The organism is Kineosporia sp. NBRC 101731 (assembly GCF_030269305.1).
In the GTDB taxonomy this organism is placed as follows: domain Bacteria; phylum Actinomycetota; class Actinomycetes; order Actinomycetales; family Kineosporiaceae; genus Kineosporia.
Window position 1 is genome coordinate 114,010 of record NZ_BSTC01000013.1, and the last position, 57,671, is coordinate 171,680.

The window sequence follows — 57,671 nt, forward strand, 5'->3', positions numbered from 1 at the left end:
CAGACCGGCAGCGCCTGGAACACCGGCACCGTGCTCTCCACCTCGGTGCTGCGCGCGAACATGCAGCACATGGCGCAGGTGACGCGCACCCGTACTCAGGCCCAGGCGGGACGGGCCTTCCTCGCCGACCGCCAGCACCAGAGTTACGCGTCCATCGCCGGACTGGGCCCGCTCGCATCCTTGTACCGGGAGGGCGCGCTCGCCGTCACCGGTATCGTCGAGATCCCCTCCGGCACACCGGCGACCAAACTGGAGGACGCCGTCCCGGCCGGTGCCCCGGTCGGTTCGGCTCTGGGCGCGGGGTCGGCCGACTCCGCACTCGGACAGGTCGTGACCCTGGTCAACCGGCTGCGCGGAACCTACTCCTCGGGAAACCCGGGCAAGGCCGCCTACCAGTATCCGCGGCCCTGGCGCATGACCGTGGACAACCGGGTGGTCGACACCGGCCGGATCGACGAGTTCGGTTACCCCGTCTACGATTCCCCGGTCACGGTGATTCCGCAGCTGCTGCGTCAGCGCAGCACCACCCCGGCTGAGGACGGCGGCTACCCCAGCGGCCACACCAACGCCTTCTACCTGGCCTCGCTCGCCTACGCCTATGCGGTGCCGGAGCGGTTCCAGGAACTCTTCACCTCGGCCGTCGACCTCGCCGACACCCGCGTCCTCTCCGGCATGCACTCGCCGCTCGACGTGATGGGCGGCCGGATCCTGGCCACCGCTCTGGCTGCGGCGATCCTCAACGACCCGGCCAACGCCGCGCTGAAGGCCGCTGCCCACGAGCAGGCCAACTCCTACTTCACCGGCCGGGTCGGGGCCGACCTGATCGGGTACGCCCACAGCGGTGGAACGACGGACGCGTACGCGGACCGTGCGGCGAACCGTCGCCTGGTCGAGGAGAAGCTCACGTACGGCCTGCCGGCCAAGAGGTCGTCCGCACCCATGGTCGTGCCGAAGGGCGCCGAGGTGCTGCTGGAGACCAGGCAGCCCTACCTGACCGCCGCGCAGCGGCGCGAGGTCCTGCGCACGACCGCGCTGACGTCCGGGCACCCTCTGCTCGACGGCCCGGAGAACTGGGGCCGGCTGAACCTCTTCGCCGCTGCCGACGGCTACGCCGCGTTCTCCCGCGATGTCGAGGTGACGATGGACGCGTCCACCCTTGGCTTCTCGGCTCACGACACCTGGCGCAACGACATCAGCGGACGAGGTGGTCTGACCAAATCCGGCACCGGTGCGCTGACTTTGACGGGCGACAACTCCTACCGGGGTGGCACCCGGCTGGTCGGGGGCACGCTCACGGTGGCGGGGAAGAGCGCTGTGGGACGCGGGGACGTGCGGGTGGACGGCGGAACTCTCGAGTTCACCAGCTCAGCCCGGTTGTCGGGGGAGTACCGGCAGCTCGGTGGGGTGCTCAAACTGGCCGGGGCGGTGCGGGTCACGGTGGACGACCACCTGGTGCTGCGCGGCAACCCGGTTCTGCAGGTCGAGGGCAAGGCCGGTGACGTCGCGGTGATCACGGCGGGCCGGGTGCAGGGCACCTTCAAGGACGTACGGGTTCCGCAGGGGCTTCGGGCCGAGGTGGACCACTCCCGCACGGCGATCACAGTGCGTCTGCGTCGTCGCTGACGGGATCGGCGGCGCCCGGGGAGTTTCGTCGGCCGAGGGCGGCGACCCGGTCGAATGGTTTCCCAGGTCGTCAGTCGAGCAGCCCGCGAATGTCGTCGGCGGTGAGTGCGGCCGAGCCCATCGCCTCGCCGTCGAGAACGCTGTTGGTCAGGGCGCTCTTGCGGGCCTTGAGTGCCACTACCTTCTCCTCGATCGTGTTCCGGGCCACCAGCCGGTAGACCATGACGTTACGGGTCTGGCCGATGCAGTGGGCCCGGTCGACGGCCTGGGCCTCGACGGCGGGGTTCCACCAGGGGTCGAGCAGGAAGACGTAATCGGCCTCGGTCAGGTTCAGGCCGGTGCCACCGGCCTTGAGGCTGATCAGGAAGACCGGGGCGGTGCCTTCGCGGAACTGCGAGACCACCCGGGCCCGGTCCTTGGTCTTTCCGTCGAGGTAGCAGTATTCGATGCCCGCCTGGTTCAGGCGATCGGCCGCCCGGCCGAGGAAGCGGGTGAACTGGCTGAACACCAGGATCCGGTGACCTTCGGCCGCGATCTCGGTCAGTTGTTCCATCAGGGCGTCGAGTTTGGTGCTGGGAACACTGTCGTGGGCGGGATCGACCAGCCCGACGTCGAGCGTGGCCTGCCGCAGCAGGGTGAGGGACCGGAAGATCTCGAAGCGGTTGCGGTTCAGGTCACCCAGCAGGCCCAGGACCTTCTGTCGTTCCCGCTGCAGGTACTTCTGGTAGATCTTCCGGTGGCGGGGCGTCAACTCGAGTTCGAGGACCTGCTCCTGCCGGTCCGGCAGATCGGCGGCGACCAGTTCCTTGGTACGGCGCAGCATCAGGGGTGTGATCCGCCGGCGCAGCTGGTCGAGCCGGTCGGGGTCCTGCTCACGCTCGATCGGCGTGCGGTAGTACTCGGTGAAACGCTCGGGGCGGGGGAACAACCCGGGTGAGGTGATCGACAGGAGCGCCCACAACTCCATCAGGTTGTTCTCCATCGGCGTGCCCGTGATAGCGAGCTTGAACGCCGCCGGCAGTTCCCGGGCACACCGGTAACCCGCGCCCTGGTGGTTCTTCACGGCCTGAGCCTCGTCCAGCACCAGGCCCGCCCACTCCAGCTCGCGGTACTGCTCGAACTCCAGGCGGAACAACGTGTATGAAGTGATGACGAGGTCGGCACCGTCGGCGGCGTCAGCCACCTCGTGGCCTCGCCGGGCGGAGGTCGCCGTGATGGTGGAGACCGTGAAACCGGGAGCGAAGCGAGCCGCCTCCTGGGCCTAGTTCGCTGCCACACTGGTGGGCGCCACCACCAGGAAAGGCTTATCGCTCAGACCGTTCTCGCGAGCGTGCAGGAAGAGCGCCAGGGTCTGCACGGTCTTGCCCAGGCCCATGTCGTCGGCCAGCACACCGCCGAGGCGATGATCGAACAGCGTGGCCAGCCAGCGGAAACCGTCTTCCTGATAAGGCCGTAGCGTCGCCTCCAGGCCCGGCCAGACGCACGTCGACGTCAGGCCGCTCGCGCAACAGCGGGATCGTCTGGCTCATCAGACGGGCCGTGGTGACCCCGTGAACCATGCTCTGCGCCAACGGAATCACGCCACTGATCGGGTTCTGCGTCAGGTCGGGGAACTCGGAGAGCAGCGGTCTGATCGCATCGAGGGTGCGGGTCTCGGCCGTGACGTCGCGGCCCGGCGGAATCTGTCCGGGCCGGGTCTGCAAGGGTGAATGGCGACTGGCCGCGCCGAGCCGGTAGGCCCAGGCCCAGTCGAGCTGCATGCGGTGATCGCCCAGGGGCGTCACCGTGAGTTCCAGCACCGGAGGCTGCGCCGCCGGCAGAACCAGCGAGTTGTCGGGGCTGACCACCTCGAGATGACGGCTCAACTGCGGATAGAACTCGGACAGGAAACGTTCCTCGTCGGCCGCCGGGATCGGCGGGATGTCACCTTGGGACAACTGCCAGAACAGCTGAGGAGGGGCCGCCGACAGCCGGGCCAGCCGCAGCCCTTCACCGGGCGAGGGCTGCCAAGCCACCCCGTGCGGAGGATCGGAGATGGGCAGGTATCCCCGCGTGACCTGCTGCCCCGCACCTTCCAGCACCGGTTCGAGCACCAGCCCCGCTTCCCGCCGCTGAAGAAGCACCCGCGCGACCACCGGCTCGTGCAGCACGTGCACCGGCACGGCGCCCCGCCCGGCCATCACCAACGGGAGGCCGGTCTCCTGGATCTCCCGCAGCAGGTCCCACACCCGGCGGCTGATGATCGAGTCGAGCATCAGCACCTTGTCGCGATAACTGTGGTCGTGCGCCGACGGAAGAGCGTGAAGCTCGCGCAGCAGCCGCACCTGTGAGCGAGGCACGAGCGGCATGTGGTACTCGGGATACCCCAGGGAGTACCAGGAAATGTTCGAGCGCACCCAGCCGCCGTTGCGGCCCGGAACGACCGGCCGGACACCGATGCGAAACCCCGGGTCGCTCATGAGCTCGAACTGCAGGGCGACCGGTGGCGCAGCGGCGCTCGCCGGCTCGTGCGGTCGGGGAATGGAGGACGCATGTCGGCGCCCGTGGTCGACCGCGGCGGGTGGGGGTGCGAGCGCGGTGGTCAGCGCGGTCTCCCACGGTGCGGGCTGCGGTGCGGGGGCAGGTTTCGCGCGGGTGCGGCGGGTTTCCTTCGTGCTCTCCGGCGCCGTCGGCTTGTCGAAGTGGGCGAGGATCAGGGCCGCGACGTGCTGACACGGAGCCGCTCCGCAGGCGCACAGGCCTTCGCCGGCCTCGAAGACCCCGTCGGCCCGGTAGCGCGAAGTCACCTCGACCGCGCGAGCCACCTTGCCGTCACGAACAACGCCCCGAACAGCTCCTGACGACGGATCGACCGTGACCTTCTGAACCCGCCCGGACTGTGCCAGAGCCCGGCCGGTGAGCAGAGCGGCCGTGCCGACCAGGCCGTGAACAGCCACCTGGACGTCGGTCAGGTTCAGGACAGCCACGCACGCTCCTCGATCGATCTCACCGCCTGCGAGACCAACCGCAGCCACCGGACACGCTACTCAGGCCGGACGTCAGAACGTCAATCGGAACCGGTGGCCAGGGCCCAGGGGCGACGTCACAGCCTGGCCGGCGACCAGGGTGCCGTACCGGCAGCGCCGCCTATGCGTTGTGTACATCTGGTACATCCGGTACCGGATGTACCAGATGTACACACGGCGTATCTTCCGGTGTCCGCTCCCGGATGGCCGCCTCGTCGCACCGGCTCGGCATCCTCACCGGCAAGGACGTTGCCGACCCCCAGGAGCATCATTCATCGGGGAGCTTTCCGCGGGGAGAGCCACGTCGGCGCGGCGGACCGCGGTCGACCATGACGTCGACCCGCAGCGGTACGGACTGGATCTGGTCGATCTGAAAACCACGATGGTCCAACGGATCGCCGACGGGACGGCGGGGTGGCGTACCTCGTCCACCATCCCACCGACCCCGAAAACCCTGACGCTCCGCGCACTGGTGCGGCGATCGTCCATCATTCGACCGCCCAGCACCGGGATCTGCCGTACGACGCCTCGGGTGTGGCTGCGACGGTTTCCTCGCGGCCGGTTCGGGGACCCGGGACGATCGAGGTCATTCACCGATGAGAAAAGGGCTGGCGACCGGGTCTCCCCAGCTACCAGCCCTTCATTTCTTGCGAAGGCGACCCTGACGGGACTTGAACCCGCGACCTCCGCCTTGACAGGGCGGCGCGCTAACCAACTGCGCTACAGGGCCTTACACGTAGTGCGAACAGCGTACCCCCAACGGGATTTGAACCCGTGCTACCGCCTTGAGAGGGCGGCGTCCTAGGCCACTAGACGATGGGGGCCTATAGAAACGCTCCGGAACATCATGCCTCCGTCGCGAACCTTCAGAAGCTTACGGGATGGAGGATTGGTTCTCCAAAGCGGGGCCGCTCAACGGTCGCAGGGCACCGATGCCCTGCGACCGTTTCGTCGGTTCTAGAGGGCGAGCTCGGAGCTGCTGAAGGCGGTGAACGACGGGTTGATGTCGCTCTCACCGGCCTTGCCGTCGCAGCCGCGCTCCAGGTCGAAGGCCAGATACGTGCCCGAACTGCAGGTGATGGCCATCTCCGCGTCGCCGCCGACCACGATGTCACCGTACAGGTTGGCCCCGGCCTGGATGAGCGCGTTGTCCTTCACGACGGCGTTGCCACTCACCGTGCCGCCGTTGACCCATCCGAGGCCCTCGATGCGGGCGTTGCCCGAGATGGTGCCCGAGAAGACCGCGGCCTTCGGGCCCACGTAAGCCGTCGCGGCGACCTTCGCCCCGGCCGCGACCCAGCCGCCACCGTTGGTGTGCCAGTGACCGCCGTCGGTCGCGGCCGGCTTGGTGTACCCGGCCTCGAAACCGGACGGGGTGGCCCCGGCCACCCGGAACTCGTACGGGAAGCGCTGGGCCTTGGTGTAGCCGTCCTGGAAGCCGTAGTGCGGCACGGCGTCGGGCGTGGCCGTGGTGACCAGCCACACCTCGGTCTCGCCGGGCGCCAGCTGGAGGTCGATGCGGTTGTCGGTGCCGGTCTTGAGCTCCGAATAACGGGGCGTGCCGTTCTTCACCGCCACGAGCCCGAAGGTCCAGCCGGTGGCCCCCGTCTCCGCGTGCCCCTTGAGCCGCAGCGACACCTTGCCGCCGTCCGCGTCGGGCACCAGCTTGATCTTGTTGAAGCCGTAGTCGGACGGAGCCACCCGGGAGTTGATCCGGTAGTGCCCGAGCGAGGCGTCGACCGCCTCGACGTTGCCGCCGTTGTACGCGTCGTTCAGGAAGCCCGCGCCGTACACGTCCTTGATGAACGGGGCCAGCGTCGCCTGATTGCCGAAGTCGTACGTCACCGTGCGCGTGGCGTACTCACCCACCCGCCGGTTCAGCTCGGCCTGCGTGATGCCCGTGATCCGGCGGTAGGTCTCGAGCGGGTGTTCGTCGTCCTTCGCCTCGTTCCAGATCTTGTTGAACATGGCCAGGCCGTCGCGGTCCTTGATGTACTGCATCAGCATCCAGTTGCCGTAGTGATGACGGCTGGAGCTGTAGTAAAGGTTCTCCGAGCGCAGCCAGCGGCTCAGGTCGCCGGCGGCCGTCGTGGGCAGCGCCTGCATCGCCATGAACTCGGCGCTGGTCTCCCAGAACGTGCCCGAGCTGGCGTCGGTGAAGCCCTTCCCCGACTCCCCAAGGAACGTGTAGTTCTGGAAGACGTGGGCCAGCTCGTGCGCCAGACCCCACGACCCCGGAAGCGCGGCACCGGGGGCGATGTTGATGACGCCCACCTTGCCGTCCGCCGACCCACCGGTCGCCCAGTCGCTCAGCTCGGTGCGGTTCCAGGTGTTGGTGACGATCACGTCGATCTTGTACTCGGCCAGCAACCCGTCTTCCGGCGTGAACTCCATGTCGTCCAGGTAGAACGAGTACAGGTTCTCGAGCTGGGTGAGGATGCTGTCCGGGTCGAAATTGTATGGTTCAGCTGCAGACTCAGGATCGGTGCCCGACTTCTCACCCCACAGCAGCTTGAAGTTCGTCGACTCCTTCGACCGGTCCTCACTCCACGGCACCTCGCCGGTCTGCTTCCAGCTGGCGGGGATGTACACGGCCTTGTTCGCAGCCGCGGCGGGCCGGGTCTGGACGATGAACACCCCACCGATCACGACAGACGCGATCAGCAGGGCGATCCATGTGCGCAGGAGCCGCACATCACGGTGAATCACGATGGTTCCCTTCAGGACGGGATGGCCGAGCACTTTCCGTTCGCGGGTCACGTCGGATGGGGGTGCTCGAAGGTTGCCGTCCTGGCGGAATCACTGCGTTTTGCTGGTGATAAGTCTTTCCCGGCGGTTAAAACGCCAGGTCAGCGGAAGCTGCTCACGATGAAGCTCCGGACTCACCGGCCAGTCCTCTGACCACGGCTTCCACCTTCTGGGGATCGCGGTTCAGGTAGTCACGGAGGGGACCTGCCACCTTGCTCCTGAAACCGCGTCCTCTGTCGTAGCAGACGCTACCCGCCGTGGTCGCGAAAATTTCGATCCGAACCAGATTAGTTGATGGGTTTTCCGGCGCCAGGGGCCTCGCTACGCCGGTTCACGTCGCAGAAAACCGTGACGTCTGACTTTGAGAAGTCAACGGACTCCGGAGTGCTGTTCTCCTTGGTGTCGGCTCGAAATGCCTTATCGGAGCTGTCGATGTTACAAGGGAACGAAGAACGTGCAGTGTCGGTGTCTCCACCCACGAGTGTTCCGTCGGCATCACGCCAAACCACAGATACGCCGCGATATATCAAGTTATCGCAGTTTGTATTCGCAACGGTATATTGCAGATGGGCAGATCCATCGGTGTCATGGTCGGTATTCTCGGGAACCAGTGTCGCAACGACCGGGGCGAGCCCATTGCTTGAATCTCCTGACGGCAGCCATGTCGACAGGTCTGGAGTGACGGAGATCGTGGTTGCTGTCGAACGTTCGTCAGCGATGAGAGAGACACCCACCGCGACCTTTTCTCCAGGTTGGATGACAGGAACCTCGATCATGGAGTACCTGCTCTGAGTGTCCAGGATGACGGAGCTTCCCCTGACATCCTGAGCATCGAACGTGACCCGAGTGCGGTAGGCGACCTGGTCGCTGGGGTTCTCGAGTACTGCGCCCATGCTGATGACCGGGAATGCAGCGTTGGTCTTGCCCGCCACCGTGGTAAATCCACTCTCGACGACCTTGACGTCGTGTCCCTCGGGCGCCGACGTGGGATGGGCAGTGGGCGAGGCAGGTTGACAGCTCTGCGTCTCGGTACTGCCTTGTCCGTTACAGGCGATCAACGCGAAGCTCAGGCAGAGGGCGCCGGCTGCCGCCCCTGCAGACCGGAAGGCCATGGTCAGGCTCCTTCCACGCGGAAGGTGTTCGAGTACGACGGACGATCCTGGTACGAAAGTTTGGCGAGTTTGACGGCATGTGCCCGGAGCAGCCTTTGGGCGGCCTCGCCCAAGGAAGCGGTGAAGTCTCGTTCAGACAGGTCGCGCAGGGTCCCACCACGGATGGAAACATGCCATTGCCGTAGTCCCGTACTCCTGAGCTTGATCGCTCCGTTCGCGGACACGCCGATCGCCTCCACCGAGTCTCGGGCCTGCTGTCTTTCACCAACTGAGGAGTTCTGCGAATGATCTGAGCCAGCCAAGTAGTTGCCGGTCACATCCCGGAAGATCCGCCAGTACTCGCGTGTGTGCGCCAGCCACAGCAGATTCGCCAGGGTGGCAATCTTCCGCTCCAGGCCAGCTTCGTCGGAGCGCCGGTAGAGACCCTCCTGAAAAGTCACGGACAGCTGATCGCGTCCCTGCAGCTCGGCCGTCATGCCGTTGTCCGGCGTGCTGACAAAAACTTTCAACTGATTGACCCGTTCGGCCAATTCACCCATGGCTTTTATCCAATCGGGCGGCCGAAGCCGTCATTATCATCTTTGATATTCGCTCGTGTACCGTCGGCCAGAGCAGGGCGTGGTGAAGTGAACTTATCCTGATGAGTGGCCAGAATCCCGAGCGCATAGTCTGCGGATTCCCGAACCTTGTCTTCGCTGGCGTTTATTCTCCTGGTCAGTTCGTCCAGTGAGGCTCTGATCTCATCAATGATCTCTTCGGGGGACTGTCCCGTGAATTTCCCCTCTTTTTTGTCTCCGACTGGCGTCGCACCCGCTACCGCCGCGACCTCACCCACCAAGGTCAATGCCATTTCGGCTTGAGGTACCACAAGAGTGCTCAGGGAAAAAATTGAGCTGAAGACATTCAACGTGAATTGAACATCTTCTGCTCTGCAGTCGCCGACAGCGTCCATCGCGGTCTGTGCGGCATGCGCTATGTCGCAGACATCCAACCTAGCCTGCTCCCAGAGGGCAGCCTCGGCCTCGACCATGCCCACAAGAGCCAACGCGATAGAGAACTGATTCGCGGTCACGTGGGGCCAATGGCCCAAAAAGTTCTCGTGGAACTCCATGGCAGCGAAACCGTCCCAATCGGAAATCAATGAGGCAATCGCGTCCATCTTTCCGAGTTGAGGGTTTGAGCCGACGAATCCGGAGTCTACCGAGATCTCGGCGCCGTCATGATTGAGCTTTGCGGCAGCGCTCGCCACCCAACCTCTCAGCACACGCAGTTCTGCAGGATCGGGCATCCTGTAGAACGGCTCGAAGAGTTCGGCAACTACCTCGAACTGGCCGGTCGTTTCTCGTGTTGGAGGATCAACTTGAATGTCGCTGATGTAATCATGGTAAGTCTTGGTCTTCTCGTCGTACGTAACCTCCTGCGACCGCAACGCGAAAACCAAAGCTGACTGTTGAATGTCCGCCACATGCTGACTTAGCTGTTCGTAGGTCACGGTTCCAGCGCCTCGATTTTGTCGTACCTCTCCTTGAGGCGGTCGTACTCACGGGCGGCGACGTTGTCGGTCTTTGCGTACTCTTCTGCGGCTATGAGCATCGCGTTTCCGGTGTCCTCCATATTCGTCGCCGTGGTGAGCAGCATCTCGACGAGCTGATCACGCAAGTCCTCCCAGGGGGCTTGTGCTGGACCGCGCACGCCACCCAGATGCTCATGGCGCGTCAACAGGACGGCCGTGTTGGGAGCTTTCAGCAGTTTGCTTGCCGCTTCACGGAACTCATCGGCCAACGGAATCACCTTGTGCTGGCCGGCCTGATATAGACGCGCGATATCGACGCCCAAACGCTCGCCCTGGTGCGGCATGGCATCCTCTCTTGGTTACGAGTCAGAAAGGGTATCCCGAGAAGCATTTTCATTTGACCCTTACGGGCTGTGACAGGTCTCACCTCGGAAATATGTGTACTTGGGTATCACGGAAGCGCGACAGGGCTCGGCCGGCCGGGACGCTGTAGGCCCTGGATGGTTAGAGTCGGCGCCAAAGCTCGATTTAGTGCTGGGTTTTACCGGTTGTTGTCGGAACTAGGTTCAGCGATCAACTGGGACGACCAGTTTGAAAGACGTTTCCCATAGCGATTGCTCTCGTCGCGGCACGTTGCACGAGCTGCGTGAGGTCGTCGGCGGGAACGAGGGCCGTGGCTGATTCGAGCACGGCGAGAGAGATCTCCAGGCGGTCGTCTTCCGAGATGCCGTCGAAGGCGCGGGTGTCACCGGCCAGCCCTCGGACCACGGCTTCCACCTTCTGGGGATTGCGGTTCGGGGAGCCACGCAGGCGGCCCACCACCTGCTCCTGGAACTTCGTCCAGTCGAGCGGCTCTTCGGTGTCGACGAACAGGTGGAAGACGACCGTGCCACCCGCGGCCGCGACAGCGACCCGGAGGTCGTCCTCGGCTTCGTCTTCGGACAGGCCGGCGAGGAGCACGCCGAGCTCCTGGCGGCGCATCGGGAGGAAGGCCGAAATCAGCGCCCTGACGTTGTTTCCGTTCACAGCCATGACGGTTGCCTTTCGGGTCGTGCGGTGCTGAGGATCAGCCGGTCTAGGCGTGCTGGGCGTGGTGCCAGGCGAAGTACTCGGCGCGAGTGGCGTTGTTGATCGTGAGCTTGCGGCCGATGAGCTGATCCTGCGCGAGGAGATGAGGCTCTGCGGTCCGGCCCCGGCGGACCGTTCCCTCTCCGTCAACCGTGATGTAGCCGCGCTCGTACAAGGCGTCGCAGCCGAGAAGGCAGGCCGGCATGGCGATGTTCGGGATGTCCAGGCGTTCGGATTCGGTGCACCGGGCGCGGGGTTTGATGTGCGCCGCCACGAGAAGGTCTTCGGGTAGCAGGCGCCCGCACAGAGCGCACTGCGCCTGTGCGCCGGGGCGGCCGGTTCCGATGCCCAGGGCTCCTCGGAGGAAACTCTGCTCCCGGCGGATGCTTTGCAGGCTCAGGCTGTCGGTGGGGCCCAGGAATTCGTGGGCTCGGGTCACGTAGGCCGACGGTTGCGGGCCCAGAGGGCCCTCGAGTTCCGAGGCGATGTTGACCACTGCGAAGCCGAGCTTCCGGAGCGGAGCGGCCACGTTGACGAGATCGCCGCGCCAATGGCCGTCCGCCGGGAGACCGGTGCGGTGACGGGCGCCCAGCAGGATCGCCATGGCGTCCGCCTCGGAGTCGCGGTCGATGATGGCGTACCGGGCTGCCTCGTTGGCCTCGTACTTCTGCAGGAAAGCCGCTTTACCGAGGTCACGCCACTCGTCGAGGGCATCCTGCACCGCGGCCCGGTCCAGTCCGACGGCAATCCCCGCCCGCCGACGTCGCCCCGGTTGCTCTGCCTGCCTCGGGGCCTGAACGTTGCCCAGGTCGATGCCCGCGCCGACGATGACCCGGGAGGCCTGCTCAGGCGTCAGCAGCTGAGTGCCCTGGAAGGAGTACTGCGGGCTGAAGTGCAGGAGCGCGGCCAACTGTGGGTAGCTGACGTCGGCGATCGGCTGGAGTTCGGTGATGCTGTACACGTTCGTCCAGCTGGGCTCGTCCTGCCAGAGAGCGCTGGCCAGGCGTTCGTTCCTCGTCTTGAACCCGAGTGTTCCGATGTATCGCAGTTTGCTTTGACCGGTGAAGAGGACGAGGTCGCCGGGTGTGAGCTGGTCGATGTCCCGGTCGAAGCGGGGCTTGGCTCCCCAGAATCGGGCCAGGCCGTCGTGATGGTGCTTGTCCAGGTCCTGGCGTTCGCCGGAGCTCAGATGCACTGCTACGGCTGGCTCTTTGAACGAGATGGGCGAGTCCATCGTGGTGTGCCAGCGTCCCCTGACTGCCGCTCCGTAGGAGGGAGTCATCAACAAGCGCGGTTGTTTTCTGAGCACGGAGGGGACGACCACTCCGGGAGTTTAGTCCCAATGATCACGTGTTTCCCTTGGGTCTCCTGAGTGAGGGAAGGGTGTTGCTTGCGGACGTCGGGCATCTGACCTGGTCGGACTATGCAACATGCTGGCTGGCGTCGCCCTCACCGGGGAGTGCAGGGTCTGGGCGAGCTCTTCTTGGGCTGGTTGCGCAAGGCTAGATGCATAGCCTTGCGTAAGAATTCTCCTGACCCTGGACGAAAGAGATCTAGTGCCTGTTCAGAACCCTTTCGGGGTGTGCTGTGAAGACCGTCTCCGGGAGCTGAGCGGTGTAGGCATGCCCATGTCTCGGCGTGCTCGGTTAGCCGTCCGCGGCCCTACCGTGCAGCGGTACCGGTCATGATCACTGACCTCGACTGCGGCGGTATGTGGTGATGGTGTGCCATGCGCGCAGGGCTGGGTCGATCTCTTCCCGCCACCATATGCCCGAATGATCCTTTATGGTCACTTTTGGTAACAGGATGTTCGCTCTATGGGTCTGAAGTATCCACGGCCTGGCCATTAGTTGCGCGGAGGATAGTATCCTCGATGTTACTAACATCGAGGCTAGGGGGCGACATGGTTGAGTTTGTTGGTCGTGAGCACGAGCTGGCCGTGCTGGACGGCATGCTCGACTCGGTGCTGCGGTCAGCGAGCGCTGATCCGCGGCCCGGCAAATGCCTGTTGATGCGGGGGCGTCGACGGATCGGCAAGTCCAGCCTGGTCGAGGCGTTCGCCGACCGAGCACAGGTGCCCTTCATGTTCTTCACTGCGGCGGGGGCTTCGGAGGAGCTCGAACTCGAAGCGTTCGTCGAGGCTGTCGTCACGTCGAGCCTTCCCGACCGCGCGGTCTTTGAAGAGTCCAGGCCCGGCAACTGGAGCGCGGCTCTACGGCAGTTGGCCGGCGTCCTGCCGGACGACCGTCCAAGCATCGTCGTGATTGACGAGGCGCCCTATCTCATGGAACGGGTGGACGCGTTCGAGGGCATCCTGCAACGCTCCTGGGACCGCGAACTGAGTCGTAAACCGGTGCTGCTCATTCTCGTCGGTTCGGATCTGGCCATGATGGAGGCCCTGGATTCCTACGGGCGCCCCTTCCATCAGCGGGGAACGCAGCTGGTGCTCGGGCCGCTGAATCCCTTCGAGGTGGCACAGATGCTGCACCTGGAGCCGGTGGATGCCTTCGATGCCAGCCTCGTCACGGGGGGCCTGCCGTTGATCTGTGCGAACTGGTCGACGGGAGCAGATCTCTGGCAGTTCCTGGCCGAAGAGCTAGCTAATCCGGTCTCGCCGCTGCTGGTCTCGGCCGAACGTTCCCTGGCTGCAGAATTTCCGGACACCGCGATGGCCGGTACGGTGCTGCAGGCGATCGGGAGCGGCGAGCGCACGTTCAGTAATATTGCCCGGGCGGCGGGTGGTATCGCACACAGCACTCTGAACCGTGCGCTCGAAATACTCGTCAACAAGCGGATAGTCGTTGCGGAACAACCATTATCCACACAGCCGTCTAAGGAGAAGCACTACGTCGTTGCGGACCCGTACCTACGCTTCTGGCTGACGTTCGTCGGACCGCATTTGGCCGAGGTCGAGCGTTTACGTGGCGACATCACTCTGGACCGTATCCAGCAGCGTTGGGTGAGCTGGCGCGGGCGGGTGATCGAGCCACTCCTGCGTGAGTCTCTGGCCCGGTTGTTACCCAGTGCCGGTCTTCCGTCAGCACCGGCCGTAGGCGCCTACTGGACCCGCTCGAACAGCGTGGAGATCGACGTTGTCGGAGCCGATCGTGCTCCGATCGCGAAGGAATTGCTGTTCGTCGGCTCAATGAAGTGGCTGGAGCGTTCGCCTTTCGACGCTCATGACCTGGTCGCGCTTCAGCGGCAGAGGGCGCAGCTCACGTCGGCGCCGATCCCATTGCTGGCGATCAGTCGAAACGGCGTGGATCCGACGCTGAATGGTTTGGACGCAGCCTTCGGCCCCGAAGACCTGTTCGAGGCTTGGCGGCCGCGAGGCTGACACCCAATGTGATGGGCTAGCTGTTCAGCGCGGCATCAACCCTGCACGGATAGAGGTTGCCCTCGGCCGCCCCGATGGCCAGGCCCAGGGTCTCCCAGTTTCGGGAAAATGCCTCGATCCTTGCCGAATACGGAGTTCTAAAATTCCGCTCATGCATCGAATTAGCACCCGCGAACTGAGCCGGAACACCAGCCAGATGCTGGCCCGGGTCAGCAGCGGTGAGTTGCTCGAGATCACTGATCGAGGGCGTCCGATCGCCAGGCTCGTGCCGGTCACCAACGATCAGTCCGTGCTGGCCCGACTGGTTGCTTCCGGGAAAGCCAGCATGCCGATCTGCACTGGCCCCCTGCCGTTGCCGCCGGAGTGGGGAAATGTGGAGGTCGACGCGGCCGACATGATCGCGACCCTGCGCGACGAGGAACGCTGGTGATCTATTTGGACACCGGCTTCCTGTCCGTTACGCAGCCTTCCGGCCTGATGACACGCATGGATTGAGATCGCATGTTCGTTTAGTGACATGGGCCCAGGATGCATGTCACACAATGGCGAGATCACTGACATGCACCGCCTCTACCTGCAGCTTTGTCGGATCCCGATGACCAGAAGGAGCATCGCGGTTGCCGTAGGCCGTGGTCAGAGATGTAGACGGGGTAGCTGCGCGGCCCTGGCCACAGACACCTCCCTCCGACCCACCGTGCCCCGCGCGGTGTACCGCGGTAGATGCCGGCGACCGTGAGTTGCTCTCGATCAGCCTTCCGGCTTGTCTTCATCCCGCCGTCGTCCGCGCCAGGAAATCCCGCTGGAGATCTTCCCGGCCACCGCGCCGGCCCGGTTCAGGGTCTCGTTGCCCAAGGTCCGGGCCGCATCCACGCCCTGCGCTCCCACTCCCAGGGCCTTGTCCTTCACCTCTGTGGCCGCGGCTGTCCAGGCTCTGGCCTGTGCCTCCTGGTCGCTCGACTCGATGCTGAGTCTCCTGCGGAAGTCGTGCACGCCGGCCGCGACGTGATTGCTCGACTGGACCACGGCGGGGGCCTCGAAGGGGTTCAGCAGCACGTTCGCGTTGGCTGTTTCCACCGCTGCGCCCATCCTGGCCAGCAGGCGCTCGGTGCTGCGCGAGATGTGCTCCAGCCGGTTCTGCCGGGCGGTCTTCAGGCCGAGGCGATGTCCGTCCAGTTCTTCGGGGGACTGGTCCATCACCCGGTCGAGTTCGAGCACGGCAATGGCGTCTTGTAGCTGGAAGCTGCGGGCCAGGACGGCGAGCCATTCCCGGACGACGGACTCGGCTTCCTTGGTCGTGGCGGCGATCTCGCTGATGTAGGTCTTCGACTCCATCGTGTCGGCGAGCGCGTCGAGCTGGAGCAGCGCGTAGGCCTGGGTCTCGGCGACGGTGGTCGGTGCGGTCTGCACCTTCGACCACATGATGTCGTCGACCCGGCCTCGCTGCTCGCGGAGGGTCATGGTCTCGTCGATGACGAGGCCCGATCCGATCATGCGGGCCAGGACGGCGTCTTTCTGGGCCTGGAGGACGTCGTCGACCTTCTGGTCAATCGCGGCCAGGTAGTCGGTGATTTCGTCCATGCTCTGCTTCATCGCGAGCTGGGCCATGATTCCGGCGGCGCCGGCGAGGATGGCCGGGTTGGCCACCAGCGCCTGAGGCGACACAGGCCCCTTCGCAAACTCGACGAAGCCTTTGATCTGGCCTTTCTGGCCCTTCAGCACACCTGTGCTCAGTCCTGAAGTAGAGCTCTTGCGAAGTCCGAATTCCGCAATTCGACCGGCCGAGTCGGAGCTCAATTGAACCCAGCGTCCGGTATTGGCAGCGATCTCCGAACCCGCTTGGGCAGCAATAGATCCGGTGCGCAGAACCGACTTGAGCCGAGGCAGCCCAAGCTCCTTCGACGGCAGCCCTTCCGACGCGAGAAAACGCTCGACGTCCGCGGCCTCGCCGATGACCGCTAACCCGTCACCGTCACTGATCAGCTGGATCTCGTGCTCCATCATTCGCTCCTGACAAACTTTCGGTGTTCTCGGGTTGTCCTGACCAGCGGGCACGCGAACGTCTACGCGCCCTCTTCGCCAGCCAGCACGTCTACCATTTCCGGTGGGATCAGAAACGCCTGCGCAATTCCCTCTTTGTCGAAATCCGGCCGCAGGCAGGGCTGGACCTCACGCGGCAGCACCCCGGAGTTCTTCAGGTACGAAGTGATCCGCGAGCACGGACGAGTGAATCCCCGCAGCATACGGTCACTGTCGAAGTTGCAGATCTCGAAAATCTCTTCCCGGCTGACAGATCCGCCGTTGGCCGCGGCCTGCCGGATGACGTCGGCCTGCGGGTAGCCCTCGTCATCCAGTTGCTCGATCAGGGCCGTTACCGCAGCCGCGGGCCAGACATCCTGAGCCGTCTCCTGGCTGACGCGCGCGGCATCGACGACGGACGAGTGTCGCACCGGCGCCTTCAGCACGGATCCGCGGTTGAGGAACTGGACAGGACGCAGCATGAAGAATCGGTGACCACAGAACTGGTCGAATTCCCGGACCAGTTCGGGGCGCGGTCCGAGGAACTGGTTGCGGTGCTTCCACCACCAGTCGTCCTTCTCGTCGCCGGTGACCAGAATCAGGTCCAGGTCGCGGCGCTTGGCTTCCGCCATGGACTGCGACCAGACCAGATAGTCCCCGGCCGAGCCCTCCTCGAGATCCGATTCCTCTTTGGAGATGTCACGGAAGCCCGGCGGTGTCTTGCTCTTGGCCCGCACTTTTCCCTCGGCGATCGCCTTCTGCCATGCTCCCGCGTCAGGTATCGGGCCCACTTTGCCGACCAGAAGCGTCTCCAATCGCTGGAGGACGGGGTCGGTCACCGACGGACTGACGGCTTGCGGGGGAGCGTGCATCAGGACGGTCTTCGCCACCTCGTCATGCGCTGAAGCCAGCACCTTGCGCAGCCGGACGGCCTCGTCCGGATCGACGGCGATGGATTTGACCCACTGGTTGATCGCATCGGCGCCCGCGCGCTGCTGCTTCTCGAGGGCGGCGATCACCGCGTCGGTGGCCGATCCGCGACCGGTGAGCACGCTCAGTCGTCCGCGCCAGAACTCCCGCATGACCTGCGGCGGAATCCACAGCCGGTCGCCCAGGCTCCCCAGTACCCCCAGAAGGTCGTCGCAGGTGCCTTCGGCGTAGCGGTAGAGGTTGAGCAGCAGGTTGGTGTCCACCACGACCAGCGCCTTCGTCAGGGCCTGGTCGATCTCACTCCGGTCGATGATCCGGTAGCCCGGATAGTCGCGGTACATGTCCACATTCACGGCGGTCTCACTCATCGTCGACCATTCCCGCCCGGGCCCGGTCCAGCACCTCTTCGGGGCTGAGCGGGCCGCCGTCGTGGCTCAGCATCATCGGGGCGTGGATCTTGACGAAGGGTTGACCTCCGACCCCGACGTAGAACTGCCCGATGCCCAGCGTGCCGATGTCCGTCGCGTCGCCGCCCGACTGCCGGGCGATCTCGCGGGCGGTCTGAATCTGCGCAGGGGCATTAAGCCGCCCGTAGAACTGGGTGGACGCGTTGCCCGGGATCCGATTGTGCAGTCCCCGGGGTGCCTGGGTCGCGAAAATCAAACCCAGTCCGTACTTTCGTGCCTGTGAGGCGAGGGCGAGGGTGCTGTGGGTGGACGGGGTCAGGGCGCCGGAGGGGGCGATGGTCTGGGCCTCGTCCATCACCAGAAGCCCACCCAACGGCACGTCGCGGGCCGGATGCTTCTTGAACCAGCCGAACAGCGCCATCTGCAACTGGCTGATGAAGTGCTGACGTTGTTCGTCGCCTTCCAGCCCGATCATGCTGATGACGGAGATCCGGGCGCGTTTTCCGGCGGTCGGGGTGAGGAGCTGCGCCGGGTCAACGGGCGTTCCGACGCCCCCGAACAACGGGTCATTGACCATATTCGCCCGCATCGTCTGGGCCATTTCGGCGGCGATCTTCGGAGCCTGATCCAGATCACTGGCCTGCTCGGGAAGCTCGGCCAGCAGATCGGCCAGACTCTGCAAAGGCCCGCCTCCGCTGCGGGCGAAGAACTCGATCGACTGTTTCAGTACGGCTCTTTGGATCTCGGCCCGGCGGGTGGGCCCGTCGGCGCGAACCCGACCCGATAATGCGTTCACGGCCATCTGAACGGCCTGCTGAAACTCGTCCGCATCGTTGAGCAGTTCAGAGAAGTCCGGTAGGGGCTGGAAGGTCAGCGGCCGACCACTGGTGCGCAGCGGTGTCCACACCACCACCTCGCACGTCTCGTGAAACTCCCGGGCGCGCTCCGCGTCCCCTTTTTGCCATTCCGGGGGAGGAGAGGTCGCGGGGTCACCGAGGCGGGCCAGGTCGTAGTTGGGATCCAGAACAATGGACGAGACACCCCGCAGAGCGCACTCTTCGATAATGCGGCGCAGCAGAACAGTTTTGCCCGATCCACTGCCGGCGAAGACTGCAATGTGCCGACGCAGGGACTCCAGGTCCAAGACCAACTGGCCTGATACGTCCACCAGCCGCCCGACCGGGACACCGGCAACGATCTCAGGTTCTGGTTCTTCCGGAACAGGATCGTAGGCCGTCAGAAAGGACTCCGACAGCACCTGGCTGAACAGCGTCGTCGTGCTGGCCGGCCGCCGGCTCACGATCCAGGCGCGCAGCAACGCGTCCCGCTCGGTCAGCATCAGCTGCAAAGCGTGGAGCACGCGAATGTCTTCGTCCGTGAATTCCGTGATGGTTCCACCGGCGGTCTTGAACGCCTTGGTCTCGCTCTGTGTCTTGGTTCCGGATGACCAGGGGGTGTTCCGCACAATGATCAGATTGCGGGTCTCATCACCCGGCTGGAAACCGGAAACCGAAATGGCCGACCGTAGTTTGGTCAGCGCCGAATAAGCGTGCGCGGTATTGATGACACGGAAGGAGTAGTGACTTTCCGACTCGGTCTTCTCGTGAAACGTGAAGCGCAGTCGTGCGTGCAGCGACGGCTTCTTGCCCGGCTTCGGATCCAGCGTGAAGGCTGACGCCCGATCGCCCTGCTCCAGGACCCAGGTCTGCAGACCCGCAGCCAGCCAGTCCGGGCCCACCACATCGTCCGCGTGCTGGTCGGTCGCTTGGCCCAGATCTGCCTGCGCCTTCAGCTCGTCGAAGCGCTGATCGAGGCGCTTGAGCTCGATCTCGCGTTCATCGGTGACAATGGGGGACGTTTGCGAGCCACCATCGTCCAAATGTGCAAGTTCCAGGAGTGTTTCGGTATCCAGGCAGTACTGGACGTGCGCATCGATACGCTGCAGCAGGGCGCGGGGCGTGTAGTTGACGGCCTCGTTCAAGGCCTGCTGTGTGATCGGCCAGGTGGGGTAGGGCGGGGTGAAGCCGACCTCGTGGTACTTGGCGGTGAATCGCTTGGCCACGAATTCGGTGGCGATCTCCGTGCGGTTGATGCCCTGGAGGATTTGAGGATCGCGGAATCGGTCGCGGGCCGAGCTGATGCTGCGCGTCTTGAGCAACGTCCAAGTGTTGGGCTGACAGGCCAGAACGGTCAGCGTGCGCCGCGTCAGGTCGCGCAGCATCATGACCCCCTGGGCGACGTGCTGGACGGCCTCGTCCCGACCTTCGTCCTGAGTGTCAGCAGCTACCGAGGCCGGTGATGCGGAGGCATGAGCGATCAGCGGATCGATCTGGTCCATGGCCAGCACGCTGTGCCCGGTCACGGCGACCAGACGGAAAATGTCCTGGACAATCAGCTCGACCGGCCGGGCCCCGCGAATGCCCCACTGGCGCAGCTCTTCGAGATCCTGGTCGGGGGAGGCGACGAGCCAGTTGCGGGCGACGGACTGAACCGACTCGTCCAATGCTCCATACATCATCAGAGCCCTTGCCGTATCGGCAATCTCGGGCCCGAGACCGGAACCGCGCCGACCCAGTCCGGCGACAAAATTATCCAGCGTTGCTCGGTCGACCTGCTCGTTCGAAGCGCGCTGAGCTCTTCGAGAGGTCCCGCCGATCAGGTCGAGCCGGGTCAGCAGGATGTCGATCTGGTGTGAACGGCCGGGCGTCGGTCGCCACAGACCGTCCAGCACGCCTTCCATCACGTTGGTCCAGAACGCATCGCCGCGCGTCAGCCCGACCAGGAAGAAGTAGCCGTCGTCGCGCTGCACCTCATTACGTAACCAGGCGATGAGGTGCGTCTTGCCCGACCCTTTGTTGCCCTCGATGATCAGGCCCAGCGGGCTCGGCCCGTCGCTCTTCTGCGCGTCTTCCACCCCGGCCTGCAGTCGTCGGGCGGTGGCGTGGTTCAGATCGGTGACGTGCTCACGGGGAGGGTGCCAGATGTCGTCGAGCGTCATCGTCCACTCGAACCGCAGGGACGACAGCGCGGTGAACTCCTCGCCCGTCAGCTTCCTCACGAGGTAGCCAGCCGGATGAGGTGGTGGTCTTCGCCTCCTATCCGAACCGCGGCAGCGCGGTCGGCGGCGCTGAGCCGGCGTTCGTCGGCGTCGGCCATGATGACCAGATCCGGCCCCTGGTACGCGGCGCTGAGGGCGGCATCCAGTTCGTCACGAGCGACGTCGGACAGGTGCGAACGCAGCTGCGACAAGGCAACCCATTCACCCGGAGCCTCGGCGAGCTCGGCCACGGCCTCCCGCAGGCGAATGCCGAGATCCTTGGCCGGGGGAGCGAAAATGACATCAGCGCTCTGGTTGGTCTGGTCCAGGAACTCGCTGACCCGGCTGAGGATCAGGTACATACCCCGCGTGCCAGTGTCGGCCCGGGGCGGGTAGGGCTGGGAGAACTCCTTCTTGGCCCAGTCCCAGCCCTCGTCGGTGAGTTCGTGCCGCAGCTCCCGCCCGACCTTCGGGCTGTTGACCAGGCCCGCTTCGTTCAGCCGGTGACGGGCGTCGCCGGTCAGGTCCAGCCCGCACCGCGCTTTCAGCTCCCGGTTGCTGACATCGGTGGCGACGGCCATCAGTGACAGAAGCACAACACGGTCTCTGGGGGTCAGGTGCGGATCCGGACGCGGCATCAGGGCTCTCCATGGCTGGCCAACGAAATGGGGCTTTGGGCACGTTATGTGCTCTCGCCGGCGGGCAGGGGGAGACGGCCGATGGGTGCGGTGTGCGTTCATCGTGCGGGCAGTTACGCGGACTTGACGGTCGAGGTCACGGACTGTGTTGGCGGTCCGCCTTCAGGATTGCGCCGGAGTTGCGCAGGCGGACAACACGATGACCTTGGCCCTGGGGAAACCCAGAGGGCTGAGCGATGACGTTGCCAAATGAAGTAGTTGCCTGTTGTTAAAGGTGCGACAAGCGCGAGGTAGGTCACACAGTGACCCGAACGGGCGCGATGTCCTTTAGGGTTCTGACCCATGTCTGAACCGGAAACAGGGGCAGCCATGGGCATCGCTGATGCCGATGACAGCTTCGCGCTGGAAGGGCTGCCACCGGTTCTGTACGTGCCGCGGGCACCGGGTCCGATCGACGATGAGTTTGTGGTGGACTTACGAGTGATGCCTGACGGGCGACTCGGTCTGCCTGTCTATTCGGCCCTTGATCGACTCGTGAAGCACTGCGGGCCGGACCAGCCGTGGGCCGTGATGATGACCAGAGATCTGCATCTCATCGACGAAGCCCAGTCCTTCGATTCGATCTTGCTGGATCTGCCGATCCGACCGGACATGTGGCGCCGGGTCGAGGAGCACTGATGGCCGAGCCGGTGAAGGTTGATCTCGATGAAGTTGCAGACATTGCTGCCAAGCTGAAATCGGCGGCCGGAAACCTGGACGCGACCGGCGAGACGGCTCCCGAATGGTTGGACGCCGGGGACCTGACTGAGACGATTGTCGGGGACTTTGCTCACCTGCTGTCCAACGCCGGGAACCTGGTGGTGAACATGCAGGCCTTCGGCAACACGGTGGCCTCGGCCGGCAACTGCTACGACACCACGGATACAGCCTCGGCCGACTCCTACAGCGGAGGCCTGGATGTCAATTGACACGACGATTGAGGGCGACCCCCAAAGTATCCGGACTTTGGGCCTATGGATCGAGAAGACTTTCACCGTAGCGGTGGGAACCGCTTCGGACGATTACCGGACGGCACGTGATCGGTCTGAAAGGTCCTGGGAGGGGGACGCCGCGTCGGCCTTTCACACCAAGGTCGATTCTGCGCAGAGCGAGGCCTTCACCTTCGAGCTGGGAATCGAGAGCTACGGAAAGTCACTGGTCAATTTGGCCGACGACCTGAAGACGGCGAAGACGGGTATGGAACGGGTACGCGAGATGGCTCGCGAGGATGGGTTGCTTGTTGACGGCAACACGATCATTGATCCCCGCGACAGAGTCGCCCCCGACATGGTCCCGGGTCGCGTTCTGCCGCCGGCCACCGACGAACAGCGCTCCAGCGAACTGAACGAGCAAATCGAAGCCTATGAGAAGGCCCGCCGAGAGGTCGACAAGGTCTTCGACGAGTACGACATGCGCAAGGCAAGCTTCACTAACGTCAGTAACGACCTGCGCGACAAGAAGTGGATTGTGGTCGCCACCTTTGCGAACGACACTCTGGTGGAACTGATGGCCGGGGCCTACGGCAGCAAGCTGGCGCAACGGGCTCTTCAGGCCCAGGAAATGATCGATCTGGCCCACGTGCGGCACGTCAGGGTGCCGATGAACGGTCCTTATTTCGGCGACTCCCTGAAGGATCTTCAGGAGCGATACTCGGTGCATGCCAAGAGCATGGGCAAGGTTGGTCAATGGGGACGTGTTTCAAAAGGCTTGCCTGTCATCGGGTGGGGCCTTGTCGCAACGGACATCGGATACGACATAACTCACGAGAAGCCAGTGGACAAGACACTGGTCAGTGCATCTACTGGACTCGGGGTGGGAGCCGCAGCCGGCGCAGTCGGGTCGGCATTGGGTACAGCAGCTGCCGGTGCGCTGGTGGGGGGATCGGCCGGGTCAGTGGTGCCCATAGCCGGAACAATCGTGGGAGCTGTCGTCGGTGCTGGGGCCGGCCTGGTAGCCGGCGGGATGATGGACTCGGCGTACGACAGACAACACGAGAAAGATGAAACTCTCGGACGGGGTGGCTCCACGCACGTGAACATGATCAAGGAATTTTACGCCGAAAAAGTCGTGGAAACCAAGGACGAGATCGTCGATAAGGTCGAATCGACCGTAGACGACGCGGTGGACAAGCTAACCGACCCGGCGCAGGTCAAGCAGTGGGCACGTGGCTGAAGCGGACGCTTGGCCGCCGGCACCGACGCCGGTCAAGGCCAAGGTGATCGCAGTCATCGGCTTTCCATTCCTGGCCCTGGGCTCGGGGAACTGGGCCGTGGACGCCGCCCGAGAAGGTGCGTCGTGGGAGGCCTTCTTCTGGGGCCTCGCAGCGTTCATGTTCGTGGTGTTCGCCGCGACTGGCCTGACCGGCTGGCAGCGCCCGCGCCCTTCCCGGAAGCCGCCGGGCACAGGGGTCGACGATCTCGGCAACCCCGGTCTGAGGTTCCGGCACTCGCTCATCGCGACCTGCTGGTTCTACGTCCTGTTCGGGATCCCGGGGGTGTTCGCGCTGGCTCTGGCCGTGGACCTGTTCCGACGCGATAGGCCCATCGTTCAGGCCGTGATCGCGGCGGCTGCTGCGGCTTTCCTGGGCTGGTTCTGCATTGCCATGGCTCGGCGCGGTCGGGGTCGGCTCGTCCTGACCGCTGACGGCGTGTACCACCACTCGGCGCTGGCTGATCAGTTCGTTCCCTGGAGATCTGTGACCGGAGTCCGAGCGATGGGGGGAACTACCCCCTTGTTCCTCGTTGATTACGTGCCCAGCTCTCAGACTCGCGTATCCCGTCCGTCCTATCTCTTCATTGGCGAACCACCGACCCTGACCAGTATTACCGTGACCGCTGCTCAGATGGGACGATTCGCCGAACCGGCTTATAAGGCGGTCTGTGAGTATCTCGATAATCCCAACCGGCGTGGCAATCTCGGCATCTCTTGAAAGGGGGGAGGGGGTGGCCGGGGCAGCAGCCAGCGTTGCCGCAACAGGAGGGATTGCGCACCTCATCAGCTCAGTCTGGGGTGAAACCGTTGCTGGAGCGGGCCGATCACCACATCAAACCGGGTCTATCGTGACCTACCCATTAGCGATATGAATGAGCCCTTGATTGCTTCGCCTGAGTGGCCCGTCCTTGCCAGGTCGACGACGCGAATGATCAACGTTGCCAGCCTGTCATTCATTTCGCTGTTCCCATTATTCACAGCTGTCGACAGAATCGAAAGTCGTTCGCTCTGGGCCATCGCTCGCCCTACGTGGGTCTTCCTGACCTTGCTCACCTTTGCTGTCGGCACGGCCCTTCTGCTGTTCCTTCCCCGGCAGGACTTCCGAACTCCTCCGGCCGGTCACAACGACATCGGCGAATCTGGTCAAATGTTCACCTATTCCTGGATATCGCACTACTTCCCGCCCGCATCCATCGGGATGCCCGCCGTCCTGGGACTTGGCTTTGCGTATGAACTTTCGTCCTGGGGGCCAGTCGGCGTCATCCTTTCCGTGCTTTGCGCGGCCGGATCCCTCTACCTGACGAGCCTCTTCATTCTGGTGGTCCGCCGAGGCCGCGCGAAACTCGTGCTGACACCGAGCGGTATCTACAACCACGCTGCGTTCATCGATCAGTTCGTCCCCTGGTCGGAGGTGGCGGAAATCCGCACGGTCAACGGGCAAAATCCTCACTTCGAAGTGCATTTTCGGCCGGGTCCCCACGTGCGGACCACAACCGTCGGCCGCCCTTGGATCGGTAAGGACGAGCGATCCCAGCTCGTCTTCCAGGCCCTGGCTCTCGGCAGCCATGCTGTCCCGGCGTACGAAGCAGTATGTACGTACTTCAACGCCGCGGACGTAACCAGTCAGAGATCCGCCGGTTAGGTGATCATGCGTATGTCACGAACGTTGAGGGAGGGTACGGTGGGCAGCCCCATGTGATGCGTTTCCGTGCAAGCGATGACCCGGAAGAACAGGGAGACCAGCCAGTTGGCTGGCCCAGGCCGCACCGTTCGCTTGGCCGCATCGGTTCAGTGCTGCTCTTTGCCCTCTTGGCAATCCTTTTCGGTGCTCTCGCGGTGGATGAGGTCTTGCAGGAAACGTGGTGGCAGGCGCTGGTCTGGGTCGGAGGGATGCTGCTGCTCGTACATCTGATCGGTCTCACTGTGAGCTTGATGCACCGTCCTCGTCAGGCCGGCGGGCTGCCGTCGCGAGGAACGAATGATCAAGGCGAAGAAGGCATGGCGTTCCGGTACTCGAGATGGGCTTACTACTGGCTTTCGGTCGTGCTGGGGGCCTGTGCTGCCGGCTGCTTCGGCTACGCGGTGGCAGCGGGCCGGTATGTCAGCGTCGCCGGAGTGGTGTTGTCCCTGGTTTTTGCCGGTTTCGGCCTATACCTGCTCTGGTTTCTGGTGACCATGCTGCGCACCGCGCCCGGTGTGGTGGTGATCAGTCCCACCGGCATCTATCACCGGTCGCTGACGTTCGAGCACTTCGTGCCGTGGGAGTCGGTCACCGAGGTCGCGGCCCGCAATCATCAGACGCCGTGGATCACGGTGAAAGCTTTTCCGCTGGAGGGGACTCGGACCAAGAATCATGCTGGTCGGTTCTCCCCGGGCGCGGAGGGCCTGCCCTTCATGATTATTCGTGCATATTGGCTGGGGGCCAACGCTATTCCCGCCTATCTGGCCGTCCGTCGATACTTCTACAGCCCCGAGCAGCGAGCGGAGCTGGCTGGGCAGGACTGACTGTGCGGTCGTCATGCCAGGTGCCATCTCGGACCGAGACGCGGTCAGACTGGTTCCGCGACCCGCACGCGTTGTGATGTCCGGGTGCCGGGGCGTACCTGTTGATCGACAACCTTTTCTATGGTGGCGATCCTGCAACGGTGATGCCGAAAGCGGTGCTGGTCGCCCTTGGGCACGGAACACTGGGCAACGACCTCAACAGCGCGTGCGGGGATATCGATATGACCTTTGAGCAGGGCTATGAACCGGATCTCGCGGCCTTTCAGGCCGTCCCTGGTGCCGGCAGACTGAACGACGCCCAGGGAGATGCCGTGCTGGCCATCGATCTGGGGGAGCATCGACGTCGTCTGAGCGTCGGTGTGGGCGCCGAGACCCGACTTCATGTGCTCGATACCTTGACGCACCTGCCTCTTGGACAGTCAGTGCCGGAGCATGCCCTGGCTGATCACGATCGCCGACGCGTTCAAAGCGCGTCCGATGGCCTCGTCGAACTGACGGTGCGCGGCCCGGTGCGGCGCCTGCAACCCGCTGTCGAGGTGCTCTCTGTCCAGGTCGCGGCTGGATCTTGGTGGACGAAGTTACGCCAGGCAGCAGCCTTCGCGCGGCTGGCGCCCTCCGCGATTCTCGTAAGTCGTCCTCCCTCGGCCGAGCAGATGCTTCAGGCCGACTACTTCGGCATCGGGCTCGCAGGCACAGGGCCCTTGGCCGGCGAAGAGTTCTTACAGGCAGTGGTGCCCAAGCCATCGAGCACCGCGGTGGCGTGGCTGTTCCGCGAGCGGGCTTACAAGGAATGGCTCAAGTACGGCGCCGCGCAAGCGAGGTCGGAAGCCGTCCGTAATCGAGCATCACCAGCTGACGCAGAACAGGATCGAACGCCCTGAGAGGCTCGTACGGGCGCAGCTGAGCGTTCCTGTCCAGGGCCTGTCGCCGTTCATCGGCGAGCAGACCCTGAGCTTCGTCACGATCGCAGTCGACCAGCTCATCCAGGAGCTCGAGCCAGGTGTGCAGGGTGTGCCGATAAATGCGCTTCCGGTCGTGGTCGCCAGTGCCGTACGACGAGAAGGAGCGCTCATCACCGCAGGAAGTGCACGAAGGCTCTGATTCCTCCGCGATCTCGTACCACTGAGCGTAGGTGGGAGGCGATCGGTGCTCCCACAGCTCGCGAAGGAACATCCTCGGAACAGCGGGCCCGCCGTTACTGTCGCTGGGCGGTCTGGGAAGACGGAGGCTGCTATTCACTCCAATCGCTGCGGCACAGGCGCCCTGCAGAATTGCATCCATGGCCACCACGGGCTCGCAGCCCAGGAGCAGGACATCCGGGACGGCGCTCAGTAAGGTCCTCAGGCCGGCGATCCGATGGGCTTTGCCTAGCGGCTGGTCAGCCTCGTCAGCCAGGACCAGGGCGACAGGGGAACGTGCCGCGGCCAGGAGCCGGCACATCCGTTGGATCAGGTGGGGCTCGAGAACACGAGCATGTGTAGGAATTAGGGGGATCAACCGTGGGGCGGCGGAGGCGTGTGTCGCCTTGAGTACATCGGTGATGAGATGGAGCCGGTCGGCAGGGATGAATCCGGTCGGGGTCAACACCAGCGACACCGCAGCTGGAGCCGATAACGCGACCTCGTCCAAGGTGTTGCCGAAATCAATTGGTAGAAGACCCAAATCTTCCGCAGTCTTTTCGTCGGCTAACCCGAACGGATTTGCTGAGGTAGCCAAGGTCTTGCGCCAGCGTCCGCTGTCAAGGATGACGCGACCGTCGAGGGTGCTGAGGTTGCGGCGCTGGTTCCTGTTCGGCGTCCCACAGAAGACCAGGCCAGAATGGGTACGACTGCGGGTCTGCTCGATGGCGAGGTCTATGTCCAACCCTGCAGTATGCGCAAGGACAGTGCCCCGGAATGATTCGAGGGCGGATCTCTGCTGAGAGTCGCGCTGGGTGACTGACACCCTTTACGGTCCGTCACCATGCGTGGATACGCCATGGCCTGCCCCCGCGGGTGCAGAGCCGGTGCAGTTCTACCCTGCATGTCCCAGCGGCTGCTGGCCGCTGGCACAGAGGTGACAGCTGGATAAGAAGGGGCCTTGGCGTGGCCCCCGCATACCCGTCAGTCGGTTCGCGAACTTAGCTCGTACCTAAGTAGATTCACATCCGCAGCTGCATTCTAAGAGCTCAAGGCGAAGCTTGGCCGTAGCCGCTGCAGGCAGCCTCATCAGATTCGCTTGGTCGAACGCCGCCTCGAGGCTCTGGTAGTGCGCAGTGGCCGGCCAGGTCTGCTCCAAGGCGCTCCAGACCCGTTCCATCTGGCTCCGCCGGGACATGTCGTCGTGGGACGCCGGTGGGAGAAGGGTCGCCAGCAAAAAGTACGGCGCCAGGAGACACGACGCCGAAAGCTCGATCGTGTGCTGACCGCCGAAGTAGATCTCGTTGAGGAGTATCTCGAATATTGTTGCCGAGAGACCACTTAGCTTATGGTGTCTGGTTGCGGCCCTCCTGGCCACGTCGCTCAGGTCTTTCTGTGTAGGCGTTTCGCCGTATGCGGCTTTGCAGAACGCGGCCACGAGAGCTCGGGTCCAGATCGCGGACTTCTCGGCCTCAACGACGTTCGGCATGCTCAGTAGCGCCGCGGCGTACGGCTTCGTCTGCTGGCCGAGAACGGCCTCGAGCACGCAGAAGGTGGCTTGTCGGGTCTCGGGCATCAAGGTCAGGCTCACGGCGAATCCCCCCGGTTTGTTGGTGATGTCGATTGAAGCAGCCACCACCGACAAACTTCGCCCCGTTCAGCGGTGCTCTTCGGCAGGCCACCCAACACGGTTGGGTGGCTCCACCGTTGACAGCCTCGTACCCGGCCCGCTCTGAGGAGACAGATTTAGCCCTCTGGTTGCCCGGCCAAATCGTCAGTTACTCGCGGCGCGGAGCGATTTCGTGCGCGCTGCGGACTGGCAGGTAAGGCCTTCGGAGGCATTCACGCCGACGGTGGGCACCCACTGGTCACGGATGAGAGTGAAGGGGTACCAGCGTCCGTCAGTGGGTCATCCGTACTCGCGTCATCCCCGGTAAGCATCGCGGTGGCCCGGCTCGCCGCGTCCAGAAACTCCAGAAGTTCCCGGCCTGGCCCACCCACCGGCGGCGGTCACTTCGAATCTGAGCACGGCATGAGCGAACTCTTTCCAGAGCTGAACGCCCGCCCGTGGTGGTTGGCGGGCGGGCAGCGCATTCCTACGTGGTCGGGTTCGTCCGCCCGCCGTCTTTGCGGGTCCGGGCGGTCTTGAGTGCCTTGGTAGCTGCCCGTGTCGTCGGGGTGCGGTCTCCGGCCGGAGGCTGAATGTTCCGCAGCGACTCCACCAGTTCGGTGAGCCGCCGTGAGGTCCTCACGGCCTCCGGCAAACGGCCGGCGCGCAGTTGGGCGCCGAGCAGGCGGTACTCGGTGTCGACCATCTGGCTCATCCGAAGGCCGCGTTCGCCCGGGCCGGGCTGCGTCGATGCAGGCGCTTCGGGCGCTGGTGAGTCGGTGCTCTCATGGCCAGTGGTCTGCCGTCCACGCGCAGCCAGCCTGTTCGGTCGTGCCATTCGGAGCTCCTTGATGTCTCGAGTGTCAGGCGATTGTCTCCCGTCGGGGTCATGACCCGTGAATCCTGTCGTAGATCGCGGCAGGTTCTTCAGCCGTCCGCCCCGGCCTGTCGACCACTGAGTCGATGGCCTCACGGTCGACCGGAACGACGTACGGCACCAGAAGCGCCAGGTCGATCCCCTCACCGAGCATCAGGGTTCGAGCTGCCCGGGCTTATCGTCGACGACGCCCGACCATTGCCGGAGTCTGCTCTTCAACCGCCCCAGCTAGACTTTGCTCCATGAGCCAGTCGGCGCACGTCTACAAGATCGATGGCCGGAAGGCGACCGCTCTGGAGCCGACGAAGATGGTCGATCACGGTCTACTGGAGTCCCAGCACCTGGAGACCTGGGTTGTGGAGCATCCCGAGGTGCTGGGCGGCAACGTTCGCATCGTGACCCAGCAGTTCAGCCGGTGGGGGACGAGCGGAGGTCAGTTCGCCAGCGAGCGGCTGGACGTACTTGGTCTCGACTCGACCGGACAACTCGTGATCGTCGAGCTCAAGCGCGACGGTGACAAGCGCGTCCATCTGCAGGCCCTGACATACGCGGCGCTGGTCGCACGGTTCGACAAGGAGATGCTCGGCGCGGTGCACGCCGAGTACCTGAACCAGCAGCAGGCCGACTCGTCGCACACGGCGGCGGACGGGTTTGCCCAGTTGTCAGCCCATGTTGAGGGCGACTGGGACGAAGATCTGATCACTCGTCCACGTATCGTGCTGATAGCGGAACGCTTTCCGCCGCAGGTGCTTACCACAGTGACCTGGCTCTCCGAGCTCGCGCCGACCGAACTGGAGATCAACTGCGTCGAGCTGAATCTGTTCCGCGACGCTGACACCAAGGCTCTGATCGCCAGTTTTCAGCGGATCTTCCCGATCGACGACATGACCGATCGGGTGCTCGGTCCACTGGCGCAGGCGGCCGGAACCGTGAGTGAGAAACTGGCTCAGCGCACGAGGAATCAGCGTTCGGTGGCGGTCATCGCTGACAACGCGCTCGTGCCGGAAGGCGCCCGACTTGAACTGTCCCTCGAGAGTCTCATCAAGCCGGACCTTGTCACCAGGGTTCGGGAGTGGCTGGCCGAGGACCCGAAGAGGCACGAGGTCTACTGGCGGAACGATCGTCAGAAGCCGCTGATCTGGAAGAACGCACCGGAGGTCGACGGCTGGTCAGCTACGAAGCTCGCCCAGGACATCGTTACCCTGGCCACGGGTGTCGCCCCGACCTTCTCCGGTCCGGACGCCTGGACCTACGAGGAACGCAGTCTCTACGTCATTGCCAACGAGTTCCAGGCCCAGCAGGAGTAGCGAGCGAACCCGGGAACGTTGGGACGAGAAGCCCGCGCATCAAGATGGCTTCTTCTTGATCACCCTGGTCGCAACCCGACCCCGCTGGGTCAGCTCATCGATCACATTCGCCGCCTTGAGCACCCGGTCCAGAGAGATCGGCGGCATGTTCCGCTCGGCCTTCACATACCCGTCCAGGTACGGAGGCATCTCGATCAGGGCATCCTGCCGCTTAGCCACCAGGTACGCCACCAATTCGGCTTCGATCTCGACGACCTCCTTCGACGCCCCACGCCGATCGGGCCACCAATCCTTGCATACCGTTCCCAGGTGTCCGCACATGATGTGAGCGATCTCGTGCAGCAAGGTCAGGTACATCGTGGGGGAGTCGAGGCCGCCGTTCAGGGTCACCTCGTAGCGGAGACGGACCTCCTCCGGGCCCTTGTTCCGTGCGCCCGGGCGTTGTGTCGTCCCGCCGATCGTCGAACGCCTTGCCCGGCCAGCGAGATTCGAACCGAAGACCTGCTCCTGCACCCTGATACCGTACGCCATCGCGTTCGAGCGCAGGTGGGCCAGACGCTCGGTCGCGATTGCCGGCTCCATGCGGACCCGCAGTGGACTCACCAGGTCGGCCGGCAACGGCCTGGCCCCCTCCAGCGGTTCGACGTCCGAGACGTCGAAGACCACCCTGAGTGGACTGAACGGATGAAGGATCACCAAGGGCTGCGCGTTCGGTTTCGGGACGTGCCGGTGTTGCTCGAGCCACTCGTGTGCCGACAGCACATGCCGGGCGCCCGGCATCTGGATGTCGACCATCGCCGCGTTGAACGGCGCCAGATCTCGCATGTCACTGACGAAGTCGAGGAACTCCTGATAGGTCTTCGACTCCCGGTAGCGTCGTGACGTCAGAATCAGGTCGTCGATGGACTGCCTGGCGTCTGAAAGAGCAGAGGAGGGGCCGCTGTCGACCTGTTCCTCGAGCATGAACTGGAGTTGCCCGCCCTCAGGAGTGACGTCGAACATTCCTTGGCCGAAGATGTCGGTCTGCGTCACGCCGGGGCCCCGACACCTTGCCGAGCCGTCTCGCTCTGCCGGAATTCTATTGCCTCGGGCAGCTCCTCGAACGTCAGCAGGTTTCCGCCCGTCAGCTGAAGCAGCTCGTCGCGCACCTGCGTGGGCGTTACGTAGAAGAACTCACGGCGCGCATTGATCCGGTTCACACGCTGCTCCGCGAATCGGGAGTGCAGACGCGACTCGATCCCGACCGCGTCCTCCGTGAAGAACAGCGCGTGCACATCGAACCGGAACGGAACCGACGCGTCCCCCAGCTCACGCACCCGATCCATCGGCTCGAGCCGACGTGTCATCCCGATCTTCACCATCTGCGACCCAAAAGCCCCGATGTTGCTGATCACGTAGACATACCCGGCGCGGACGTTCGCGGCCCGGTAATCGACGTTCTCAATCGCCGCGCCGATCTCGCTCAGCTGCGCGCGCATCTTCTCGATCGCTTGCGTGTCGCCCATTTTTTCGAGCCGGGCCAGGGCATTCAGGTAGTGCTGCTGTTCCTTGACGAGACGAGCCCGCTCGCGCTCGATCTCCTCCTGAACCTTGCGCTCCTCCCGAAGACGCGCCTTCTCCTCGCGTTCATGCTCCTTCTCGCGGGCGACCTTCTCGGCGAAGTCGGCGGTCAGCTCCAGCTCACGAATGCGCAGACGGTGGTACGCGGGGGAGATGGTGATCTCGAGTGTGCGGCCGAGACGTTCGATGGTGCTCATGACCTTGGTCAGCCGCTCAACGGACGGGTCCAGCTTGTACGGCTTGAGCCCGCGCACCAAATTGTCGGCCTCAGCGTTGTAAGCCCGCAGCATCATTTTCGACGTCTCGCGCATCATCTTGCGGCCCTCGGCACTGGACCCGTTCACGGTCCAGTTGGCCGCACCGCTCACGGCCCCACCGTCTTTGAGGGTCATCGTCTTGATCTTGTCGCGCAGCCGGGCAAGTTCCGCTTTGTAGGCCACCGCGTCGTCCAGTGGATGGCGGTAGCGGTACACGCCAGCCTCTTGGAGCAGACTGATCTCCTCGGTTTCCACCACCGCCTGCCGCAAGACCTCCAGTTCGCGCCGAGCGGCTTCGACCTGCGCCTGGAGCTGTGAAAGGTCTTGCTCAGCCGATATCCGGTATTCCCGCAGCTCGTGCTCGCTGTCGACCAGACGCTGCTCGATCTCACGTTCGATCTGACGGCGGCGTTCTTCGAGCTCTACCACGCCGAGGGCGCCCAGACGTTCCAGATGCTCGCGCAGTCGGTCGTTCTCGGCCTGTGCTTCGGTCAGAGCAGCACCGAGCTCCCGGGCCTGCTTGCGGGCCCCGAACACAGGAACGGATGCAGGTGCCGGAGCATTCGCGTGCTGTGGCCCGTTGGTGGGCTGAGGGAGAATTGCCTGCTGAGGCGTGGAATGCTGAGCGGGCCAGGAACTGGGTGGAGAGTCGTCAACCCAGAAAGTCCACCCGGCCGGAGCGGAACCCCATGCTGGATCCGGTTGCCATCCCGGCGGGGGAGTCCACCCCTGCGGGGGCTGCGGCCAGTTCGGCGGTGGGTTGAAACGTGATGCCACGCTGACTCCTTCAGCCTTTCACGGCACCGACGAGGGGCCGTCAGAGATCAGGGTTCGACTCGGGTGTCAGGGGAACGGCCGGACCGAAAAGTGATTCATCTGAATCGTATCCATAGCTGGGCAAATGTGCGCCGACTTCGCGTCCGGGAAGATCACATCTGCGATTTCTCCTTATCCGACGTGCATTCACCGGTTGTGATAATGGTGGACGTCGCGTGAGGTGCCGTTTGGAGGTCGCCTCCGAGGGGGAGCGGCAATGTACGGAGCATGCACAGCGGGGCGCCCGAGTGGCGGCACGGCTCGATTTGCATGAACTGCGGTGAGAGCCGGCTGGGCATCGTCCGCTGATGGCCTCGCCTGCCGCTACGCTTCTTTGGGATTCTCCGAGTGCAGCGTCCGAAGTCGGCCCAGCGTGTGCAGCACATCAAGAATGTCTTCGGCCAGGTGCTCGGACGAGGCCAGATCCTTAAAAGGTCGAACGTTCTCGGCGGCGCCGATGAGCTTCTGCACACGGTGTTCCTCGGCCTGCGGAAGCCGGAAATCCGCGAGCATGTCTTCAAGGCCATAGCGAAGAGCAGAGGCTCCGACTACCCCGGACTCCGAGAGCGCCGCTCCTGCGAGGGTGATCCAGCTTGATTCGCCTTCTTCCGAGCTCTCGATGTGACTGGTCAACTGGGAGTTCATCTCGAACTCCAGCCAGAAGAGCGCTGGATGGTGTTCCTCGATCTGATTGTCCGGCAGGGCCAAGGCCTTCTCCACAAGCTTGAGAGCAGCGTCGCGCTGGCCTCGCGCGTCGCGGTCACCGGCAGAGTGGTCCGCGCCCCAGCGGCTCGTCGTGTGGCAGGCTCGCGAGCCAACCAAGCTGAGTGCAGTCCCACCTACTTCGAGCTCGGCGCCCACAGCGCTGCCATGACCTCCATCTGCTTGAGAACCAGGTCGACTGCCTCGTCCTCTTCCTGCGGTGGGTAGTCGAACGTGGCCAGGACGCGGCGGATGCGAGTGCGGAGCTTGGCCCGGACCGGCTCGCGGGAAAGCCAATCGACGGAAAGGTTTTTCCGGATGTCGGCGACCAAGGCTCGGGCGATCGTGGCGAGCACGTCCTGGCCTCCCTCCATCAACTCGGCCATGTCGCGGTGGGCTACCGCATCGTAGAAGGCCAGCTCCGCCTCGTTGAGCGGCGGGTCGAATAGCTCACCGCGGCGGGCCTCAGCGGAAACTTCCCTGGCCAGTGCGGCGAGTTCGGCGATGACCTGCGCGCTGGTGAGCTGCTGAAGCATGTACCGCTGCATCAGCTTGTTCAGACGTTCCGAGAAGCTCTCGTTCCGGACGACGTTGTGCTTCGTCACTTCCCGCATCTTCTGCTCGATCAGGCGCCGCAATGCCTCGGTGACCAGGTGCGGGGTCTCGGAGTTCTCCAGCTTACGCAGATGAGCCTCGTTGAGGCGGGTGATATCCAGCCGACCGATTCCCGCCTCCTCGTACAGGTCGGTGATGGTGTCTGCGTCAACAACCGAGGCGGCCAGTGCCTGGAGATACCGCTGCACCTCGGCGGTCAGCGGCTGCCCGCTCGCCTCCCGATCGGCCGCGTCCAGCTTAACCATCCACGCGCGCACCTCGCTGAAGAACGAAATGTCACTGCGCCAGTCGGCCAGATCCTCGCAGCGCTCGGATATCTCGCGGCTCATCGAGCAGACGCGGTAGAAACGGTCGAGCCGAGCGGCACTGTCCTTGAACCGGACGGACAGCGGGATCTCCCCGGGTTCCACCTTGTTGCCCGGGGTCTTGGGGTCGCGCAAGAAGTTGGATGTCAGCCGCAGCGCCCGTTTGCGAGATTCGGGCCGACCGGTGTCGGCCAACCATTCCCGCCAATGACAACCGGCCAGAAGTCCTTTGACGGTTGACAGTTCGTTTTTCACCTCGGTGATCGCGCGGTCGATCTCTGCTCCGAGGGTCTGATCCTTGCGATCGCGGTCGGAGTACTCCCGCAGCGCCTTGCTCAGGTTGTCGGTCAGGGGTGCGTACCCGACGAGAAGGCCGTCCTGCTTGCCCCGGAAGCGGCGGTTGACCCGGGCCAGAGCCTGCATGAGGTTGGCCCCCTGCATGGGGCGGTCCATGTACAGGGTGTGGATCGGCGGCGCGTCATAGCCGGTGAGCAGCATCGAGTGAACGATGAGCAGTTCCAACTCGTCGTCCGGGTTCTTGGCCCGGCCCTGGACGACCTTCTGCTGGGATGGGCGCAGGGCATGCTTGCGCAGGTGCTCGGGATCGGAGGGGTCACCGTGAAAAACGATCTTCATGACGCCCTGGTCGGCTGCCTTGCCCACCCATCCGGGCCGGCGCTCGGCGAGCGCGTCGAACAACCGCACGCAAATCTCGCGGGTGGCACACACGATCATGGCCTTCCCGGGTCCGCCGATATCGGGTTTGACCAGTTCCCGGCGTGTCTCCCAGTGAGCGACCAGGTCGCCGGCGAAGGTCGCGATCCGCTCAGGTGCGCCGTACACCGTGTTCATCGTCGCTGCGTACGAGATGGCCCGGCGGCGTTCGGCATCGTCCATACCCTCGGTTAGGGCGTTGGCCAGCTCGTCGATCGTGTCCGGGTCGATTCCGGGCGGGAGAGACACATCGATGACCCGCGGCTCATGGAAGACTCGCACTGTGGCCCCGTCGTCCACTGCCCGCTTCAAGTCGTAGACGTCGATGTACTCGCCAAAGACCGCGCGCGTATTGACCTCTGCCGTGGAGATCGGTGTGCCGGTAAAGGCAAGCAGCGTGGCATAAGGAAGCGCGTCCCGCAGGTGCCGGGCGTACCCGTTCAGGCTGTCGTAGTGGGAGCGGTGTGCCTCATCGACCATGACCAGGATGTTGCGGCGCTCGGACAGAAGCGGGTGTGCCTTGCTGGCCTCTTTCTCCTCCTTGCTCAGGCCGAACTTCTGGAGGGTGGTGAAGATGATCCCGCCGACGTTGCGGATGGTCAGGCTGGTGCGCAGTTCCTCGCGGGTCGTGATCTGGTGGGGCTCCTGACCGAGCAGGATCCGGCTGTCCTGAAAGGTGTCGTAGAGCTGGTCATCAAGGTCGTTGCGGTCGGTGATGACGACGATGGTGGGGTTGTTCAGGGCAGGATGCCGGGAGACGAGTGCAGCGGTCTCGACCATCTCCTCAGACTTTCCCGCTCCCTGCGTGTGCCAGACCACACCGGCCTGACCGTTGCTACGCGAGGCTCGGACGACTGCATCCACCGCCTTGTGAACCGCAAAGTACTGGTGCGGCTTGGCAATCCGCTTGCCGGAGAGGAATTCGCCCGGCTCCGGTGGGGTGAAATTGACGAAGTTCCGGGTGAGAGAAAGAAACCGGTCTTGCGTGAAAAGCCCGTGCAGGGAAAGGCTCAGCGCTTCCAGGCCGTCGTAGTCGGCCGCTGTGGTGTCGATGGGTTCGCCCGCATCGTCAACATTCCAGGGAGCGAAGTGCTCGTAGGGGGTGAAGATCGTGCCGTACTTGGCGGTGATGCCATCCGACACCAGACAGAGCACGTTGTAGCGGAACGCGATCGGGAATTCCGAGACGTACGTCTGGAGTTGAGCGTGCGCGGTGGCGAGAGTCGCGTGCTCGTTGGCGGCGCTCTTGAGCTCGATGATGGCCAGCGGCAGGCCGTTGACGTACAGGATGACGTCGAAGCGGCGATGGTTGCCACTGGCGTCTCGGACGATGACCTGGCTGGCGGCGAGGTAGCTGTTCGCGTCGGTTTCGGCGAAGTCGATGAGGCGGACAGTCGGGGTCTGCTCGGCCCCGAACTCGTCCAGGTACGAAAGCCGAATACCTGCAGTTAGATACGCGTGGGCCTGTCGGTTCTCCGGGTACGCCTCGCGCGAGGCAGGGTCGGCGGCAATGCGGAGCGCTTCGTGGACCGCAGATGCCGACAGCTCCGGGTTCAGCTTCTCGATGGCTGCCTGCAGTTCGTTATGCAGGATCAGGTCGTCCCAGTCCCGGCGAGGACCGGCGCCCGGGGTGAGATCCTTGCCATGCTTGGTTGCCCAGGCCAGCTCGGCGAGTTCGTCCAGGGTCAGGTGCTCCCAGGTGGCCTCGGTCATCTTGCCTTCGAGCCCAGCTGGAGGGTCGTGCTCGTCGGTCCGGTCGCTGCGGCTGGTCATACGGCGTCCTCCACGATGCGCTCGGCGTCCCGGACGCGGAGCTTTTCGGACATGAGTGGGGGAATAAGAGCATCGCGGAGTTCGACCAACGCGCGGTTCTCTTCCGCTGTCTGGACCATGCGTGCGTGCATGGATTCAAGCATTCTTGAGAGCCTCTCTCGATCCTTCTGCGAAGGCAACGTAATTAGCCAATTCGGCATCTCCTTCAAAGGCAACCGATTGACGGTAGCCCCATAGACGGTGCGGCTTTTTAGTTCATCTTGAAATGCGGAACTGATATATGCATGCAGTAACAGTGCGCCGCTGACCGACTCAGAACGACTGCGCAGCAAAGCCATTCGGCGCCCTAGGCTACCTTTAATGCCAGGCGGCATAAGAGCTGCTTCACCAAGACGCGTTTCGTACGAAAACAGCACATCTCCAGCCCGAGGCTGCACCCGACGAGTCCAGACCAGGAAGTCTTCCTCTGAGAGGTGTGCGGATTCGGCTAGGTCTAGATAGCCGTTCTTAAGGCTGCTAATACTCAGAAACCAGGGGCCAGACTCGGTTTTCCGCGGCGTAGCATGCGGTCCATCAAAGACCAGAGCCACATCGCCGATTCGCTCAGGGTGAATACTCATGGTGGCAGTTTCGTAATAGGAATGAGCAAGACTCATCATGGTCACACGAATCTTTTCATTACTTTTAATCTTCTCGTCCAGGGTCCCAAGTATCCCGACAATAGACTGCTGCCGAGGGAGGTCCGGAAGAGTTATAGATAACGAACGAACGTCTGACAGATTGAGATAGTCAGCCATATCGGTTTGGCTCTTTCGGGAACGTGCCTGTCTCCAAAACTCTGAAGTCTTGAACCAGTAATACAAATACTTGGCTTCTATTCGCGCCGTTCTGGACACCCGAAAGAAACATACCTGAGGGCTATAAACAAATTCTGGAAAATTGTTCGCAATAATTGCAACCCGCCCGACAGTCCCCTTGGTTGTGAGAACGACGTCTCCTTCTCTAGAAACCTTCGCTCCCATGGCCGAGCGGTACGTGTTGCTGACATAATCCGAGAACTCCGGCCTTATTTCACCATCATGCACTTCTGCAACACGAAGAATGGGAAGCCCAGGTTTGCCGTGCTCTGATTTTTTTGTTCGATAGCCATCACCAACGACCATTTCGCCAGTCTTAATTAGATCTGCTATTGTTAGTTTTTGCTCAGCCATCGATTCTTCCCAACTTATCCCGCACCGCTGCGTCCAAGCGCGCTGACTCGTCCAACTGCGTGAGGAGCTCCTTGGTCAATCGAGCAATTCGCTCCCCCAACGGCTCTGCGTAAGGATCCTCCTCAATTTCGATGGCTCCTACATAGCGTCCAGGCGTCAGCAAGTAGCCGTGCTTCTCGATCTCCTGCAGCGTGGCACTGTGACAGTAGCCAAGTATGTTTTCATATGAAAGATTTTTTTCCTTGGCAGATTTCGTCCCCCGCCATGCATGATACGTATCGGAGATCTGCTGTAAGTCCGCTTCGGTGAGGATGCGCTCTGTACGGTCGATCATGACTCCCATCGACCTCGCGTCGATGAACAGCACTCGTCCGCGCCGGTCGGCTAATGCCTTCGCACCTTGCGGAGTCTTGTCTTTGGTCAGGAACCATAGGCAAGCCGGGATCGCCGTCGTACGAAAGAGATTGGCTGGCAGCGCGATCATGCACGAGACGAGGTCCGCCTCGACCATGGCTGCGCGAATTTCCCCTTCACCGGACTGCTTTGATGACATCGAACCGTTGGACAGCACCACACCCGCGCTACCCCGATCTCCCAGCTTCGAGATGATGTGCTGCAGCCACGCATAGTTCGCATTCGACTGCGGCGGGGTGCCGTATCGCCACCGCCGGTCGTTCGTATTCCGCGCCCAGTCGGACATGTTGAACGGCGGGTTGGCCATCACGAAGTCGGCCTTGAGGTCGGGCAGCTTGTCGTCGGCGAACGTGTCAGCCCAGCGATCGCCCACGCCCTTAGGGTCCATACCGTGGATGGCGAGGTTCATCTTCGCCAGGCGCCAGGTGCGCTCGTTCGCCTCCTGGCCGTAGATGGCCAGGTCATGCGTGTGGTCTTTGCCTCGTCGCTGGGTGACAAACTTGCCGCTCTGTACGAACATGCCGCCCGAACCGCAGGCCGGGTCGTAAACCCTTCCCTCATAAGGTTCCAGCACCTCGACGATCAGGCGGACCACGCTGGCCGGAGTGTAGAACTCTCCAGCTCGCTTGCCTTCGGCCCGGGCGAACTTCTCCAGGAAGTACTCGTAGGTCTCACCGAGAACGTCCTGCGCCGGCCGGTCCTTATGACCGGTGAAGCGGGCGTCGCTGATCAGGTCGACCAGTTCCTTCAGACGCTTCTGGTCGACGTTGTCGCGGTTGAAGATCTTCGGCAGAACGCCGGTGAGGGTCTTGTTGGCCTTCATCACCTCGTCCATCGCCGTGTCCAGCAGCTTGCCCACGCCGCCCTCGGCGCTGGAGGCGTTCTCCGAGATGTAGTCCCAGCGGGCGGTCACGGGTACCCAGAAGACGTTCCTCTCGGTGTACTCGTCTTTGTCTTCCAGGAACTGTGCGCGCCGGTGTTCGGGGATCTGGGCCAGCTCCGGGTCGGCGGCCAGCTCTTCGCGGCGCTCGAGGAAGGCGTCAGAGACGTACTTCAGGAAAACCAGGCCGAGCACGAACTCCTTGTACTGGGCGGCGTCCATGGAGCCACGGAGTTTGTCTGCGGCCTTCCACAGGATGTCCTGGATTTCCTGAGGACTGGATACACCGGGCAGTTCGCCCTGTCCGGCGGCTCCGGCACGTTTGCGGGGAGGCATCGTTCCTTCTTCCAGTTGTTCGGTGGCTACGTCAGGTGGCTGGTCTGGGGGTCGAGCGTGAGAGTGCCGTCGGCCAGGCCGGCGGTGGTCAGGGCGCGTGCCTCGGCCAGAGCATCGGCCTGGGCTCGTAGCAAGCTCTCCCTGCGTTCGATCTCGGCCAGCAGTGCGTCAAAGTTGCTGACCTCGTCCGGGTTCAGATCGGGGATCTGATAATCCTCGATCCGGCGGGCGGGGCGCACAGCACTCGGGCTGCGACGGGTGCCGCGGGCCGCTCCGAGCAGGGCGATCAGTACGCGCGGGGTCAGCGGACGATCGGCGGTGAGATTGACGCGCAGAATGCGGGCCGGGAACGCAACCACGCAGAAGCCGTCGTGATCGACGTACAGGCCCAGGTGGGGTGCGAGGGTGTAGACGACATCACCGGGCTCGGTGAGCGTCACGCGCTCGTACTGGGCGGCGAGCACCATCCGGTCGATGCGGCGTGCGCCAACGGTTCGACTGCCAATGAGCTCCTCCGGACCGAGGACGACGTGATGGCCGCCTTCGGTGATGTGCTGCTCTTCGACCCGATGGCCGGGGTGACGAGACACCCTGCGTTCGGTGATCAACTCACCGAGGGTGGTCCGCCGGGGCAGCCGACCGACCCGCCCGAGAACGCCACCACGGTAGGGGCCACGGGCGTCCTGATAGGAGCGGGCCCGTTCTGTGACCCGCTCCAGATGGGCTTCGGCCTCAGCGATCAGGGCCGGGCGTTCGATGACCTTCCGGGTCAAAAACGCGGTGGCCGGTGGCCCGGGTGGAGTCAGCGGGCGGCCGAAAGCACGGTCCAGTTCGGCAACGGAAACCACACGGCCGTAACGGGGATCATGGCCGTCGAGGGCTCGGAAGCCCTCGGCCCGCCAGAGCAGCAAATCCTCGGCGAGTGCTGTCCGCACCTCTTCGGTGAGAGACTCGGCACTGATGTCGGCCAGCAACACCTTGCCCACTGCTGCCGGTACTGGATTGCGGGTGAGTGTCCACAGCGCCGGCCGGTAGCCGGGGCGGAACGGGAGAACACCACCGGGGAGGGCGATGACAGACTCAACGATGCCGCTACGTAGGAGGGCAGCGCGAAGCTTGGAGGCATCCGTGTCTTTGAGTTGGTCGACGAGCGCGCTAGCAGGCCCCAGCACGAAGGCCGTGCAACCCGGACGGAGAACATCGGCGACCTTCTCGACACCGGACAGAGCCCTGAACATCGAGCGGTCTTCCCCTGGCTGGTAGGGAAGCTGGGTGACGACGAGATCCGGGTCGGCGAGACGTTCCTCCAGGTCTGACCCAGTCTGGACGTCGAGGTCAAGTTCGCTGACGCCGGCCAGCAGGAGGCGACGGCGAGTGATGCGGGCCATCCGCTCGTCGGGGTCGGCAGCCAGCACAGTCACCTGCGCGCGGTTCTCCACCTCGTCGAGCAGCGCGGCGAGCAGGTCACCAACGCGCGCGTAAGGATCGGCGAGGGTGAGCCTTTCGCCCTGCTCCAGCCGGGTCCGGGAGTCGCTGAGCTGGGTGATCAGACGCCGTAGTTCGGGGGCGAGCGCGTCATTGGCCAGAACGTCCAGGCCGAGCCGGTTGCGGTTGGCGAGCAGCCATTCGTACGCACCCCGTTCGCTGTAGGCGGCTTCGACCAGGTCTTCCGCCACGCGGGCGAGCACCGCCGCAGTGGAGTCGACGGATCGCAGCTCACGCAGGACGAACTCGTCGTCAGGATCCATGCGTTCCGCGCGATGCAGGAGCGCCGACCAGAGTGCAGCGTCGTCAGGCTCTGGCGTGGCAGGTTCGCCGCTGTCGGCCAGAGCGCGGCCACCAAGGTGACGTAGGCACAGCAGACTGCCCAGCGTTTCGATCAACTGCCAGGGGCTGAACCGGTCTCGCAGCCCGGCGATGCCGAACAGGGCAAGCTCGGACTGCAGTTCCTGAGCGTCCGCGTTGCCCAGCCGGGAGGTGATCAGCCAGTCGACCAGTTGCTCACCGTCGAACAGCGGCCTGCCTGCGCTTTCTGCCACGGGCTGAGGGAAGTCCGGGTGCCGCCGACGCCACGTAGAGACCACGGGCCGCTTCACCTTCGCAAAAACCGCTATCTCGGACATAGAGACCAGGAGGGGGGTTTTCTGGTACACCGGGGAGTCAAGCGTCGGCTCCAGCATTTCAGGCGCCATGTCGCATCCCTTCTCCTCGGTTCTTGCCCTTGCCGTGTGGGAGGTGCACTTCATGTTCTGACCGTGCGGTTCCTGCGGCGTTCAGTAGTGGAACTGTAGCCAAGATCCGGTGAGAATTCTTTCGATCTCTTGATAACCCTCGTTATCAGCGAATGAGTCGAATATTGCCTGGTGGGCGGTCATTCTGTGAATGCGCCCACTCTTCGGCCGACCGGCCATCTACCAGGCGCCTCACCTCGGAGGTAAGCCCCGATGTTGATCACCACTGACCAGTCTCTGTGTAGCGTTTCGTACGACATGACCACCTCGTCCGTCATCATCCGTGAACTGACCGTCACCGATCCCGCTGTCGTCACCGAGGCACTGCGCTGGTCGACCGGTCGTCGGGGCGAGGCCATTACCGCCTCGGAAATGACCGGTGCCGACCTTTCCCGGTTCGTCAACCAGGCACTCCTGATCGGCGCCCACGCCATCACCTCGGCCGGCGGCACCCAGGAGAAGTTCGACCTCGAGCGCTTGGTCAGTGAAGTCGGCACCCGGACCAGCGAGGCCACCACCAGGGCCGCCGAGGCCACCAGCGAGACCGTGACCCAGGTTGCGGACACCCTGCAGAAGGTCTCCGAGGAGACGAAGAAGCAGATCACTCAGGCGAGCGAACAGACGCGAAAGGCCTTTTCCGACAATGTGGATGAGGCATCGAAGGCCTTGCGCGCCGAAATCCAGCGCCTCGTGGGTGGCGAGCAGCCGGAACTGGTCGATCGGCTGGCACCGTTGCTCGAGGCCTTTGGGCAGAAGCTGGACACGCGCAGCACCGAGCAGACCCAGACGCTGCTGGCCAAGGCGGCCCGGCAGTTCGACCCGACCGATCCGACGTCACCGATGGCCAAGCACACGAAAGCCCTTCAGGAGCAGCAGGTAGCGCTGAACGCTGAGCTGGAGAAGAACCACCTGGCGTTGGTCGCCAAGGTCGACGAGCTGACGACAGCAGTGAAGGTTTCGACCTCGGCGAAGGAATCGGTGGAAAAGCTGGCCAAGGTCACGCCGCTCAAGGGTGACACCTACGCCGATGCTGTGCACCAGGTGATGGAGGAGATCGCTGGTGGCCTCGGTGACGAGTACACCAACACGGGAGCCACCGTCGGGGTTGTGGCCCGGAGCAAGAAGGGCGATGGCGTGCTGGTCGTCAATGGCGGCCTCGCCCGGCTGGTGCTGGAGATGAGCGACTCGAACCGGACCGCTTGGAACGACTACCTCGACGAGGCCGAACGCAACCGTGAGGCTGCCGCCTCCCTGGGTCTGGTGCCGAGCACTGCGCAGAATGGCGGGCACAGCATTCGCTGCATCGGCTCCCGGCGGATCGTGATGGCCTTCGAGCCCAGTACCGACGATCCGCAGCTCCTGCGCACCGTCGTCCAGATCCTCCGAGTCGCAGCTATCTCGGCCAGCTCCCGTCGGGACGTCGAAAACGTGCAGACCGCCGAGGAGAAGATCACCGAGGCCTTGGGCCTGCTCATGAAGATCGACGAGATTCACAAGGCTGCCGGCACGATCCGCAAGGGGGCAGACAAGATCGAAGGGCAGTGTTCGACCATCCAGACAGGGCTCAACCGCCTGCTCACGCAGGCCCAGGGCGCACTGGCCGGTCTTGCCCAGGCCGAAGGTGAATCGGTTGAGGTCTTCGGGACATACCCCCGGACCCTGGACATGCTGAACCCGGCATGATCCTGGAGGAAGCAAGATGATGCTGACAACTGCTCCTACCGACTGGGCAACGACGTCCTCAATGATCTCAGACATTTCACCTAACTCGAATTGCCTGCGATTTCCTCAGTGCGTGGGTGAACGAAATCGACGACGAGTGGCTTACCCGAGTTCGGAGAGCGAATTTTGTTCAATCGGAAGTGCGTCCAGAATCGGCTGGAGCTGATGAGCTTGCTCAAGGGCGACAGGTAGGAGCTCCTGAGCCTGTTGGGACGTCAGGTAATCGGTGGTCAGAAGGCGAAGCCCGTCGATGAGAGTTGCTGTCATGGCGTCCGACTTGATGCCTGCCAGGGTATCGGGATCGCCGTCGATGAGCCGAAAGGCAGCATCAACCATCCAGGCCTGGACCTCGCCGTTGGACGAAGCAGCGACTCGGCGAAAGAAGTCGTGTCTCGCTGGGTCGTCCATCGTTCTCGTGGCGCACTGGGCGGCCGCTGTGAAGGCTCCCGTGAGCGCTGACACGACGCTTGGCCAAGGAGCCTCTTCGAACGCGGACTCCAACTTTTCCGTGTCGAAAGCGAGCGAAATCGTGACGAGATGGTCTAGCCGATGGTGGCTTTCGGCCATGTCGCTCTCGTCCTCCTGGAGCGGACTCGGTCAGTCATTCAGAAACTGGATGACGTCGTCGAGGAAGGCTTCGAAAGAGTCCCCGGTAGTGCCGGTCTCGTGGAGAATTCCATAAGTGATGAGGTTCTCGGCTGTGGCCAGTTCGGCCGCGGGAACATCGTCTATCAGTCCGTCCTGGCCTTGGAGAGTCAGGATGATGCGTTCGGCAAGAACCGGGTTGAGAGCATCGGACTTGACCCACGTCTCGCGGATCTGCGCTACGAGCGAGCTGATCTGCTCTCGCTGGGCGTCGTCGGGGAGAACCTTCTCCAGCGCCACGGACAACGCTGCGAGACTAGCAAGAATAGATGTTTTGACGTCGAGGTCGGAGGGGCCCACGGTGGGTGCTCCATCGACTCCAAGAACCAGGCGGAGGTACTTCTTGATCACATCGTCAGACATTCAGACCCTCGTGTGAAGTTGCGAAAGAATTCTGGTGCGTAGTCTTCAACGCCTGGATGGACCCTGCGGCGAGCGTACTCACTCAGGGGCCCTCTATGGATGAGGATTCTTCGGTGAACGTACCTCGGGTCCGGCATCAGGCTCCGGGGCGGTGATGCCCCGGAGAATCTGCTGACCAGCATACTTGCCTCGGAGGAAGAGCACGCTTGCGGCCAGGATTGCATTGGCTGCGGTCGGGACGTCAGTGCCTGTTGCCTGTGCAGGCGAGATGCTGGGCGGGGATCCGGCTGTGCGCGTCTCGGTCTGGGTAGCAGTCGGTGGGTCGGGCAGCTTTCGAAAGCCATCGTGTGAGGCTTTGACGACGTGATCGAAGTAGGTGACGGCGTCACCAACGTCTCCTGCCTGTTGGACTGCTAAGTCGGCCAGCCGCTGCCGCTTGCTCGGTTTCCCTGTCTTCTCATTTTTCCCAGGGACGGGAGCCGAAGGACGCGTAGCCCGCTCTCTTCAAGTCCCCTCGGCCACGCTCAAGGTCAGAGCCTGGATCTCGCCGGCCCGGTCGGATGCGCCTTGGAGTGCGTCGGCCAACGCCTCCAGCTGCTCCTTGGCCAGGCGCAGGCCTTCGACCATGGATTCGGCCCCCAGCGCCTCGGCGGCCGTGGCGATCTCTTCGGCCTCCTGGGCAGCGCCGGTCGCCTCGGCTGTGGCCTCATCGATTTTGCTGGCCACACCGCTGATCAATTCTGCGAGCTCGTCAATCCGTGACACCAGGGCGCCCCTCCGCTGCGACGATGCCTTAAGGCGCGAACCCTACCGAACGTTCCATTGCGTGACCATAGGTAGTCGCGGGACTGTGCGCTATCGGGCAGAACCATTCTGGGCGCAAACGAAGGCCGCCCCACTCAAAAGTGGGGCGGCCGAAGCGCTACTTCAACGGGACAGCTGGTCGAGCTCACCGGACTTGGCGCTGGCGAGCCAGGTGGCGAACCCGGCACGAGTCATCGTGTGGATGGGGCTGCGGTGGCCGAGCTTGCTGTCCCTGACCTGGACGCTGGGGCCGGCCGGGCGCATCTCTACGCATTCCGCGCCGTCGCTGCTGGCGCTTGCCTTGATCCATCTACCGTCGCTGCGGTTCGTCATGTGTACTCCTCAATGGGAATGCTGACGCTCCGAATTTTAGCGAAGGCCTGACGATAGGCCGAGACGTGCCGCTTCCCTTCGAGGTATCGGGCACCCGTTAGCGCTTCGAGGTACACGACGGACGGGCGTCGGTCGTCAGGGAAGTCCATCAGCGTGAACCGGGCCGTCATCCCGGGGTGGATGTCGGAGCGTCGAGGGATGACACGGATATCGATGCCGGGGAGTTTATTGAAAGCGGTCAGGGCTTCCCGCTGCTCGGTCATGGCTTCTGCTGACCCGAGTTGGCTTTCGAAGGTGCCGGGGCCAAGGACGATCTCTACGTTCCTGTCTTCGCGCTCGAGCATGGCTCGTCGTCGTTGATCGAGAACGGCGAGACGCTTGCGGATGATGGCAGGGTCGCTGGTGCCCGATGTATCGGAGGCAGCCCTGGCGTACCCGGGCATCTGGAGGATGCCTGGCACCAACTCAGGATGCCAGTACGACAGTTTCGAACAGTAACGCTCGCATGCCAGGTAAAGATCGAACCACCCTGGCACAGCGTCTCGGCTGTCTTCCCAGAACGCCTCCGACTTGGCCATGTCAGCCAGATGAATCAGCTCTTTGGCCTCGTCCGGCCCTACCTCGTAGAACCGGCACAACGTCCAAACGTCTCCGGGCTCGGCTCGAACCCCGGTCTCGATCTCCCGTAATTTCGTCAGGCCGAAGATCTTGGCCTCGGCGATGTCGCTCTGGGTTTTCCCGGCCTTCTTGCGGGCGGCTTCGAGACGAAGCCCCAGCTCGCTGCGGGCCAACTGTGATCCTGGCATGGTGCTGCCACCCCCGTGACAGTGTGATCGACGATTTGGAACGTTGCAGGTTGCCCCCGCTCGGAAACCGAGCCTTGCCCCAGATGGCATTGCGGTGAACCGTAAGCCGTGAACGCAGCTGGTCGATGTGGGTCGACAACTGCTACTGCGAAACGTCTTACGGAGAGACCATCATGACACAGCTAGGAACGCGTCCACTGCCGGCGGAGGTTCCCCGGCACTGCCGCCTTCTCATCGATCTCGGGTGATGCAAGGTGCCAGTTCTGGATGGCTGTAGAGCCCATCTACCGTGGCGGGTCACGGCCTTGCGGAGGACAGTGGAGTCTTTGAGAGTCGATATTGAGAGGGAAAGACCAGCACTGCGAACCAGTTCCAGCTCTTCGATGTGGAAGGTGTCGTTCCGCGGGTCGTCGTCCCTGAGGAACGTGACTACAGCGTTCGAACGGCCTTGAACGCTTCTGCAGACGTAGGAACTCGTGTGAACCGATCTTCCGGGGCGTCGTAGTAGAGGCAGTCGATGCCGAACCGATTCAGCAGCTGAATCCCTCGATCCGCGGGGCGGCTGGGGAAGAGCGCGGTCAGGCGGTCGATCGGTACGTCGGTGTGAGTGCTGTAGTCGAGCAGCTGCGCCAGAGCCTCGCGAACGAAACCGTGGCCGGCGCCGCGCTTCGCCTCGATCAGATCCTTCTCGGCGGGCACGTAGAGGTCGGTGTACCCAGTCTCCGTGCGGATGCGCTCGATGGCCTGGTCCGGCCTGGACGCCGCGTACCGCTGGACCAGTAATGCCTCGACCCGGTGGATGCTGATCGTGCGCGCGTGCTGGTCGTAAGCGCTCTCGCTGACGTGCATGCGTTCGAGAGGGATCCGGCCGTACACCGGAAGGAGAGCGGCTACGTCCGCCGACTCCTCGACGTCTTGGCTGCCGTGAACCTCGATGCCCAAGTTGGCGATGACCCGGGACGCCTGCTCAGCCGACACGAGCAGCGTGCCCTGGAACGGATACTTCTCGCCGTACCCCAGGTACGTAGCCAGCTCCGGGTAGCTGATTCCCTGCACCGGCAGGAGATCGGTGACGCTGTAGACGTTGGTCCAGCCCGCCTCGCCCGGCGCCGGTGGCCAGAGCTCGTCGGCCAGCCGCTCGTTCCTCGTCTTGAAACCGAACGTCCCGATGGCGCGTAGCCGGCTCTGGCCGGTGAAGAGAACCAGGTCTCCGGTCGACAGCTGGTCGATCGCCGCATCGAAGCGTGGTTTGGCACCCCAGAGGCGTGCGGTGCTGTCTGGGTGGTGCTGACGCAGTTGGTCGAGCTCACCGGCGTCGAGGTGCTGGGAGATCCGGGCCGCGGTGAAGGAGATGGGCGCTTCCATGGTGTCGTGCCAGCGCTTGCGGACCGCTGGGTCCCCGTACGACGGAGCGATCAGGACGCGGGGCTGTTTCCAGGGCAGGGGCGCCTCGACCATCCAGGAAGACTAGCCCCAAAAACCACAAAAGCCCCACTGGCAACAGTGTGAGCGAGATCCGGGTGCTGCTGAGCCTCAAGTGCGGGATTGAAATCCGCTCCTTTATGTCCTTCGGACAAAAAGCTATGGTCGGGACATGTCCGCCCCAATTGTCGAAGATTCATGGGTTCCGCCATCTGTCCTTCTGGCCGTGGACCTGGTCATCCTCACGCTGCGCGGTTCGAGGCTGCACCTGCTGATGGTCGAGCGGGGGATCCAGCCGTACCGGGGCGATTTCGCTCTTCCGGGAGGCTTCCTGCGTGATGACGAGGAGGGCATAGTCGCTGCGGCGCACCGTGAGCTTGCGGAGGAGGCTGGGCTGGCGGCTGGGACCGTGCACCTGGAGCAGCTGGGCGTGTATGGGGAACCGGGCCGGGATCCCCGAGGCCGGGTGGTGTCGGTGGCGCACCTGGCCATCGCCCCGCGTCTGCCCGAGCCGGTCGCGGGCACGGACGCCGCGCAAGCGGGCTGGTGGCCGGTGGATCAGGTTTTGGCGGACGGATTCAGGGTTGCCTTCGATCATCGGCGGATCATTGTCGATGGTGTCGAGATGGCTCGTGCGAAGCTTGAGCATTCCTCGCTGGCAACAGCTTTCTGCGCGTCCACGTTCACCATCTCTGAGCTGCAACAGGTCTATGAGGCGGTCTGGGGAGTGCGTCTGGATCCCAGGAACTTCTATCGAAAGGTGCATCGGGTAGAGGGGTTCATTGTTCCGGAAGGATCGTCTCGAAAACCCGGAACCGGTCGACCGGCGAAGCTCTTCAGGGCCGGTACCCAGGTTTCGCTCTACCCACCGATCGTGCGTAGCGGAGAACCGTTGATGTCTGAAAGGACGCTCGAATGAGTAACCGGCCGGTTGTTGTTCTCACCGCTCTCGATTTGGAACGCCAGGCGATCGAGCAAGGTCTGGAAGACGTTCGTCCGTACCTGCACCAGCACGGAACTCGCTTCCGAAGAGGTCGGGTGAGCGGGGGAACGAGTGAAGTGGTGCTTGCGCTCGTCGGCAAGGGCAATCATTCGGCAGCGGTTCTGGCCGAACGAGCTATGGCTGAGTTCAGACCGGCGGCAGTTATTTTCGTGGGCGTTGCGGGAGCACTGCAGTCGCAGATCGAACTCGGTGACGTTGTCGTGGCCACCCACGTGTACGCCTATCATGGCGCGCTCAGTGAGAACGACGGGATGAAGAGCCGGCCCCGCGTCTGGGAGACCTCGCACAGCGCCGATCAGCTGGCGCGCGAACTGGCCGGAGACGGGGCCTGGTGGAAACCGACTTCCGCGGGAAGCGTTCGTCCATCCGTGCATTTCGGCCCCATCGCAGCTGGTGAAGTCGTGCTGAACTCCGCGGACGCACCACCCGGGCGATGGGTCGAAGCTCACTACAACGACGCGCTGGCGATCGAGATGGAGAGCGCGGGGGTTGCTCAGGCTGGGCACCTGAACGGATCCCTTCCTGTTGTGGTGGTGCGGGGTATCAGTGACCGGGCCGATGGAAGCAAGATGGCTGCCACCGACCGGAAGCGACAACCGGAAGCAGCCCGTCATGCGGCGGCCTTCGCGCTGGCCATGGCCGAACAACTGGGCCGGTCCGCACCCTCTCAGCCTCACGACGCACGTCCTACGGAGAGGAGGACCGCCATGAGTGGGTCCCATCAGAACATCGCGATGGGCAACGCCCGCGTGGGAGTGCAGGCGGGCACGATCTACGGTGGCGTTCGGATGGGTGCCGATCAGGACCAGGAGCTCGACCTGGCGAAGGAGATCAAGCAATTCCGGCTGGACCTCGATCAGGCTCGTCGGGAAGGACGGCTGGACGAAGCCACGTACGAAGCGGCAGCAGCCGAGCTGGCGGTCGTGGATGCATCGATCATCTCGGAAAAGCCTGCATCTACGGGCTTGGTGGTCGTCGCCTTGAAGAAACTGCGAGGGCTGGTCGGGGATCTGGCCGATCTGGCCTCGAAGCTGTCGACGATTCTCACACTGGTCCGGGGGCTGACGTGATGCTCGATGACGTGCGCGAGGGAAACAACATTGCCGCGGACTCCGCGTTCGTCGCGATGCAGGTGCAGACCATCCGCGGCGATGTCATCTTTCAGACAGCTCCTGACGATTCACCGGCCCGGCGCTACCAGATCGGTGTGAACTATCTGGATACCGGTGCTCCGGAAACGGCCCGGCAGTACATCGACTTGGCGATGGCAAGAGGCCACAGCGGCAGCGATGTGATGTTTCACTGGCTGCTGGCGCTGCTGAGCGGGAAGACGCTTCTGCAACTGACCGATCCCGATCATCGGCGACTGCGGGAGCGCCTGAAACAGTATCGACCCGCCCGGCACGATGCCTGGGCCGATGGTGTGACAACCATTCGGAGCCTGCTGATCGCTCAGAACGATGATCAGGATCATCCTCCGGACCCACGGTTTGATCGCTTGGGGAAGGTACAGCAAGACAAAATCTTTCAGCATCTGGAGCTTCTCCTCAAGGGACCTGAGGAAAGGAATCTCTGGAATCGGGCAGTTCAGCAGGCCACGGAGAACCAGCTGAAAGATGCGCGGGTCCAAAGAGTCTGGAAATACTTTCAGCCGGTGCCCGCACGGCCACGGCGCTACTATCCCGAACCGGTCCGGGCCGACGACCTGACCTCGGTCGTTCTGGTGGTGTGCGGCCTGGTCTTCGCCGTCGCTGTCTTGTGTCTGGCCATTCTGGTCCTGCACGGCACGGCCGGCTGGCATGCGGTCGCCGTCCTTCCGGCGCTCTTCGGTGGTTATCGTCTGTTGGTGGACGGGGTTCACTGGCTGGCCGCCAAGGATGCTGTACGGGCCAGGGAGAAAGTGCTCTTCGGGGAACTGCCTGAGATGACCGCACCTCCCAAGGGCGGCTTCGCCGAAGGGATTGATCGTTACTTCGATCGCTACTTCGGCACGTACGTGCCGCGAGACACGGAACGTACTTCGTGGCAGCAGCAGACCGCCGGCATTCGTCGGCTGATCCGCAATGAGATCGTCGAGATCTTCCGGGAGAGCGACGTCAAGCATCCACAGCTCGCCTGGCTGGTCCGCCGCCGGGTGAGCGTCGTTCGGACACAATGGGAGACGGGCGCACTCTGGCAGTACCGAAGAGAATTGGGCGCCTCTACGGAGACCAAACGCAACACTGCCCTGGGCCTGACCGCGTTCACCATCTTCGGCTTGCTCCTGGTCATGGAGGCCTTCCGCGCGCAGCCGCTCCAAGCCCTCCTCATGACAGTCGTTGCCGTCGGTGCCGTTCGCGTCGGTGCACCGCGCTGGATCGGCCTGGTGTCTGAGAAGGATCGCTTCAAACGGGAGTCGCGCGAGGCCGAGGCCGTTCTGGCCCACAGCATGGAGGCCTACGAGCGCTGGACCCAGAAGCTGGCCGATCGCCCCAGCGAGACGGAGATGGCGACCTGGCTGGACTGCGATCGGAAGATCTTGATGCAGAAGCTGCTGGATCATTACCACGTGGCACCTGACGACCTCATCGCACAGGCCTTCATCGAGGCACCCGCCCCCGGAAGCTCTCGAGCACGCGTGGTGAACGGACCGTGGAGGTACACGCGGTACCGGCTGCTGGTGTTCCTGATCACCCATGAGGGCGTTCGTCAGGTGAGTACCGAGCTGGAATTCGCAGAGGCGGTTTTCAGCAAGGAAAAGCGCACGAACTATAGCTTCGGGACGGTCTCCTCGGTCTACGTGGCCGAGGGCGACAGTGGGCACGAGATGTTCGAACTGCGTCTTCTCGACGGCCAGAAGTTCGATATCCCGGTGGACGGTGCGGGTGTTGGAGACGAAGTGGATCCGGAAGACACCCCGGGCGTCGTGTCGAAGGTGACCTTTGACGCGGCCGGTCTCAACAACACCCTGCACGTGCTGGAGGGGATCGCGGCCGAGGGTAAGGAATGGGTGAACCTGGAGAAGTCCCGAGGCAAGGAGCGGATGGCCGAATTGCTGGCCGTCATGGGCGAGGGCGGCGAGAACTGAGCGGTGATCTGCTGGCGGCGGCGGGATACTGAGCCGTCGTCGCTGGGACCGCAGCCCATCGGCGTCCACCATTGATGCCCCTCGCCTCGGATTACCGAGCGCGAGGGGCATCAGCATGACTGGGTTTCCTGGAGGCAGGAACTCCTGATTACCGCATTGGCGAGGGTCAGTGGACGAGCGTGACCTTGCCGTTGTCCAGGTCGTAACGGGCACCCAGCACCCGCACCTCACCCTTGGCCACGCGCTCGGCGATCAGCGAGCTCTGCTCGGTCAGTGCTTGCACCTGGGCCCGCACGTTGGCGCGTACCGCGGCCTCGATCGTCTCGGCGGGATCGGCGGAGGTGCCCAGCAGCGGCTCGACGACCGGGCGTAGCGCCTCGACGATGGTGCCGATGTGGCCGGCCGGGGTGCTACCGGACTCCAGCGCCTCGACGGCGGCGCTGATCGCGCCGCAGCGCTCGTGCCCGAGCACCAGGATCAGTGGGGTGGCGAATTCCTCGACGGCGAACTCGACGCTGCCCAGGAGCAAGTCGTCGACCAGGTTACCGGCCACCCGGTTGTCGAAGATGTCGCCCAGGCCCTCGTCGAACAAGATCTCGGGGGAGACGCGGGAGTCGGCACAACCGATTGTGGTGACGAAAGGATGCTGACCGGAAGCAATCTCGTGCAGGTGGGTGACGGTCTGGTCGGGGTGACGGGCATGCCCAGTAATGAAGCGGCGGTTGCCCCTGAGCAGTCGTTCCAGGGCGGCCTGAGGGGTGGTGACGGCGGCGGAGCGGGAGACCGCGGCCTGGGCGGAACCGGAACCGGCCCCGAGAAGGCCGATACCTAACGCGGCAGCGCCGCCGGAAACAAGCAGGGATCGGCGGGAAGCGGCAGAAGTCGACATGGCGGGCGTCATTTCCAAGGGAATGGTTGGCTTTCCAGACAATAGCCTCAGTCGTCTCCAGTTTGCCAGCTTGCCACTCGACGGGTACGCCGAAACACGTTCCGCGACTAGCGGTCACGTTAGGATCTGGATCGATTCCATTCAGTTACAGCTTATCTCGCGGTGGCCTCTCGGTCGGCCAGAGTTCTTATCTGTAGCGGAACTGCGTGCAGGCCGAAAGCGCGGAGTCGAAGGTCAAGCAGGCCCGCACGCAGGCCTTTCGCAGGCCAGGTGGAGTTCGAACCACCCCGGCACGGCATTCCGGCTGTCTTTCCAGAACGCCTCCGACGTGGCCATGTCAGCGAGGTGAATCACCAGCGGATTATCCGCGATCACACGGGCCACCCATCCGGTGGAGGAGGAAGATAGAGACCGGTGTCAGAGCCGAACCCGGAGACGTCTGGACGCCCCGCCGTGGGCGCAGGCGATCGTCGGTGATCTTCTCTCGGCCCGACGGTGAGATCGCGGCTGGAGAACGCCCGACGCCGGCGCACCTCGTCCACCGCAGCGTCCAGTTCCTCGTCCTCACCGGTGGTGAACGTGCCGATCTTGACGTTTCCACCACCTGCATCGGCGGCGCACCGAGCCGCTGGGCCTCCATGCCGATCACCTCGACCGCCAGATGGGGCAGGCGGGCCATGCTGACCACAGCCTCAGCCCGGGCGCCGGCCTACGCGTCGTCATCGGTGGCGAAGAGTACCTGGTGCAGATTTCGCGCCGCCGCCATGGTGTCGCGACTCAGTCCATTCGACCTTCGGCTGGATTGCGATTATCGCAACTTGTTTGTACGGTGTTTCTCATGTCGACCACAGCTGACCGCGTGCGCGAGCTGATCGCCGTATCGGGGTTCACGCATCGGGATTTTGCTGAGCGCATCGGTCTCGACGCCACCAAACTCTCCAAGTCGCTCGGTGGAAGCCGGCGGTTCAGCTCCCTGGATCTTGCCCAGGTGTCGGAGCAGTGTGGTGTCACCGTGGATTGGCTCATTACCGGGGTTGAGCCGGAGCTGGCCGTTGCGGCACGCTCGACCGGCGGCACTGCCGCCCTGGCGCTTGAAGAGGCCCAAAGGCTCAGCACCACGAGATCAGACATGGCATTTCTGGGTTTCGGGCAGCCCTGGCGCGGTCTTGACCTGCAGCAGAGGGCTGCGGAAGAACAGGCCGAGGCGGCCCGAGCGCACATTACTGCGGTCGGACGTTCGGTAGCCGAGCCAGAATTTGCCGAGGTCATAGAGGCTGCCTTCGGCGCTGACGTGACTGTCTGCGCATTGGGACCAGGCTTCGATGGCTTGTCGGTCTCCAGCGATGAGGTGAAACTCATTCTGGTGGGCACCTCACAGATACCGGCTCGCCAGCGTTTCACCATCGCCCATGAGCTAGGCCATCTCCTGAACGGTGATGACCAGCAACTTCATGTCGATGCGAACGTCTATGACGCCGAGTACCGGCTGGACCAGAGTGAACGCCAGGCCAATGCCTTTGCTGCTACACTCTTGATGCCCCTGGAACGCTTGAGGGCGGAGGCCGGGACTTCGAAAATCGACGAGACTTCATTCGCCCGGTTGGCTGACGAGCTAGCGGTTTCGCCGAGCAGTCTGGCCCTGCGGCTCAAGGATCTAGGGCTCATCGACTCAGATGTATGTGACCAGTTCAGGAAGTTGAGCAGCGCGAAGGCCGCTGCAATGGCCGGGCGCAGCGCTGTTTACGCCGGTCTGGTCTCTAAGGCCAGTCGCCCCAGGCCCCCTGGTTTGCTGTGCCGTGATGCCTACCAAGCCTATGAGACCGGAGAAGCGACGCTGCGTCCCTATGCGGCGCTCCTGGGCGTAGGTGTTGATAGTCTGCGGGAATCACTCGAATCGCACTAAAGGTGACTTGCCGGCTGTGTCGCACTTCGTGTTTCCTGACAACACCGTTCTCTGCAATTTTGCTGCTATCAAGAAGCTTTCGCTGCTCAGGCAGATCATGTCCGGGCGAGGTCGCTGGACTGATGCGGTGGCGCGTGAGGCGCAGAGGTCCAGCGCCACATGGCCCGATCTCACTAGCCTGTCATTCGATGGTTGGCTCGGCCTACCGATCGAGGTTACCGATCGTCAAGGTCAGCAGGCTGTTGAACGAATTCGTCGTGCCGTCTTCGGTGGGACCAGCAGCCGGGCGACGCAGCATCTCGGAGAGGCCCAGACCTGCTATTTGATCAAGAATTCGGCCGAGTTCGCCGGCTCTTGGTGGGTGTCGGACGATCGAGAGGCCCTGCGCTACGCCCGAAGTCAGAAACTGGAGACGTACGAGACGCTGGACTTGGTGCGGATCGCGGTGAAGTCCAGGGAAGTGACGGCTCAACAAGGTTTTGAGCTTCTTCATGCGATGCAGGATGAGGGTCGGCACTTACGGCTTCCTGGTGGGCCAGAAGACCTGACCTGAAAGAGTTTATTGGGTAAAGAGTGCAGACCGTCGACGGCGACTGCCCCTGCTAACTGGACAACAACGTCCTCACTGATCTCAGGCGACTGGGGCCGCGTTCTGCTCAGCCCCGGCGGCGTTCGATGGCGATGCGTTGTGCCTTCGCCGGCATTGTCGCCCCGATGCCTTGGGCGAAGGTGATGAATGCCTGGTGGCCGGGGAGACGGGACAAGCCGCTCCTCGTCGAGGCTACTCATGGCGGCATAGAACTATTCACGATTCATCCGCTCCAGCGCGCACCACGATAGATGATCACCGAGGAGGTGAACTACTCACTCCTGCCAGGCGGCCACCACGTCGTCCGGTCCCCAGATCAGGTCGACGCTTTGGTCGGGCAGGTTCACTCCGGAACGGGAGACGACCACGAGACCGGTGCGCTGATCGTCGAAACCTGGTATCTGGTTTGATCCTTCGCGCAGCTGACGCAGGTCGTGGGAGTCGAAGGGGGTTCCCAGCCACTTCAGTGACCCGCAGAAGTGGATGTGGGAGGCAATGGGCCCGCGGTCGGCTCCGACCAGGTCGATCTCGGGATCGAAGCGCCGGTTCCACCAGCCACCGACCACCTGGACCTGGGGCCAGTCCAGGTCGCCGGTCAGAGCGGCCTGTTCGAGGGACAGCCGGACCAGAGGCTCAACGGCACGCCCGCGCCAGCTGCTCCACCGGTTCTGGAACAGGCGGAAGCCGACGTCTGGCCGGCCGCGTCGGGAAAGATTGTGAACCTCTCTGAGGACCGCCAGGTATAGGCGCAGGTTGCTGTCGGCCACCCGGTAGAGGGCGGGTTTTCCGCCGGAGGTCGACAGTGGCTGGTCGGTGGCCAGCACCTGCTTGTCGTCGGTGAGCCGGCGCAGCAGGGGCGACAGGGTGCCTGAACTCACCTGTCCGTCCTGGCCGCCTGCCGCACTGGCGATGCTGGTGAAGGCCCGGGTGTCGCCCCCGACGGCCTCCAGCACCCGGCGGGCCACATCGGGACCTGGAAACTCCGATGCCAGTGACTGTTCCGGCACGGTGAACACCGGCGAGGCCGGGTCGGTGCACTCATCGCGCAGGTAGTCCTCCGCGGGGATGCCGGCCGGCCAGCGCAGGAGAATACCGGGAAGGCCTCCGGTGATCATGTGGGCGTCGATGGCATCGGTGCCGGTGAGCGACGTGGCTGCCGCTGTCTCGCCCAGGTTCAGTGGCCCGAGCACGAGGGTGTCGGCGCGGCCGTA

Annotated in this window: 46 protein-coding genes, 2 tRNA genes and 1 pseudogene (2 of these 49 only partly in view); 17 read left to right on the forward strand and 32 right to left on the reverse strand. The window is 63.6% G+C overall.

All coding sequences use genetic code 11. The annotated features are described in order from the left end of the window. Window positions 1-1,623, forward strand: partial view of a phosphatase PAP2 family protein gene (locus tag QSK05_RS28660; protein WP_285600479.1) — the 3' portion only. Its footprint begins 234 nt before the window's first position; 1,623 of the gene's 1,857 nt are visible here — the last part of the coding sequence; the start codon falls outside the window, past its left edge; the stop codon is at window positions 1,621-1,623. 70 nt (window positions 1,624-1,693) lie between these two features. Here the strand turns inward: QSK05_RS28660 and QSK05_RS36695 are convergent. From QSK05_RS36695 to QSK05_RS28720, 10 genes and pseudogenes are all read right to left on the reverse strand, one after another. Continuing rightward, window positions 1,694-3,091: pseudogene (locus QSK05_RS36695) on the reverse strand (DEAD/DEAH box helicase); the annotation flags it as partial. A 2,193-nt stretch (window positions 3,092-5,284) separates the two neighbouring features. After that, a tRNA-Asp gene (locus QSK05_RS28680) sits at window positions 5,285-5,358 on the reverse strand. A 21-nt stretch (window positions 5,359-5,379) separates the two neighbouring features. Further along, window positions 5,380-5,452: transfer RNA gene (locus QSK05_RS28685), tRNA-Glu, on the reverse strand. Between the two features lie 133 nt (window positions 5,453-5,585). Then, a complete protein-coding gene (locus tag QSK05_RS28690; RefSeq protein WP_285600481.1) occupies window positions 5,586-7,337 on the reverse strand; it encodes a DUF6055 domain-containing protein in 1,752 nt (583 codons plus the stop codon). A gap of 326 nt (window positions 7,338-7,663) precedes the next feature. After that, a complete protein-coding gene (locus QSK05_RS28695) occupies window positions 7,664-8,488 on the reverse strand; it encodes a hypothetical protein (RefSeq protein WP_285600482.1) in 825 nt (274 codons plus the stop codon). A 2-nt stretch (window positions 8,489-8,490) separates the two neighbouring features. Then, window positions 8,491-9,027 (reverse strand): hypothetical protein, encoded by a 537-nt coding sequence (locus QSK05_RS28700; RefSeq protein WP_285600483.1) that lies wholly within the window; start codon window positions 9,025-9,027, stop codon window positions 8,491-8,493. A gap of 5 nt (window positions 9,028-9,032) precedes the next feature. Continuing rightward, window positions 9,033-9,980, reverse strand: a complete 948-nt coding sequence (locus QSK05_RS28705) for a hypothetical protein (protein ID WP_285600484.1) — start codon at window positions 9,978-9,980, stop codon at window positions 9,033-9,035. Further along, window positions 9,977-10,345 carry a hypothetical protein gene (locus QSK05_RS28710; RefSeq protein ID WP_285600485.1) on the reverse strand — a complete coding sequence of 123 codons (369 nt, stop codon included), beginning with the start codon at window positions 10,343-10,345 and terminating at the stop codon, window positions 9,977-9,979. The genes QSK05_RS28705 and QSK05_RS28710 overlap by 4 nt, the downstream gene beginning before the upstream one ends. 229 nt (window positions 10,346-10,574) lie before the next feature. After that, window positions 10,575-11,033 (reverse strand): hypothetical protein, encoded by a 459-nt coding sequence (locus QSK05_RS28715; protein ID WP_285600486.1) that lies wholly within the window; start codon window positions 11,031-11,033, stop codon window positions 10,575-10,577. A gap of 43 nt (window positions 11,034-11,076) precedes the next feature. Continuing rightward, window positions 11,077-12,264: a ScoMcrA-related endonuclease gene (locus tag QSK05_RS28720; RefSeq protein ID WP_285600487.1), complete on the reverse strand. Its 1,188-nt coding sequence runs from the start codon at window positions 12,262-12,264 to the stop codon at window positions 11,077-11,079. Window positions 12,265-12,972: 708 nt separating this feature from the next. Between QSK05_RS28720 and QSK05_RS28725 the strand changes: the two genes are divergently transcribed. Both QSK05_RS28725 and QSK05_RS28730 read left to right on the forward strand, forming a co-directional pair. Continuing rightward, entirely contained in the window at window positions 12,973-14,406 is a 1,434-nt protein-coding gene (locus QSK05_RS28725; protein WP_285600488.1) for an AAA family ATPase, read from the forward strand. A 151-nt stretch (window positions 14,407-14,557) separates the two neighbouring features. Beyond that, window positions 14,558-14,836 carry a type II toxin-antitoxin system Phd/YefM family antitoxin gene (locus QSK05_RS28730; RefSeq protein ID WP_285600489.1) on the forward strand — a complete coding sequence of 93 codons (279 nt, stop codon included), beginning with the start codon at window positions 14,558-14,560 and terminating at the stop codon, window positions 14,834-14,836. 317 nt (window positions 14,837-15,153) lie between these two features. On the opposite strand, the gene QSK05_RS28735 is transcribed toward QSK05_RS28730, so the two are convergent. From QSK05_RS28735 to QSK05_RS28750, 4 genes are all read right to left on the reverse strand, one after another. Further along, window positions 15,154-16,404 carry a hypothetical protein gene (locus QSK05_RS28735; protein WP_285600490.1) on the reverse strand — a complete coding sequence of 417 codons (1,251 nt, stop codon included), beginning with the start codon at window positions 16,402-16,404 and terminating at the stop codon, window positions 15,154-15,156. 62 nt (window positions 16,405-16,466) lie between these two features. Continuing rightward, window positions 16,467-17,693: a PIN-like domain-containing protein gene (locus QSK05_RS28740; RefSeq protein ID WP_285600491.1), complete on the reverse strand. Its 1,227-nt coding sequence runs from the start codon at window positions 17,691-17,693 to the stop codon at window positions 16,467-16,469. A gap of 19 nt (window positions 17,694-17,712) precedes the next feature. Further along, window positions 17,713-20,757 carry an ATP-binding protein gene (locus tag QSK05_RS28745; RefSeq protein WP_285600492.1) on the reverse strand — a complete coding sequence of 1,015 codons (3,045 nt, stop codon included), beginning with the start codon at window positions 20,755-20,757 and terminating at the stop codon, window positions 17,713-17,715. Window positions 20,758-20,813: 56 nt separating this feature from the next. Next, a complete protein-coding gene (locus QSK05_RS28750; RefSeq protein WP_285600493.1) occupies window positions 20,814-21,392 on the reverse strand; it encodes a hypothetical protein in 579 nt (192 codons plus the stop codon). 384 nt (window positions 21,393-21,776) lie between these two features. Here QSK05_RS28750 and QSK05_RS28755 point away from each other — a divergent pair, with 384 nt between their 5' ends. The 7 genes from QSK05_RS28755 (at window position 21,777) to QSK05_RS28785 (ending at window position 27,070) form a co-directional block, all read left to right on the forward strand. Further along, window positions 21,777-22,112 carry an SAV_915 family protein gene (locus tag QSK05_RS28755; protein ID WP_285600494.1) on the forward strand — a complete coding sequence of 112 codons (336 nt, stop codon included), beginning with the start codon at window positions 21,777-21,779 and terminating at the stop codon, window positions 22,110-22,112. Further along, complete coding sequence (locus tag QSK05_RS28760) at window positions 22,112-22,402, forward strand: hypothetical protein (RefSeq protein WP_285600495.1); 291 nt, start codon at window positions 22,112-22,114, stop codon at window positions 22,400-22,402. The genes QSK05_RS28755 and QSK05_RS28760 overlap by 1 nt, the downstream gene beginning before the upstream one ends. Further along, window positions 22,392-23,645, forward strand: a complete 1,254-nt coding sequence (locus QSK05_RS28765) for a hypothetical protein (RefSeq protein WP_285600496.1) — start codon at window positions 22,392-22,394, stop codon at window positions 23,643-23,645. The genes QSK05_RS28760 and QSK05_RS28765 overlap by 11 nt, the downstream gene beginning before the upstream one ends. Continuing rightward, window positions 23,638-24,402: a hypothetical protein gene (locus QSK05_RS28770; protein WP_285600497.1), complete on the forward strand. Its 765-nt coding sequence runs from the start codon at window positions 23,638-23,640 to the stop codon at window positions 24,400-24,402. Before QSK05_RS28765 ends, QSK05_RS28770 begins: the two co-directional genes overlap by 8 nt. Before the next feature lie 210 nt (window positions 24,403-24,612). Continuing rightward, a complete protein-coding gene (locus QSK05_RS28775) occupies window positions 24,613-25,326 on the forward strand; it encodes a hypothetical protein (protein ID WP_285600498.1) in 714 nt (237 codons plus the stop codon). Between the two features lie 56 nt (window positions 25,327-25,382). After that, window positions 25,383-26,189 carry a hypothetical protein gene (locus QSK05_RS28780; protein WP_285600499.1) on the forward strand — a complete coding sequence of 269 codons (807 nt, stop codon included), beginning with the start codon at window positions 25,383-25,385 and terminating at the stop codon, window positions 26,187-26,189. 101 nt (window positions 26,190-26,290) lie between these two features. After that, complete coding sequence (locus QSK05_RS28785) at window positions 26,291-27,070, forward strand: hypothetical protein (RefSeq protein ID WP_285600500.1); 780 nt, start codon at window positions 26,291-26,293, stop codon at window positions 27,068-27,070. On the opposite strand, the gene QSK05_RS28790 is transcribed toward QSK05_RS28785, so the two are convergent. The 3 genes from QSK05_RS28790 to QSK05_RS28800 form a co-directional block, all read right to left on the reverse strand. Continuing rightward, a complete protein-coding gene (locus QSK05_RS28790) occupies window positions 26,985-28,052 on the reverse strand; it encodes a hypothetical protein (protein WP_285600501.1) in 1,068 nt (355 codons plus the stop codon). The genes QSK05_RS28785 and QSK05_RS28790 overlap by 86 nt on opposite strands. A gap of 267 nt (window positions 28,053-28,319) precedes the next feature. Beyond that, window positions 28,320-28,898, reverse strand: a complete 579-nt coding sequence (locus QSK05_RS28795; protein WP_285600502.1) for a hypothetical protein — start codon at window positions 28,896-28,898, stop codon at window positions 28,320-28,322. 505 nt (window positions 28,899-29,403) lie between these two features. Then, the gene (locus QSK05_RS28800) at window positions 29,404-29,622 is read right to left on the reverse strand and encodes a hypothetical protein (protein WP_285600503.1); all 219 of its coding nucleotides are present in this window, start codon (window positions 29,620-29,622) and stop codon (window positions 29,404-29,406) included. A 413-nt stretch (window positions 29,623-30,035) separates the two neighbouring features. On the opposite strand from QSK05_RS28800, the gene QSK05_RS28805 reads away from it, so the two are divergent. Then, entirely contained in the window at window positions 30,036-31,100 is a 1,065-nt protein-coding gene (locus QSK05_RS28805; RefSeq protein WP_285600504.1) for a PDDEXK family nuclease, read from the forward strand. Between the two features lie 39 nt (window positions 31,101-31,139). On the opposite strand, the gene QSK05_RS28810 is transcribed toward QSK05_RS28805, so the two are convergent. From QSK05_RS28810 to QSK05_RS28840, 7 genes are all read right to left on the reverse strand, one after another. Next, complete coding sequence (locus QSK05_RS28810) at window positions 31,140-32,132, reverse strand: hypothetical protein (protein ID WP_285600505.1); 993 nt, start codon at window positions 32,130-32,132, stop codon at window positions 31,140-31,142. Then, window positions 32,129-33,454 carry an SNIPE associated domain-containing protein gene (locus QSK05_RS28815; protein ID WP_285600506.1) on the reverse strand — a complete coding sequence of 442 codons (1,326 nt, stop codon included), beginning with the start codon at window positions 33,452-33,454 and terminating at the stop codon, window positions 32,129-32,131. The genes QSK05_RS28810 and QSK05_RS28815 overlap by 4 nt, the downstream gene beginning before the upstream one ends. Window positions 33,455-34,057: 603 nt before the next feature. Further along, window positions 34,058-34,594 carry a hypothetical protein gene (locus QSK05_RS28820; RefSeq protein ID WP_285600507.1) on the reverse strand — a complete coding sequence of 179 codons (537 nt, stop codon included), beginning with the start codon at window positions 34,592-34,594 and terminating at the stop codon, window positions 34,058-34,060. Further along, complete coding sequence (locus QSK05_RS28825) at window positions 34,573-37,842, reverse strand: type I restriction endonuclease subunit R (RefSeq protein WP_285600508.1); 3,270 nt, start codon at window positions 37,840-37,842, stop codon at window positions 34,573-34,575. Before QSK05_RS28825 ends, QSK05_RS28820 begins: the two co-directional genes overlap by 22 nt. Beyond that, on the reverse strand, window positions 37,839-39,053 hold the full coding sequence (locus tag QSK05_RS28830) for a restriction endonuclease subunit S (RefSeq protein ID WP_285600509.1): 1,215 nt from the start codon (window positions 39,051-39,053) through the stop codon (window positions 37,839-37,841). Before QSK05_RS28830 ends, QSK05_RS28825 begins: the two co-directional genes overlap by 4 nt. After that, complete coding sequence (locus QSK05_RS28835) at window positions 39,046-40,683, reverse strand: class I SAM-dependent DNA methyltransferase (RefSeq protein WP_285600510.1); 1,638 nt, start codon at window positions 40,681-40,683, stop codon at window positions 39,046-39,048. Before QSK05_RS28835 ends, QSK05_RS28830 begins: the two co-directional genes overlap by 8 nt. A gap of 26 nt (window positions 40,684-40,709) precedes the next feature. Beyond that, the gene (locus QSK05_RS28840; protein ID WP_285600511.1) at window positions 40,710-42,722 is read right to left on the reverse strand and encodes a hypothetical protein; all 2,013 of its coding nucleotides are present in this window, start codon (window positions 42,720-42,722) and stop codon (window positions 40,710-40,712) included. 450 nt (window positions 42,723-43,172) lie between these two features. Between QSK05_RS28840 and QSK05_RS28845 the strand changes: the two genes are divergently transcribed. Further along, window positions 43,173-44,597 carry a Fis family transcriptional regulator gene (locus QSK05_RS28845; RefSeq protein ID WP_285600512.1) on the forward strand — a complete coding sequence of 475 codons (1,425 nt, stop codon included), beginning with the start codon at window positions 43,173-43,175 and terminating at the stop codon, window positions 44,595-44,597. A gap of 141 nt (window positions 44,598-44,738) precedes the next feature. Here QSK05_RS28845 and QSK05_RS28850 read toward each other — a convergent pair whose 3' ends face one another. The 6 genes from QSK05_RS28850 to QSK05_RS28875 form a co-directional block, all read right to left on the reverse strand. Next, window positions 44,739-45,203 (reverse strand): hypothetical protein, encoded by a 465-nt coding sequence (locus QSK05_RS28850; protein ID WP_285600513.1) that lies wholly within the window; start codon window positions 45,201-45,203, stop codon window positions 44,739-44,741. 30 nt (window positions 45,204-45,233) lie between these two features. Beyond that, entirely contained in the window at window positions 45,234-45,644 is a 411-nt protein-coding gene (locus QSK05_RS28855; RefSeq protein ID WP_285600514.1) for a hypothetical protein, read from the reverse strand. A gap of 504 nt (window positions 45,645-46,148) precedes the next feature. Continuing rightward, the gene (locus QSK05_RS28860; RefSeq protein WP_285600515.1) at window positions 46,149-46,409 is read right to left on the reverse strand and encodes a hypothetical protein; all 261 of its coding nucleotides are present in this window, start codon (window positions 46,407-46,409) and stop codon (window positions 46,149-46,151) included. Window positions 46,410-46,571: 162 nt separating this feature from the next. Continuing rightward, complete coding sequence (locus QSK05_RS28865; protein WP_285600516.1) at window positions 46,572-46,781, reverse strand: DUF397 domain-containing protein; 210 nt, start codon at window positions 46,779-46,781, stop codon at window positions 46,572-46,574. Then, entirely contained in the window at window positions 46,778-47,572 is a 795-nt protein-coding gene (locus QSK05_RS28870) for a helix-turn-helix domain-containing protein (protein ID WP_285600517.1), read from the reverse strand. Before QSK05_RS28870 ends, QSK05_RS28865 begins: the two co-directional genes overlap by 4 nt. A 444-nt stretch (window positions 47,573-48,016) precedes the next feature. Continuing rightward, window positions 48,017-49,045 carry a hypothetical protein gene (locus tag QSK05_RS28875; RefSeq protein ID WP_285600518.1) on the reverse strand — a complete coding sequence of 343 codons (1,029 nt, stop codon included), beginning with the start codon at window positions 49,043-49,045 and terminating at the stop codon, window positions 48,017-48,019. A gap of 148 nt (window positions 49,046-49,193) precedes the next feature. On the opposite strand from QSK05_RS28875, the gene QSK05_RS28880 reads away from it, so the two are divergent. From QSK05_RS28880 to QSK05_RS28890, 3 genes are read left to right on the forward strand one after another with little or no spacing between them, the layout of a single operon-like run. Next, a complete protein-coding gene (locus QSK05_RS28880; protein ID WP_352303000.1) occupies window positions 49,194-49,928 on the forward strand; it encodes an NUDIX hydrolase in 735 nt (244 codons plus the stop codon). Next, window positions 49,925-51,082 (forward strand): 5'-methylthioadenosine/S-adenosylhomocysteine nucleosidase family protein, encoded by a 1,158-nt coding sequence (locus QSK05_RS28885; protein WP_285600520.1) that lies wholly within the window; start codon window positions 49,925-49,927, stop codon window positions 51,080-51,082. The genes QSK05_RS28880 and QSK05_RS28885 overlap by 4 nt, the downstream gene beginning before the upstream one ends. Then, window positions 51,079-53,079: a hypothetical protein gene (locus QSK05_RS28890; RefSeq protein ID WP_285600521.1), complete on the forward strand. Its 2,001-nt coding sequence runs from the start codon at window positions 51,079-51,081 to the stop codon at window positions 53,077-53,079. The genes QSK05_RS28885 and QSK05_RS28890 overlap by 4 nt, the downstream gene beginning before the upstream one ends. Window positions 53,080-53,245: 166 nt before the next feature. Here the strand turns inward: QSK05_RS28890 and QSK05_RS28895 are convergent, their stop codons facing one another. Beyond that, on the reverse strand, window positions 53,246-53,968 hold the full coding sequence (locus tag QSK05_RS28895) for a carbonic anhydrase (protein ID WP_285600522.1): 723 nt from the start codon (window positions 53,966-53,968) through the stop codon (window positions 53,246-53,248). An 838-nt stretch (window positions 53,969-54,806) separates the two neighbouring features. Here QSK05_RS28895 and QSK05_RS28900 point away from each other — a divergent pair. Together QSK05_RS28900 and QSK05_RS28905 are read left to right on the forward strand one after the other, a co-directional pair. Then, the gene (locus tag QSK05_RS28900) at window positions 54,807-55,871 is read left to right on the forward strand and encodes an XRE family transcriptional regulator (RefSeq protein ID WP_285600523.1); all 1,065 of its coding nucleotides are present in this window, start codon (window positions 54,807-54,809) and stop codon (window positions 55,869-55,871) included. 16 nt (window positions 55,872-55,887) lie between these two features. Next, complete coding sequence (locus QSK05_RS28905) at window positions 55,888-56,424, forward strand: PIN domain-containing protein (RefSeq protein WP_285600524.1); 537 nt, start codon at window positions 55,888-55,890, stop codon at window positions 56,422-56,424. A gap of 311 nt (window positions 56,425-56,735) precedes the next feature. On the opposite strand, the gene QSK05_RS28910 is transcribed toward QSK05_RS28905, so the two are convergent. Then, window positions 56,736-57,671: the 3' portion of an AAA family ATPase gene (locus QSK05_RS28910; RefSeq protein WP_285600525.1), read on the reverse strand. 501 nt of this gene lie beyond the right edge of the window; only the last 936 of its 1,437 coding nucleotides appear in the window; the start codon falls outside the window, past its right edge — the gene reads right to left on this strand; it ends in the stop codon at window positions 56,736-56,738.

What these genes read in the sequence shown, in the direction of transcription:
- QSK05_RS28695 (WP_285600482.1), bottom strand. Translation starts at nt 8,488, where the DNA reads ATGGCCTTCCGGTCTGCAGGGGCGGCAGCCGGCGCCCTCTGCCTGAGC.
- QSK05_RS28700 (WP_285600483.1), bottom strand. Translation starts at nt 9,027, where the DNA reads ATGGGTGAATTGGCCGAACGGGTCAATCAGTTGAAAGTTTTTGTCAGC.
- QSK05_RS28710 (WP_285600485.1), bottom strand. Translation starts at nt 10,345, where the DNA reads ATGCCGCACCAGGGCGAGCGTTTGGGCGTCGATATCGCGCGTCTATAT.
- QSK05_RS28715 (WP_285600486.1), bottom strand. Translation starts at nt 11,033, where the DNA reads ATGGCTGTGAACGGAAACAACGTCAGGGCGCTGATTTCGGCCTTCCTC.
- QSK05_RS28725 (WP_285600488.1), top strand. Translation starts at nt 12,973, where the DNA reads ATGGTTGAGTTTGTTGGTCGTGAGCACGAGCTGGCCGTGCTGGACGGC.
- QSK05_RS28730 (WP_285600489.1), top strand. Translation starts at nt 14,558, where the DNA reads ATGCATCGAATTAGCACCCGCGAACTGAGCCGGAACACCAGCCAGATG.
- QSK05_RS28735 (WP_285600490.1), bottom strand. Translation starts at nt 16,404, where the DNA reads ATGGAGCACGAGATCCAGCTGATCAGTGACGGTGACGGGTTAGCGGTC.
- QSK05_RS28740 (WP_285600491.1), bottom strand. Translation starts at nt 17,693, where the DNA reads ATGTACCGCGACTATCCGGGCTACCGGATCATCGACCGGAGTGAGATC.
- QSK05_RS28745 (WP_285600492.1), bottom strand. Translation starts at nt 20,757, where the DNA reads ATGACGCTCGACGACATCTGGCACCCTCCCCGTGAGCACGTCACCGAT.
- QSK05_RS28755 (WP_285600494.1), top strand. Translation starts at nt 21,777, where the DNA reads ATGTCTGAACCGGAAACAGGGGCAGCCATGGGCATCGCTGATGCCGAT.
- QSK05_RS28760 (WP_285600495.1), top strand. Translation starts at nt 22,112, where the DNA reads ATGGCCGAGCCGGTGAAGGTTGATCTCGATGAAGTTGCAGACATTGCT.
- QSK05_RS28765 (WP_285600496.1), top strand. Translation starts at nt 22,392, where the DNA reads ATGTCAATTGACACGACGATTGAGGGCGACCCCCAAAGTATCCGGACT.
- QSK05_RS28775 (WP_285600498.1), top strand. Translation starts at nt 24,613, where the DNA reads ATGATCAACGTTGCCAGCCTGTCATTCATTTCGCTGTTCCCATTATTC.
- QSK05_RS28780 (WP_285600499.1), top strand. Translation starts at nt 25,383, where the DNA reads ATGCGTTTCCGTGCAAGCGATGACCCGGAAGAACAGGGAGACCAGCCA.
- QSK05_RS28800 (WP_285600503.1), bottom strand. Translation starts at nt 29,622, where the DNA reads ATGGTCGACACCGAGTACCGCCTGCTCGGCGCCCAACTGCGCGCCGGC.
- QSK05_RS28805 (WP_285600504.1), top strand. Translation starts at nt 30,036, where the DNA reads ATGAGCCAGTCGGCGCACGTCTACAAGATCGATGGCCGGAAGGCGACC.
- QSK05_RS28825 (WP_285600508.1), bottom strand. Translation starts at nt 37,842, where the DNA reads ATGACCAGCCGCAGCGACCGGACCGACGAGCACGACCCTCCAGCTGGG.
- QSK05_RS28830 (WP_285600509.1), bottom strand. Translation starts at nt 39,053, where the DNA reads ATGGCTGAGCAAAAACTAACAATAGCAGATCTAATTAAGACTGGCGAA.
- QSK05_RS28835 (WP_285600510.1), bottom strand. Translation starts at nt 40,683, where the DNA reads ATGCCTCCCCGCAAACGTGCCGGAGCCGCCGGACAGGGCGAACTGCCC.
- QSK05_RS28845 (WP_285600512.1), top strand. Translation starts at nt 43,173, where the DNA reads ATGACCACCTCGTCCGTCATCATCCGTGAACTGACCGTCACCGATCCC.
- QSK05_RS28850 (WP_285600513.1), bottom strand. Translation starts at nt 45,203, where the DNA reads ATGGCCGAAAGCCACCATCGGCTAGACCATCTCGTCACGATTTCGCTC.
- QSK05_RS28855 (WP_285600514.1), bottom strand. Translation starts at nt 45,644, where the DNA reads ATGTCTGACGATGTGATCAAGAAGTACCTCCGCCTGGTTCTTGGAGTC.
- QSK05_RS28865 (WP_285600516.1), bottom strand. Translation starts at nt 46,781, where the DNA reads ATGACGAACCGCAGCGACGGTAGATGGATCAAGGCAAGCGCCAGCAGC.
- QSK05_RS28875 (WP_285600518.1), bottom strand. Translation starts at nt 49,045, where the DNA reads ATGGTCGAGGCGCCCCTGCCCTGGAAACAGCCCCGCGTCCTGATCGCT.
- QSK05_RS28885 (WP_285600520.1), top strand. Translation starts at nt 49,925, where the DNA reads ATGAGTAACCGGCCGGTTGTTGTTCTCACCGCTCTCGATTTGGAACGC.
- QSK05_RS28895 (WP_285600522.1), bottom strand. Translation starts at nt 53,968, where the DNA reads ATGTCGACTTCTGCCGCTTCCCGCCGATCCCTGCTTGTTTCCGGCGGC.
- QSK05_RS28900 (WP_285600523.1), top strand. Translation starts at nt 54,807, where the DNA reads ATGTCGACCACAGCTGACCGCGTGCGCGAGCTGATCGCCGTATCGGGG.